Origin of the sequence: Paraburkholderia sp. RL18-101-BIB-B, assembly GCF_046026985.1 — a bacterium.
GTDB lineage: Bacteria > Pseudomonadota > Gammaproteobacteria > Burkholderiales > Burkholderiaceae > Paraburkholderia.
In genome coordinates this window covers 111,549-166,725 of the sequence record NZ_JARESV010000017.1, presented here as the reverse complement: position 1 = coordinate 166,725, position 55,177 = coordinate 111,549, and the positions used below count along the sequence as shown (strand labels likewise).

The 55,177-nt window shown below is 60.3% G+C and carries 61 protein-coding genes and 4 tRNA genes (1 of these 65 running past the window's edge); 59 read left to right on the top strand and 6 right to left on the bottom strand.

The features are described 5' to 3' along the window. The first annotated feature begins 101 nt into the window (after nucleotides 1-101). The 11 genes from P0D73_RS24095 (at nucleotide 102) to rplL (ending at nucleotide 5,303) form a co-directional block, all read left to right on the top strand. A tRNA-Tyr gene (locus P0D73_RS24095) sits at nucleotides 102-187 on the top strand. 41 nt (nucleotides 188-228) lie between these two features. Next, a tRNA-Gly gene (locus P0D73_RS24090) sits at nucleotides 229-302 on the top strand. A gap of 16 nt (nucleotides 303-318) precedes the next feature. Continuing rightward, nucleotides 319-393: transfer RNA gene (locus P0D73_RS24085), tRNA-Thr, on the top strand. 63 nt (nucleotides 394-456) lie between these two features. Beyond that, nucleotides 457-1,647, top strand: a complete 1,191-nt coding sequence (tuf, locus tag P0D73_RS24080) for an elongation factor Tu (RefSeq protein WP_012434572.1) — start codon at nucleotides 457-459, stop codon at nucleotides 1,645-1,647. Nucleotides 1,648-1,711: 64 nt separating this feature from the next. Next, nucleotides 1,712-1,787: transfer RNA gene (locus P0D73_RS24075), tRNA-Trp, on the top strand. A 36-nt stretch (nucleotides 1,788-1,823) separates the two neighbouring features. After that, a complete protein-coding gene (gene secE / locus P0D73_RS24070; RefSeq protein ID WP_132376690.1) occupies nucleotides 1,824-2,204 on the top strand; it encodes a preprotein translocase subunit SecE in 381 nt (126 codons plus the stop codon). A 1-nt stretch (nucleotide 2,205) separates the two neighbouring features. Beyond that, on the top strand, nucleotides 2,206-2,763 hold the full coding sequence (nusG, locus tag P0D73_RS24065) for a transcription termination/antitermination protein NusG (RefSeq protein ID WP_007180147.1): 558 nt from the start codon (nucleotides 2,206-2,208) through the stop codon (nucleotides 2,761-2,763). Between the two features lie 165 nt (nucleotides 2,764-2,928). After that, nucleotides 2,929-3,360 (top strand): 50S ribosomal protein L11, encoded by a 432-nt coding sequence (gene rplK / locus P0D73_RS24060; RefSeq protein ID WP_007180146.1) that lies wholly within the window; start codon nucleotides 2,929-2,931, stop codon nucleotides 3,358-3,360. After that, complete coding sequence (gene rplA, locus P0D73_RS24055; protein WP_132376691.1) at nucleotides 3,361-4,059, top strand: 50S ribosomal protein L1; 699 nt, start codon at nucleotides 3,361-3,363, stop codon at nucleotides 4,057-4,059. It abuts the gene before it with no gap. Nucleotides 4,060-4,361: 302 nt separating this feature from the next. Next, nucleotides 4,362-4,865, top strand: a complete 504-nt coding sequence (gene rplJ / locus P0D73_RS24050; RefSeq protein ID WP_007180144.1) for a 50S ribosomal protein L10 — start codon at nucleotides 4,362-4,364, stop codon at nucleotides 4,863-4,865. Between the two features lie 63 nt (nucleotides 4,866-4,928). Then, a complete protein-coding gene (rplL, locus tag P0D73_RS24045; RefSeq protein ID WP_011490060.1) occupies nucleotides 4,929-5,303 on the top strand; it encodes a 50S ribosomal protein L7/L12 in 375 nt (124 codons plus the stop codon). A 3-nt stretch (nucleotides 5,304-5,306) separates the two neighbouring features. On the opposite strand, the gene P0D73_RS24040 is transcribed toward rplL, so the two are convergent. After that, entirely contained in the window at nucleotides 5,307-5,549 is a 243-nt protein-coding gene (locus tag P0D73_RS24040; RefSeq protein ID WP_132376692.1) for a hypothetical protein, read from the bottom strand. A gap of 124 nt (nucleotides 5,550-5,673) precedes the next feature. On the opposite strand from P0D73_RS24040, the gene rpoB reads away from it, so the two are divergent. The 38 genes from rpoB (at nucleotide 5,674) to dsbD (ending at nucleotide 38,015) form a co-directional block, all read left to right on the top strand. Beyond that, nucleotides 5,674-9,780 carry a DNA-directed RNA polymerase subunit beta gene (rpoB, locus tag P0D73_RS24035; RefSeq protein ID WP_132376693.1) on the top strand — a complete coding sequence of 1,369 codons (4,107 nt, stop codon included), beginning with the start codon at nucleotides 5,674-5,676 and terminating at the stop codon, nucleotides 9,778-9,780. Between the two features lie 21 nt (nucleotides 9,781-9,801). After that, complete coding sequence (gene rpoC / locus P0D73_RS24030) at nucleotides 9,802-14,040, top strand: DNA-directed RNA polymerase subunit beta' (RefSeq protein ID WP_132376694.1); 4,239 nt, start codon at nucleotides 9,802-9,804, stop codon at nucleotides 14,038-14,040. Nucleotides 14,041-14,247: 207 nt separating this feature from the next. Further along, entirely contained in the window at nucleotides 14,248-16,095 is a 1,848-nt protein-coding gene (gene recQ, locus P0D73_RS24025; protein ID WP_408179034.1) for a DNA helicase RecQ, read from the top strand. A 221-nt stretch (nucleotides 16,096-16,316) separates the two neighbouring features. After that, nucleotides 16,317-16,697, top strand: a complete 381-nt coding sequence (gene rpsL, locus P0D73_RS24020) for a 30S ribosomal protein S12 (RefSeq protein WP_006998493.1) — start codon at nucleotides 16,317-16,319, stop codon at nucleotides 16,695-16,697. 179 nt (nucleotides 16,698-16,876) lie between these two features. Further along, nucleotides 16,877-17,347 (top strand): 30S ribosomal protein S7, encoded by a 471-nt coding sequence (rpsG, locus tag P0D73_RS24015; RefSeq protein WP_006053291.1) that lies wholly within the window; start codon nucleotides 16,877-16,879, stop codon nucleotides 17,345-17,347. 134 nt (nucleotides 17,348-17,481) lie between these two features. Beyond that, nucleotides 17,482-19,584 (top strand): elongation factor G, encoded by a 2,103-nt coding sequence (fusA, locus tag P0D73_RS24010; protein ID WP_408179035.1) that lies wholly within the window; start codon nucleotides 17,482-17,484, stop codon nucleotides 19,582-19,584. A 47-nt stretch (nucleotides 19,585-19,631) separates the two neighbouring features. Further along, nucleotides 19,632-20,822, top strand: coding sequence for an elongation factor Tu (gene tuf / locus P0D73_RS24005; RefSeq protein WP_012434572.1), 1,191 nt, complete (start codon nucleotides 19,632-19,634; stop codon nucleotides 20,820-20,822). A 130-nt stretch (nucleotides 20,823-20,952) separates the two neighbouring features. Continuing rightward, nucleotides 20,953-21,264 carry a 30S ribosomal protein S10 gene (rpsJ, locus tag P0D73_RS24000; RefSeq protein ID WP_006998489.1) on the top strand — a complete coding sequence of 104 codons (312 nt, stop codon included), beginning with the start codon at nucleotides 20,953-20,955 and terminating at the stop codon, nucleotides 21,262-21,264. 201 nt (nucleotides 21,265-21,465) lie between these two features. Further along, complete coding sequence (gene rplC, locus P0D73_RS23995; protein WP_007180137.1) at nucleotides 21,466-22,125, top strand: 50S ribosomal protein L3; 660 nt, start codon at nucleotides 21,466-21,468, stop codon at nucleotides 22,123-22,125. Next, nucleotides 22,125-22,745 (top strand): 50S ribosomal protein L4, encoded by a 621-nt coding sequence (gene rplD, locus P0D73_RS23990; protein WP_007180136.1) that lies wholly within the window; start codon nucleotides 22,125-22,127, stop codon nucleotides 22,743-22,745. Before rplC ends, rplD begins: the two co-directional genes overlap by 1 nt. After that, nucleotides 22,742-23,056 carry a 50S ribosomal protein L23 gene (gene rplW, locus P0D73_RS23985; RefSeq protein ID WP_007180135.1) on the top strand — a complete coding sequence of 105 codons (315 nt, stop codon included), beginning with the start codon at nucleotides 22,742-22,744 and terminating at the stop codon, nucleotides 23,054-23,056. Before rplD ends, rplW begins: the two co-directional genes overlap by 4 nt. A 2-nt stretch (nucleotides 23,057-23,058) precedes the next feature. Beyond that, on the top strand, nucleotides 23,059-23,886 hold the full coding sequence (gene rplB / locus P0D73_RS23980) for a 50S ribosomal protein L2 (protein ID WP_132376697.1): 828 nt from the start codon (nucleotides 23,059-23,061) through the stop codon (nucleotides 23,884-23,886). A gap of 10 nt (nucleotides 23,887-23,896) precedes the next feature. Then, complete coding sequence (gene rpsS / locus P0D73_RS23975) at nucleotides 23,897-24,172, top strand: 30S ribosomal protein S19 (RefSeq protein ID WP_004199273.1); 276 nt, start codon at nucleotides 23,897-23,899, stop codon at nucleotides 24,170-24,172. Nucleotides 24,173-24,179: 7 nt separating this feature from the next. Then, a complete protein-coding gene (rplV, locus tag P0D73_RS23970) occupies nucleotides 24,180-24,512 on the top strand; it encodes a 50S ribosomal protein L22 (protein ID WP_007180133.1) in 333 nt (110 codons plus the stop codon). Between the two features lie 11 nt (nucleotides 24,513-24,523). Then, on the top strand, nucleotides 24,524-25,330 hold the full coding sequence (gene rpsC, locus P0D73_RS23965) for a 30S ribosomal protein S3 (protein ID WP_011490053.1): 807 nt from the start codon (nucleotides 24,524-24,526) through the stop codon (nucleotides 25,328-25,330). A 2-nt stretch (nucleotides 25,331-25,332) separates the two neighbouring features. Then, entirely contained in the window at nucleotides 25,333-25,749 is a 417-nt protein-coding gene (gene rplP / locus P0D73_RS23960) for a 50S ribosomal protein L16 (RefSeq protein ID WP_007180131.1), read from the top strand. Between the two features lie 10 nt (nucleotides 25,750-25,759). Then, entirely contained in the window at nucleotides 25,760-25,954 is a 195-nt protein-coding gene (gene rpmC, locus P0D73_RS23955) for a 50S ribosomal protein L29 (RefSeq protein ID WP_007180130.1), read from the top strand. Continuing rightward, on the top strand, nucleotides 25,951-26,223 hold the full coding sequence (rpsQ, locus tag P0D73_RS23950) for a 30S ribosomal protein S17 (RefSeq protein ID WP_007180129.1): 273 nt from the start codon (nucleotides 25,951-25,953) through the stop codon (nucleotides 26,221-26,223). The genes rpmC and rpsQ overlap by 4 nt, the downstream gene beginning before the upstream one ends. A gap of 290 nt (nucleotides 26,224-26,513) precedes the next feature. After that, entirely contained in the window at nucleotides 26,514-26,882 is a 369-nt protein-coding gene (rplN, locus tag P0D73_RS23945; RefSeq protein ID WP_006052212.1) for a 50S ribosomal protein L14, read from the top strand. A gap of 9 nt (nucleotides 26,883-26,891) precedes the next feature. Further along, nucleotides 26,892-27,200, top strand: coding sequence for a 50S ribosomal protein L24 (rplX, locus tag P0D73_RS23940; protein ID WP_408433042.1), 309 nt, complete (start codon nucleotides 26,892-26,894; stop codon nucleotides 27,198-27,200). Between the two features lie 17 nt (nucleotides 27,201-27,217). Continuing rightward, nucleotides 27,218-27,757, top strand: a complete 540-nt coding sequence (rplE, locus tag P0D73_RS23935; protein WP_006052214.1) for a 50S ribosomal protein L5 — start codon at nucleotides 27,218-27,220, stop codon at nucleotides 27,755-27,757. A 7-nt stretch (nucleotides 27,758-27,764) separates the two neighbouring features. Further along, complete coding sequence (gene rpsN / locus P0D73_RS23930; RefSeq protein ID WP_006052215.1) at nucleotides 27,765-28,070, top strand: 30S ribosomal protein S14; 306 nt, start codon at nucleotides 27,765-27,767, stop codon at nucleotides 28,068-28,070. A gap of 14 nt (nucleotides 28,071-28,084) precedes the next feature. Then, nucleotides 28,085-28,480: a 30S ribosomal protein S8 gene (gene rpsH, locus P0D73_RS23925; RefSeq protein ID WP_006052216.1), complete on the top strand. Its 396-nt coding sequence runs from the start codon at nucleotides 28,085-28,087 to the stop codon at nucleotides 28,478-28,480. An 18-nt stretch (nucleotides 28,481-28,498) separates the two neighbouring features. Further along, nucleotides 28,499-29,029, top strand: coding sequence for a 50S ribosomal protein L6 (gene rplF, locus P0D73_RS23920; protein ID WP_132376698.1), 531 nt, complete (start codon nucleotides 28,499-28,501; stop codon nucleotides 29,027-29,029). Between the two features lie 12 nt (nucleotides 29,030-29,041). Next, complete coding sequence (gene rplR, locus P0D73_RS23915; RefSeq protein ID WP_006052218.1) at nucleotides 29,042-29,407, top strand: 50S ribosomal protein L18; 366 nt, start codon at nucleotides 29,042-29,044, stop codon at nucleotides 29,405-29,407. 14 nt (nucleotides 29,408-29,421) lie between these two features. Continuing rightward, nucleotides 29,422-29,940: a 30S ribosomal protein S5 gene (rpsE, locus tag P0D73_RS23910; RefSeq protein WP_006052219.1), complete on the top strand. Its 519-nt coding sequence runs from the start codon at nucleotides 29,422-29,424 to the stop codon at nucleotides 29,938-29,940. A 10-nt stretch (nucleotides 29,941-29,950) separates the two neighbouring features. Continuing rightward, the gene (gene rpmD, locus P0D73_RS23905; protein WP_007180126.1) at nucleotides 29,951-30,133 is read left to right on the top strand and encodes a 50S ribosomal protein L30; all 183 of its coding nucleotides are present in this window, start codon (nucleotides 29,951-29,953) and stop codon (nucleotides 30,131-30,133) included. A gap of 29 nt (nucleotides 30,134-30,162) precedes the next feature. Further along, nucleotides 30,163-30,597 carry a 50S ribosomal protein L15 gene (gene rplO / locus P0D73_RS23900; RefSeq protein WP_011490050.1) on the top strand — a complete coding sequence of 145 codons (435 nt, stop codon included), beginning with the start codon at nucleotides 30,163-30,165 and terminating at the stop codon, nucleotides 30,595-30,597. 46 nt (nucleotides 30,598-30,643) lie between these two features. After that, nucleotides 30,644-31,990, top strand: a complete 1,347-nt coding sequence (gene secY, locus P0D73_RS23895; protein ID WP_011490049.1) for a preprotein translocase subunit SecY — start codon at nucleotides 30,644-30,646, stop codon at nucleotides 31,988-31,990. An 8-nt stretch (nucleotides 31,991-31,998) separates the two neighbouring features. Then, the gene (gene infA, locus P0D73_RS23890) at nucleotides 31,999-32,217 is read left to right on the top strand and encodes a translation initiation factor IF-1 (protein ID WP_004521905.1); all 219 of its coding nucleotides are present in this window, start codon (nucleotides 31,999-32,001) and stop codon (nucleotides 32,215-32,217) included. A 20-nt stretch (nucleotides 32,218-32,237) separates the two neighbouring features. Further along, on the top strand, nucleotides 32,238-32,354 hold the full coding sequence (gene rpmJ, locus P0D73_RS23885) for a 50S ribosomal protein L36 (RefSeq protein ID WP_004199844.1): 117 nt from the start codon (nucleotides 32,238-32,240) through the stop codon (nucleotides 32,352-32,354). A 41-nt stretch (nucleotides 32,355-32,395) separates the two neighbouring features. Beyond that, nucleotides 32,396-32,761: a 30S ribosomal protein S13 gene (gene rpsM / locus P0D73_RS23880; protein WP_012434566.1), complete on the top strand. Its 366-nt coding sequence runs from the start codon at nucleotides 32,396-32,398 to the stop codon at nucleotides 32,759-32,761. A gap of 28 nt (nucleotides 32,762-32,789) precedes the next feature. Beyond that, nucleotides 32,790-33,194 (top strand): 30S ribosomal protein S11, encoded by a 405-nt coding sequence (gene rpsK / locus P0D73_RS23875; RefSeq protein WP_006052224.1) that lies wholly within the window; start codon nucleotides 32,790-32,792, stop codon nucleotides 33,192-33,194. A 147-nt stretch (nucleotides 33,195-33,341) separates the two neighbouring features. Then, complete coding sequence (gene rpsD, locus P0D73_RS23870) at nucleotides 33,342-33,965, top strand: 30S ribosomal protein S4 (RefSeq protein ID WP_106284146.1); 624 nt, start codon at nucleotides 33,342-33,344, stop codon at nucleotides 33,963-33,965. A 124-nt stretch (nucleotides 33,966-34,089) separates the two neighbouring features. After that, on the top strand, nucleotides 34,090-35,067 hold the full coding sequence (locus P0D73_RS23865) for a DNA-directed RNA polymerase subunit alpha (RefSeq protein WP_028199575.1): 978 nt from the start codon (nucleotides 34,090-34,092) through the stop codon (nucleotides 35,065-35,067). Nucleotides 35,068-35,248: 181 nt separating this feature from the next. Further along, the gene (gene rplQ / locus P0D73_RS23860) at nucleotides 35,249-35,641 is read left to right on the top strand and encodes a 50S ribosomal protein L17 (protein WP_006052227.1); all 393 of its coding nucleotides are present in this window, start codon (nucleotides 35,249-35,251) and stop codon (nucleotides 35,639-35,641) included. 171 nt (nucleotides 35,642-35,812) lie between these two features. Then, nucleotides 35,813-36,145 (top strand): divalent-cation tolerance protein CutA, encoded by a 333-nt coding sequence (cutA, locus tag P0D73_RS23855; protein ID WP_408433040.1) that lies wholly within the window; start codon nucleotides 35,813-35,815, stop codon nucleotides 36,143-36,145. Further along, a complete protein-coding gene (gene dsbD, locus P0D73_RS23850) occupies nucleotides 36,138-38,015 on the top strand; it encodes a protein-disulfide reductase DsbD (protein WP_408433038.1) in 1,878 nt (625 codons plus the stop codon). The genes cutA and dsbD overlap by 8 nt, the downstream gene beginning before the upstream one ends. Nucleotides 38,016-38,057: 42 nt before the next feature. Here the strand turns inward: dsbD and hemB are convergent, their stop codons facing one another. Both hemB and yihA read right to left on the bottom strand, forming a co-directional pair. Next, nucleotides 38,058-39,056 (bottom strand): porphobilinogen synthase, encoded by a 999-nt coding sequence (hemB, locus tag P0D73_RS23845; protein ID WP_132376702.1) that lies wholly within the window; start codon nucleotides 39,054-39,056, stop codon nucleotides 38,058-38,060. Between the two features lie 249 nt (nucleotides 39,057-39,305). Continuing rightward, complete coding sequence (gene yihA / locus P0D73_RS23840; RefSeq protein ID WP_408179039.1) at nucleotides 39,306-39,959, bottom strand: ribosome biogenesis GTP-binding protein YihA/YsxC; 654 nt, start codon at nucleotides 39,957-39,959, stop codon at nucleotides 39,306-39,308. A gap of 265 nt (nucleotides 39,960-40,224) precedes the next feature. Here yihA and P0D73_RS23835 point away from each other — a divergent pair, with 265 nt between their 5' ends. The 5 genes from P0D73_RS23835 to msrQ all read left to right on the top strand — a co-directional run bounded on the left by P0D73_RS23835 (nucleotide 40,225) and on the right by msrQ (nucleotide 46,333). Beyond that, nucleotides 40,225-40,878: a c-type cytochrome gene (locus P0D73_RS23835; RefSeq protein WP_408179040.1), complete on the top strand. Its 654-nt coding sequence runs from the start codon at nucleotides 40,225-40,227 to the stop codon at nucleotides 40,876-40,878. A gap of 116 nt (nucleotides 40,879-40,994) precedes the next feature. Then, the gene (locus P0D73_RS23830; RefSeq protein ID WP_408286911.1) at nucleotides 40,995-43,217 is read left to right on the top strand and encodes a cytochrome c biogenesis protein ResB; all 2,223 of its coding nucleotides are present in this window, start codon (nucleotides 40,995-40,997) and stop codon (nucleotides 43,215-43,217) included. Nucleotides 43,218-43,221: 4 nt separating this feature from the next. Beyond that, nucleotides 43,222-44,427, top strand: a complete 1,206-nt coding sequence (ccsB, locus tag P0D73_RS23825; RefSeq protein ID WP_408433036.1) for a c-type cytochrome biogenesis protein CcsB — start codon at nucleotides 43,222-43,224, stop codon at nucleotides 44,425-44,427. Nucleotides 44,428-44,627: 200 nt separating this feature from the next. After that, entirely contained in the window at nucleotides 44,628-45,623 is a 996-nt protein-coding gene (gene msrP / locus P0D73_RS23820; protein WP_408433034.1) for a protein-methionine-sulfoxide reductase catalytic subunit MsrP, read from the top strand. Between the two features lie 11 nt (nucleotides 45,624-45,634). Beyond that, nucleotides 45,635-46,333 (top strand): protein-methionine-sulfoxide reductase heme-binding subunit MsrQ, encoded by a 699-nt coding sequence (gene msrQ, locus P0D73_RS23815; protein WP_408179044.1) that lies wholly within the window; start codon nucleotides 45,635-45,637, stop codon nucleotides 46,331-46,333. 102 nt (nucleotides 46,334-46,435) lie between these two features. On the opposite strand, the gene lysA is transcribed toward msrQ, so the two are convergent. Continuing rightward, nucleotides 46,436-47,698 (bottom strand): diaminopimelate decarboxylase, encoded by a 1,263-nt coding sequence (gene lysA, locus P0D73_RS23810; protein ID WP_408433032.1) that lies wholly within the window; start codon nucleotides 47,696-47,698, stop codon nucleotides 46,436-46,438. Between the two features lie 9 nt (nucleotides 47,699-47,707). Further along, nucleotides 47,708-48,049 carry an LPS translocon maturation chaperone LptM gene (gene lptM, locus P0D73_RS23805; RefSeq protein ID WP_408179046.1) on the bottom strand — a complete coding sequence of 114 codons (342 nt, stop codon included), beginning with the start codon at nucleotides 48,047-48,049 and terminating at the stop codon, nucleotides 47,708-47,710. Nucleotides 48,050-48,084: 35 nt separating this feature from the next. Between lptM and cyaY the strand changes: the two genes are divergently transcribed. Then, nucleotides 48,085-48,402, top strand: a complete 318-nt coding sequence (cyaY, locus tag P0D73_RS23800; RefSeq protein WP_011490036.1) for an iron donor protein CyaY — start codon at nucleotides 48,085-48,087, stop codon at nucleotides 48,400-48,402. Between the two features lie 117 nt (nucleotides 48,403-48,519). Here the strand turns inward: cyaY and P0D73_RS23795 are convergent, their stop codons facing one another. Continuing rightward, entirely contained in the window at nucleotides 48,520-50,919 is a 2,400-nt protein-coding gene (locus P0D73_RS23795; RefSeq protein WP_408286915.1) for a penicillin-binding protein 1A, read from the bottom strand. 253 nt (nucleotides 50,920-51,172) lie between these two features. On the opposite strand from P0D73_RS23795, the gene pilM reads away from it, so the two are divergent. The 4 genes in view from pilM to P0D73_RS23775 are tightly spaced (each overlapping or abutting the next) and all read left to right on the top strand, a layout consistent with a single transcriptional unit that may run on beyond the window. Then, nucleotides 51,173-52,165 (top strand): type IV pilus biogenesis protein PilM, encoded by a 993-nt coding sequence (gene pilM / locus P0D73_RS23790; protein WP_408433030.1) that lies wholly within the window; start codon nucleotides 51,173-51,175, stop codon nucleotides 52,163-52,165. Continuing rightward, complete coding sequence (locus tag P0D73_RS23785) at nucleotides 52,162-52,884, top strand: fimbrial assembly protein (RefSeq protein ID WP_408433028.1); 723 nt, start codon at nucleotides 52,162-52,164, stop codon at nucleotides 52,882-52,884. Before pilM ends, P0D73_RS23785 begins: the two co-directional genes overlap by 4 nt. After that, nucleotides 52,881-53,813 carry a hypothetical protein gene (locus P0D73_RS23780; RefSeq protein WP_408433026.1) on the top strand — a complete coding sequence of 311 codons (933 nt, stop codon included), beginning with the start codon at nucleotides 52,881-52,883 and terminating at the stop codon, nucleotides 53,811-53,813. The genes P0D73_RS23785 and P0D73_RS23780 overlap by 4 nt, the downstream gene beginning before the upstream one ends. Then, nucleotides 53,813-55,177 carry the 5' portion of a type IV pilus secretin PilQ gene (locus P0D73_RS23775; protein ID WP_408433024.1) on the top strand. 366 nt of this gene lie beyond the right edge of the window, so the window shows 1,365 of its 1,731 coding nt (coding positions 1-1,365); it begins with the start codon at nucleotides 53,813-53,815; its stop codon lies beyond the right edge, outside the window. The genes P0D73_RS23780 and P0D73_RS23775 overlap by 1 nt, the downstream gene beginning before the upstream one ends.

Here is a 55,177-nt window from a genome sequence, read left to right as displayed (position 1 = left end):
GGGAGGCAGCAGTCACTATATAAGTGAGAGCTTTGGGTTTGGTGCAGTCAAGCAAGTCTTGACAACAAGCGGTTGTTCCCCCATAATCATCAGTTCTCTGCGGAGGGGTGCCCGAGTGGCTAAAGGGGGCAGACTGTAAATCTGTTGGCTTACGCCTACGTTGGTTCGAATCCAACCTCCTCCACCAGAATGCAAGTTGTAGCAGTTGTTGGGAATCCATGAATCCTTGCGGGTGTAGCTCAATGGTAGAGCAGAAGCCTTCCAAGCTTACGGCGAGGGTTCGATTCCCTTCACCCGCTCCAGCAACACAGAAGTAGCGCCCATGTGGCTCAGTGGTAGAGCACTCCCTTGGTAAGGGAGAGGTCGGCAGTTCGATCCTGCCCATGGGCACCAGAAGTACTCGGTGATTGTTTGCGCCCGGCGCAACGTACGGAAAAATCCTCTTAGGAGTCGAAAATGGCCAAGGGTAAGTTTGAGCGGACCAAGCCGCACGTGAACGTCGGCACGATCGGTCACGTTGACCACGGCAAGACCACGCTGACGGCAGCGATCACGACGGTTCTGACGCAGAAGTTTGGCGGCGAGGCGAAGGCATACGACCAGATCGATGCGGCGCCGGAAGAAAAGGCACGTGGTATCACGATCAACACGGCACACGTCGAGTACGAAACGGCTAACCGCCACTACGCACACGTCGACTGCCCGGGCCACGCTGACTATGTGAAGAACATGATCACGGGCGCAGCGCAGATGGACGGCGCGATCCTGGTGTGCTCGGCCGCAGACGGCCCGATGCCGCAAACGCGTGAGCACATCCTGCTGGCGCGTCAGGTTGGCGTGCCGTACATCATCGTGTTCCTGAACAAGTGCGACATGGTGGACGACGCTGAGCTGCTGGAACTGGTCGAGATGGAAGTTCGCGAACTTCTGTCGAAGTACGACTTCCCGGGCGACGACACGCCGATCATCAAGGGTTCGGCCAAGCTGGCGCTGGAAGGCGACAAGGGCGAGCTGGGCGAAGTGGCGATCATGAATCTGGCCGACGCGCTGGACACGTACATCCCGACGCCGGAGCGCGCAGTTGACGGCGCGTTCCTGATGCCGGTGGAAGACGTGTTCTCGATCTCGGGTCGCGGCACGGTGGTGACGGGTCGCGTTGAGCGCGGCGTCGTGAAGGTCGGCGAGGAAATCGAAATTGTCGGTATCAAGCCGACGGTGAAGACGACCTGCACGGGCGTGGAAATGTTCCGCAAGCTGCTGGACCAGGGTCAGGCAGGCGACAACGTGGGTATCCTGCTGCGCGGCACGAAGCGTGAAGACGTGGAGCGTGGCCAGGTATTGGCGAAGCCGGGTTCGATCAACCCGCATACGCACTTCACGGCTGAAGTGTATGTGCTGAGCAAGGACGAAGGTGGTCGTCACACGCCGTTCTTCAACAACTATCGTCCGCAGTTCTACTTCCGTACGACGGACGTGACGGGCTCGATCGAGTTGCCGAAGGACAAGGAAATGGTCATGCCGGGCGACAACGTGTCGATCACGGTGAAGCTGATCAACCCGATCGCGATGGAAGAAGGTCTGCGCTTCGCAATCCGCGAAGGCGGCCGTACGGTCGGTGCAGGTGTGGTTGCCAAGATCCTCGAGTAACGCCAGATAGTTCTCGTTGATCGGTAGTTTCGGGGTTGGCGGTGTCGTCAACCCCAAATGGTTTAGGGGTATAGCTCAACTGGCAGAGCGTCGGTCTCCAAAACCGAAGGTTGGGGGTTCGATTCCCTCTGCCCCTGCCAACTCTCGCGCCGTATGTGGCGCTTCGTTAAGGTGTTATGGCGAATCCTTCCGTCGAAACTGTAAATACATCCGGCGACAAGCTGATGCTCGTCGGGGGCGTATTGTTGGTCTTGGCCGGGTTCGTGGGGTTCTTCTGGCTTAGCGGCCAGGAATGGTACGTCCGCGGAGCTGCCTTGGCTGTTGGTGCGATCGCGGGTGTTGCAGTCGGTCTTCTCTCCGCGCCTGGCAAGGGTTTCATCGCTTTCGCCAAAGATTCGTATAAGGAAGTCCGCAAGGTTGTTTGGCCGACTCGCAAAGAGGCTACCCAGACAACGCTCGTAGTGTTCGGCTTCGTGTTCGTCATGGCGATCTTTCTTTGGATTAGTGATAAATCCATCGAATGGGCGATTTTCTCGGTGATTCTGGGTTGGAAATGATATGAGCGATACTCCGGCATCCCCGAGCGGCAAGCGTTGGTACGTCGTGCACGCCTACTCCGGCATGGAGAAGAGCGTGCAACGTGCGCTTCAGGAGCGCATCGAACGTGCTGGCATGCAAGACCAGTTTGGTCAAATCCTTGTTCCGACTGAAGAAGTGGTCGAGGTGAAGGGCGGTCACAAATCGGTGACCGAGCGTCGTTTCTTCCCGGGCTATGTGCTCGTGGAGATGGAAATGACTGACGAGACGTGGCACCTCGTGAAAAATACGGCAAAGGTGACGGGTTTCGTTGGTGGTGCGCGTAATCGTCCGAGTCCGATTTCCCCACGGGAGGTCGAGAAGATCATGTCGCAAATGCAGGAAGGCGTGGAAAAGCCGCGTCCGAAGACCCTGTTCGAAGTCGGCGAGATGGTGCGGGTGAAGGACGGTCCGTTCACGGATTTCAACGGCAGCGTCGAAGAAGTGAACTACGAAAAGTCGCGCGTCCGTGTTTCCGTTACGATTTTCGGCCGCGCAACGCCGGTCGAGCTGGAATTCGGCCAGGTCGAAAAGCTGTAATCCAAAATTCTACGGAGCGCACCAGTCGGTGCGTTTCGTATTTCGCGCTTACGGTCCGCGTAATGGCCGTTGAGGAGCGTAAGTACCCAGTTTTTCGGCGAACGCGCGCTACTACTCACTGAACTCCCGCATGTACCCATGCGGTGTTCCAAAGAGGTTTTCAACATGGCAAAGAAAATCATCGGCTTTATCAAGCTGCAGATTCCTGCAGGTAAAGCCAATCCGTCGCCGCCGGTTGGTCCGGCACTGGGTCAACGCGGCCTGAACATCATGGAGTTCTGCAAGGCGTTCAACGCGCAGACTCAAGCGCTGGAACCGGGTCTGCCGATTCCGGTCGTGATCACCGCGTTTGCGGACAAGAGCTTCACGTTCGTTCTGAAGACGCCGCCGGCTACGGTTCTGATCAAGAAGGCAGCGAAGATCGACAAGGGTTCGAGCAAGCCGCATACCGACAAGGTCGGCAAGATCACCCGCGCTCAAGCTGAAGACATCGCCAAGACCAAGATGCCCGATCTGACGGCAGCTGATCTGGACGCAGCGGTTCGTACGATCGCTGGTAGCGCCCGCTCGATGGGCATCACCGTGGAGGGCGTGTAAATGGCTAAGCTTTCAAAGCGTCTGCAAGCATTTGCAGCCAAGGTCGATCGTCAAAAGCTGTACGCAATCGATGAAGCGCTGTCGCTCGTGAAGGAATGCGCAAGCGCGAAGTTCGACGAGTCGATCGACGTTGCAGTGCAACTCGGCATCGACGCGAAGAAGTCGGACCAAGTGGTTCGTGGCTCGGTCGTTCTGCCGGCAGGTACCGGTAAGTCGGTCCGCGTCGCCGTGTTCGCACAAGGCGAAAAGGCTGAACAGGCCCGTGCAGCCGGCGCGGAAGTCGTCGGTATGGAAGACCTGGCTGAACAAGTCAAGGCTGGCAAGCTGGACTTCGACATCGTGATCGCTTCGCCGGATACGATGCGCGTCGTCGGTACGCTCGGTCAGATCCTCGGCCCGCGCGGCTTGATGCCGAACCCGAAGGTCGGTACGGTTACGCCGGACGTCGCGACCGCGGTCAAGAACGCCAAGGCTGGTCAGGTGCAATTCCGTGTCGACAAGGCCGGTATCATCCACGCCACTATCGGCCGTGCTTCGTTCGAGCCGACGGCTCTGCGTAGCAACCTGAACGCTCTCGTCGACGCGCTGCAAAAAGCGAAACCGGCAACGAGCAAGGGTATCTACCTGCGCAAGGTTGCGCTGTCGAGCACGATGGGTGTCGGCGTTCGCGTCGACCAGGCATCGCTGGCAGCACAGTAAGAAAATTCATCGCCTCGGCGAAAGTCGGGGCGGTTTTATGGGCTTTGGGCGGTTGTGAAATGGCAGTTTGCATGGCACAGCCGGTTGTCAAAGACCGTTGGCGGGCACGCAGCAGGTGGGCGAGTCCTTAATGCAAAGCCAACGCAGATGGCGAACCCGAAAAGGTTTTGTAGTGATGAAGCCGGTCGATCTCCGCAGCAATGCGGGTGTCGGGCGGTCGAAATACTCCTGACTGGTCGGACGCCGTTATTGAACGCGATACACAAGGCGCACGCCGCGTGTATCGAATCTGGAGGTTAACCGTGCCACTCAACAAAGAAAGCAAGCAGGCCGTCGTCGCTGAGGTTGCCGCGCAAGTCGCGAAAGCCCAGACCGTGGTTCTGGCTGAGTATCGTGGAATCGCGGTTGGCGATCTGACCAAGCTGCGCGCGAAAGCGCGTGAGCAACAGGTTTACCTTCGCGTGTTGAAAAACACGTTGGCGCGTCGCGCTGTCGAAGGTACCCCGTTTGCTCCGCTGGCAGAGCAGATGACTGGTCCCCTGATCTACGGCATCTCGGAAGATGCAATTGCTGCTGCTAAGGTCGTCAACGACTTCGGCAAAACCAATGACAAGTTGATCATCAAGGCTGGTTCCTACGAAGGCAAGGTGATGGACAAGGCTGGCGTGCAAGCGCTGGCAAACATCCCGAGCCGCGAAGAACTGCTCTCCAAGCTGTTGTACGTTATGCAGGCACCTGTTTCCGGCTTTGCGCGCGCTCTGGCCGCGCTGGCAGAAAAGAAACAAGGCGAAGAAACCGCTGCGTAATGCACTTCAGTCGAGCGTGATTGATCGCTGGCTGTATCCGAATTCAATTTAGGAGTATTTCAAATGGCAATCGCAAAAGAAGACATCCTCGAGGCAGTAAGCTCGATGTCGGTTCTGGAACTGAACGAACTGGTCAAGGCGTTCGAAGAAAAGTTTGGCGTGTCGGCAGCTGCTGTTGCAGTGGCAGGCCCGGCAGGCGGCGGCGCTGCTGCTGCTGCTGAAGAGCAAACCGAATTCACGGTCAACCTGACGGAAGTCGGCGCGAACAAGGTTTCGGTCATTAAGGCTGTTCGTGAACTGACGGGTCTTGGCCTGAAGGAAGCGAAAGACCTGGTCGACGGCGCACCGAAGCCTGTTAAGGAATCGGTACCGAAGGCTGCTGCTGAAGAAGCCAAGAAGAAGCTGGAAGAAGCCGGCGCGAAGGCTGAAATCAAGTAAGTTTCAGCGCGCTGTGCGAAGGCTGGCGGTTTTCCACCGCCGGCCTTTTTGTGCTTTGTGGGGACTACGTTTTTGCCAGCTAATTTCGGCAAGAACAGACGCCCCAGAAGCCAAAGAAAACCGCCTTTCGGCAACATTGACCGGCGTTTCTCTTTGTCTTCTGAAGCGACTGCAGAAGGCAAGTTTGGTCGGGTAGCGGGCAACATAGGCATCCGCTGCCGTCAGCCAGCGGTTGGTAGCGGCCAACCACCAAGCTTCTAGGCTCGTTCAAGCCATCGGACGGCCATCGGGTCTCAGTCGGTGAACACTCGGGTTGTCTCATCAAGGTATCCTGCCTCGACAACAATGCCCGCCGTGATTCGGAGATCGTATGCAATATTCCTTCACCGAGAAGAAGCGTATTCGCAAGAGTTTTGCGAAGCGCCCCATCGTTCACCAAGTACCTTTCCTGCTGGCTACCCAGCTTGAATCATTCAGCACGTTTCTGCAAGCAGACACGTCGTCCACGCAACGCAAGCCGGAAGGCCTGCAAGCTGCGTTTACCTCCGTTTTTCCGATTGTTTCGCATAACGGGTTCGCTCGTCTAGAGTTCGTCAGCTACATGCTGTCGCCGCCGGCATTCAACATCAAGGAATGTCAGCAGCGCGGTTTGACGTACTGCTCGGCCCTGCGCGCGAAAGTGCGTCTGGTGCTGCTCGACAAGGAATCGCCGAGCAAGCCGGTCGTCAAGGAAGTGAAGGAACAGGAAGTGTACATGGGCGAAATTCCGCTCATGACGCCGACAGGTTCGTTCGTCATCAACGGCACGGAACGTGTGATCGTTTCGCAGTTGCACCGTTCGCCGGGCGTGTTCTTCGAACACGACAAGGGCAAGACGCACAGCTCGGGCAAGCTCCTGTTCTCGGCACGTATCATTCCTTACCGCGGTTCGTGGCTCGATTTCGAGTTCGACCCGAAGGACGTGCTGTACTTCCGCGTCGACCGTCGCCGCAAGATGCCGGTCACGATCCTGCTGAAGGCAATCGGCCTCACGCCGGAACAGATCCTCGCAAACTTCTTCGTGTTCGACAATTTCACGCTGATGCCGGAAGGCGCGCAGATGGAATTCGTGCCGGAGCGTCTGCGTGGCGAAGTCGCGCGTTTCGACATCACGGACCGTGATGGCAACGTGATCGTCCAGAAGGACAAGCGGATCAACGCGAAGCACATTCGCGACCTCGACAACGCCAAGACCAAGTTCATCTCGGTCCCGGAAGACTATCTGCTCGGCCGCGTGCTGGCGAAGAACGTCGTCGACGGCGACACCGGTGAAGTCATCGCCAACGCGAACGACGAAATCACGGAAACCGTCCTCGAGAAGCTGCGCGAGTCGAAGATCAAAGACATCCAGACGCTCTACACGAACGATCTGGATCAAGGTCCGTACATTTCGTCGACGCTGCGTATCGACGAAACCGCGGACAAGATGGCCGCGCGCATCGCGATCTACCGCATGATGCGTCCGGGCGAACCGCCGACCGAAGAAGCGGTCGAGGCGCTGTTCAACCGTCTGTTCTACAGCGAAGACGCATACGACCTGTCCAAGGTGGGTCGTATGAAGTTCAATCGTCGTGTTGGCCGCGACGAAATCGTCGGCCCGATGACGCTGCAAGACGACGACATCCTCGCCACGATCAAGATCCTGGTCGAGCTGCGTAACGGCAAGGGCGAAGTGGACGACATCGACCACTTGGGCAATCGTCGTGTGCGTTGCGTCGGCGAACTGGCGGAAAACCAGTTCCGCGCAGGTCTCGTGCGTGTCGAACGTGCTGTGAAGGAACGCCTCGGCCAGGCCGAAAGCGAAAACCTGATGCCGCACGACCTGATCAACTCGAAGCCGATTTCGTCGGCGATTCGCGAGTTCTTCGGTTCGTCGCAGCTGTCGCAGTTCATGGACCAAACGAACCCGCTGTCGGAAATCACCCACAAGCGCCGTGTTTCGGCTCTTGGCCCGGGCGGTTTGACGCGTGAGCGCGCTGGGTTTGAAGTCCGCGACGTGCACCCGACTCACTACGGTCGCGTTTGCCCGATTGAAACGCCGGAAGGTCCGAACATCGGCCTGATCAACTCGCTCGCTCTGTATGCGCACCTGAACGAATACGGCTTCCTCGAAACGCCGTATCGCAAGGTTGTGGACAGCAAGGTGACCGATCAGATCGACTACCTGTCGGCGATCGAAGAAGGCCGTTACGTGATCGCTCAGGCGAACGCGGCGGTTGCTGCTGACGGCTCGCTGACCGACGAACTGGTGTCGTCGCGTGAAGCAGGCGAAACGCTGATGGTCACGCCGGACCGCATCCAGTACATGGACGTGGCGCCGTCGCAGATCGTGTCGGTGGCAGCATCGCTGATTCCGTTCCTCGAGCACGATGACGCGAACCGCGCATTGATGGGTTCGAACATGCAGCGTCAGGCTGTGCCGTGTCTGCGTCCTGAAAAGGCCGTGGTCGGTACGGGTATCGAGCGCACGGTGGCAGTCGACTCGGGTACGACGGTTCAGGCATTCCGCGGCGGTGTGGTCGATTACGTCGACGCAGGCCGTATGGTGATCCGCGTGAACGACGATGAAGCCGTTGCTGGCGACGTTGGCGTGGACATCTACAACCTGATCAAGTACACGCGTTCGAACCAGAACACGAACATCAACCAGCGCCCGATCGTGAAGGTCGGCGACATCGTGTCGCGTGGCGACGTGCTGGCTGACGGTGCATCGACCGACCTCGGCGAACTGGCTCTCGGCCAGAACATGCTGGTCGCGTTCATGCCGTGGAACGGCTACAACTTCGAAGACTCGATTTTGATCTCGGAGAAGGTGGTTGCTGACGACCGTTACACGTCGATCCACATCGAAGAACTGAACGTCGTTGCTCGCGATACGAAGCTCGGACCGGAAGAAATCACGCGCGACATCTCGAACCTGGCTGAAGTGCAACTCGGCCGCCTCGACGAGTCGGGCATCGTCTACATCGGCGCTGAAGTAGAAGCAGGCGACGTGCTGGTCGGCAAGGTCACGCCTAAGGGCGAAACCCAGCTGACGCCGGAAGAAAAGCTGCTGCGCGCGATCTTCGGCGAGAAGGCTTCGGACGTGAAGGACACGTCGCTGCGCGTGCCGTCGGGCATGAGCGGCACGGTGATCGACGTCCAAGTGTTCACGCGTGAAGGCATTCAGCGCGACAAGCGTGCGCAACAGATCATCGACGATGAACTGAAGCGCTATCGCCTCGACCTGAACGACCAGCTGCGTATCGTGGAAGGCGACGCCTTCCAGCGTCTCGCACGTATGCTGACCGGCAAGGTCGCGAACGGCGGTCCGAAGAAGCTCGCGAAGGGCACGAAGATCGAACAGGCTTACCTGGAAGATCTGGATCACTACCACTGGTTCGACATCCGCCTCGCGGACGAAGAAGCAGCGGCCCAGCTCGAAGCTATCAAGGACTCGATCGAACAGAAGCGTCACCAGTTCGATCTGGCGTTCGAAGAAAAACGCAAGAAGCTCACGCAAGGCGACGAACTGCCGCCGGGCGTGTTGAAGATGGTCAAGGTTTACCTGGCAGTCAAGCGCCGCCTGCAGCCTGGCGACAAGATGGCCGGCCGTCACGGTAACAAGGGTGTGGTGTCCAAGATCGTTCCGATCGAAGACATGCCGTACATGGCCGACGGCCGTCCGGCTGACGTCGTTCTGAACCCGCTCGGCGTGCCGTCGCGGATGAACGTGGGTCAGGTTCTCGAAGTGCATCTGGGTTGGGCCGCGAAGGGTCTCGGCTGGCGTATCGGCGAAATGCTGCAGCGTCAGGCGAAGATCGAAGAACTGCGCGAATTCCTGACGAAGATCTACAACGAGTCGGGCCGCGCCGAAGAGCTGGACAGCTTCACGGACGACGAGATCGTCGAACTGGCGAAGAACCTGCGCGAAGGCGTGCCGTTTGCCACGCCGGTGTTCGACGGTGCGACGGAAGAAGAAATGTCGCGCGCGCTGGATCTGGCATTCCCGGACGACATCGCGAAGAACCTCGGCATGACGCCGTCGAAGAATCAGGTGCGTCTGTACGACGGCCGCACGGGCGAGATGTTCGAACGTACGGTGACGGTCGGCTACATGCACTACCTGAAGCTGCACCACTTGGTCGACGACAAGATGCACGCGCGTTCCACGGGCCCGTACTCGCTCGTGACGCAGCAGCCGTTGGGCGGTAAGGCGCAGTTCGGTGGCCAGCGTTTCGGTGAAATGGAAGTGTGGGCGCTCGAAGCGTACGGCGCATCGTACGTGCTGCAGGAAATGCTGACGGTGAAGTCGGACGACGTGACAGGCCGGACCAAGGTTTATGAAAACCTGGTCAAGGGCGATCACGTGATCGACGCCGGCATGCCGGAATCCTTCAACGTGTTGGTGAAGGAAATCCGCTCGCTCGGTATCGACATCGACCTCGACCGCAACTAATCGGACTACGGAGAGAAAGCAATGAAAGCTCTGCTCGATCTATTCAAGCAAGTCCAACAGCCTGAAGTTTTTGACGCGATCAAGATCGGTCTGGCTTCGCCGGACAAGATCCGTTCGTGGTCGTTCGGTGAAGTCAAGAAGCCGGAAACCATCAACTACCGGACGTTCAAGCCGGAACGCGATGGTTTGTTCTGCGCGAAGATCTTCGGGCCGATCAAAGACTACGAATGCCTGTGCGGCAAGTACAAGCGCCTGAAGCACCGTGGCGTGATCTGCGAGAAGTGCGGCGTCGAAGTGACGCTGGCGAAGGTGCGTCGCGAACGGATGGGCCACATTGAACTGGCCTCGCCGGTTGCGCACATCTGGTTCCTGAAGTCGCTGCCGTCGCGTCTGGGCATGGTGCTCGACATGACGCTGCGCGACATCGAACGCGTGCTGTACTTCGAAGCATATGTGGTGATCGATCCGGGCATGACGCCGCTGAAAGCGCGGCAGATCATGACGGAAGAGGATTACTACAACAAGGTCGAAGAGTACGGTGACGAATTCCGCGCTGAAATGGGCGCGGAAGGCGTGCGCGAACTGCTGCGCGCGATCAACATCGACGAACAGGTCGAGATGCTGCGCACCGAACTTAAGAACACGGGTTCGGAAGCGAAGATCAAGAAGTACGCGAAGCGCCTGAAGGTGCTCGAGGCTTTCCAGCGTTCGGGCATCAAGCCTGACTGGATGGTGCTCGAAGTGCTGCCGGTGCTGCCGCCGGAACTGCGTCCGCTGGTGCCGTTGGACGGCGGCCGTTTCGCGACGTCGGACCTGAACGACCTGTATCGCCGCGTGATCAACCGTAACAACCGGTTGAAGCGTCTGCTCGAACTGAAGGCGCCTGAAATCATCGTCCGCAACGAAAAGCGGATGCTGCAGGAAGCCGTCGATTCGCTGCTCGACAACGGTCGTCGCGGTAAGGCCATGACCGGCGCGAACAAGCGTCCGCTGAAGTCGCTCGCTGACATGATCAAGGGTAAGGGCGGTCGTTTCCGTCAGAACTTGCTCGGTAAGCGCGTTGACTACTCGGGCCGTTCAGTGATCGTGGTCGGCCCGACGCTCAAGCTGCATCAGTGCGGTCTGCCGAAGCTGATGGCGCTCGAACTGTTCAAGCCGTTCATCTTCAACAAGCTGGAAGTGATGGGTGTCGCTACCACCATCAAGGCTGCGAAGAAGGAAGTCGAGAACCAGACGCCGGTGGTGTGGGACATTCTCGAAGAAGTCATTCGCGAACATCCGGTCATGCTGAACCGTGCGCCGACGCTGCACCGTCTTGGCATTCAGGCTTTCGAGCCGGTGCTGATCGAAGGTAAGGCAATCCAGCTGCACCCGCTCGTTTGCGCGGCGTTCAACGCCGACTTCGACGGTGACCAGATGGCTGTTCACGTGCCGCTGTCGCTGGAAGCGCAGATGGAAGCGCGCACGCTGATGCTGGCGTCGAACAACGTCCTGTTCCCGGCTAACGGCGATCCGTCGATCGTGCCGTCGCAGGATATCGTGCTCGGTTTGTACTACGCGACTCGTGAAGCAGTGAACGGCAAGGGCGAAGGCCTGACGTTCACGGGCGTCTCGGAAGCGCTGCGTGCGTACGAAAACAAGGAAGTCGAGCTCGCCTCGCGCGTCAACGTGCGGATCACCGAAATGGTCCATAACGAAGACAAGTCGGAAGGTGCGCCGGCGTTCGTGCCGAAGATCACGCTGTACCCGACCACCGTCGGCCGCGCAATCCTGTCGGAAATTCTTCCGCCGGGCCTGCCGTTCTCGGTGCTCAACAAGCCGCTGAAGAAGAAGGAAATCTCGCGCCTCATCAACACCGCATTCCGCAAGTGCGGTCTGCGCGAAACGGTGATTTTCGCCGACCAGTTGATGCAGTCGGGTTTCCGTCTGGCAACGCGCGCTGGTATCTCGATCTGCGTCGACGACATGCTCGTGCCGCCGCAGAAGGAAACCATCGTCGGCGACGCCGCGAAGAAGGTGAAGGAATACGACCGTCAGTACATGTCGGGCCTCGTCACGTCGCAAGAGCGCTACAACAACGTGGTCGACATCTGGTCGGCAACGTCGGAAGCAGTCGGCAAGGCGATGATGGAGCAGCTGTCGACGGAACCGGTCACGGATCGCGACGGCAACGAAACGCGTCAGGAATCGTTCAACTCGATTTACATGATGGCGGACTCCGGTGCTCGTGGTTCCGCGGTTCAGATTCGTCAGCTGGCCGGTATGCGTGGCCTGATGGCGAAGCCGGACGGCTCGATCATCGAGACGCCGATTACGGCGAACTTCCGTGAAGGCCTGAACGTGTTGCAGTACTTCATCTCGACCCACGGCGCACGTAAGGGTCTGGCTGATACGGCACTGAAGACGGCAAACTCGGGTTACCTGACGCGTCGTCTCGTCGACGTGACGCAAGACTTGGTGGTGGTCGAGGACGATTGCGGTACGTCCAACGGTGTCGCCATGAAGGCGTTGGTCGAAGGCGGTGAAGTCGTCGAAGCGCTGCGTGACCGTATTTTGGGTCGCGTGACGGTGGCTGACGTCGTCAATCCGGAATCGCAGGAAACGCTGTACGAAACGGGCACGTTGCTCGACGAAGACGCGGTCGAAGAAATCGAACGCCTCGGCATCGACGAAGTGCGCGTGCGTACGCCGCTGACTTGCGAAACGCGTTACGGTCTGTGCGCAGCCTGCTACGGCCGCGACCTGGGCCGCGGCTCGTCGGTCAACGTTGGTGAAGCAGTCGGCGTGATCGCTGCGCAGTCGATCGGTGAACCGGGCACGCAGCTCACGATGCGTACGTTCCACATCGGTGGCGCGGCATCGCGTGCGGCAGTGGCTTCGTCGGTTGAAGCGAAGTCGAACGGCACGGTGCGTTTCACGGCAACGATGCGTTACGTCACCAACGCGAAGGGCGAGCAGATCGTCATCTCGCGTTCGGGCGAAGCGATGATCACCGACGACCACGGTCGCGAGCGCGAACGTCACAAGGTGCCGTACGGCGCGACGCTGTTGCAACTGGACGGCGCGCAGATCAAGGCCGGCACGCAACTGGCGACGTGGGATCCGATGACGCGTCCGATCATCACCGAGTACGGTGGTACGGTGAAGTTCGAAAACGTCGAAGAAGGCGTGACGGTTGCCAAGCAGATCGACGACGTGACGGGTCTGTCCACGCTGGTCGTGATCGACGTGAAGCGTCGTGGTTCGCAAGCGTCGAAGACGGTGCGTCCGCAGGTTAAGCTGCTCGATGCGAACGGCGAAGAAGTCAAGATCCCGAACACCGAGCACTCGGTGCAGATCGGCTTCCAGGTCGGCGCTCTGATCACCGTGAAGGACGGTCAGCAAGTGCAGGTCGGTGAAGTGCTCGCACGTATCCCGACTGAATCGCAGAAGACGCGTGACATTACCGGCGGTCTGCCACGTGTGGCGGAACTGTTCGAAGCACGTTCGCCGAAGGACGCAGGTATCCTGGCGGAAGTCACGGGTACGACGTCGTTCGGTAAGGACACGAAGGGCAAGCAGCGTCTCGTTATCACGGACCTCGAGGGCAACCAGCACGAGTTCCTGATCGCGAAGGAAAAGCAGGTTCTGGTGCACGATGGTCAAGTCGTCAACAAGGGCGAAATGATCGTCGACGGGCCGGCGGATCCGCACGACATTCTGCGTTTGCAGGGCGTCGAAGCGCTGTCGCGTTACATCGTGGACGAAGTGCAGGACGTGTACCGTCTGCAAGGCGTGAAGATCAACGACAAGCACATTGAAGTGATTGTTCGTCAGATGCTGCGCCGCGTGCAGATTACGGACAACGGCGATACGCGTTTCATCCCGGGCGAACAGGTCGAGCGGTCGGATATGCTCGACGAGAACGACCGTATGATCGCGGAAGACAAGCGTCCGGCAACTTACGAAAACGTCTTGCTCGGTATCACGAAGGCCTCGTTGTCGACCGATTCGTTCATCTCGGCGGCGTCGTTCCAGGAAACGACCCGCGTGCTGACCGAAGCGGCGATCATGGGCAAGCGCGACGACCTGCGTGGTCTGAAGGAAAACGTGATCGTCGGCCGTCTGATTCCGGCCGGTACGGGTCTCGCGTTCCACAAGGCACGCAAGAGCAAGGAACTGTCCGACCGCGAGCGTTTCGATCAGATCGCAGCGGAAGAGTCGTTCGAATTCGGTACGCCGGAAACCCCGGCCGCCGAACAGCAGCACTCAGGCGAGTAAGTCCTGGCGGCGCAAGCCGCTTGGGGCTGACCAGCCAGCGAAGCCGCTCAGTTTCGACTGAGCGGCTTTTTTTTATGCGCTTTTCTTTTTTTGCGTTTCTTTGCGGATTCGTAGGCCAAACGGCTAACGCTGCATCAAAGCGCGGGCGCAGCACGAATGCGTTGGTAAAATTCGTGTCACCGGCATCACGCTGCTTCTCTCAAATTCATGTCCCGTCCCCTCGAAATCCTCAACGAAGTCTTCGGTTACCCCGCGTTCAGAGGACAGCAGGGTGAAATTGTCGAGCACGTCGCCGGCGGCGGCGATTGTCTCGTGCTGATGCCGACGGGCGGCGGCAAGTCCCTCTGCTATCAGATTCCGTCGCTGGTGCGCCGCGAAGGCGGTTTCGGCACGGGCATCGTCGTCTCTCCGCTGATCGCGTTGATGCAGGATCAGGTGGCCGCGCTCACCGAAGTGGGCGTACGCGCGGCGTATCTGAATTCGACGCTGTCGAGCGCCGAGGCGATGGCAACGGAGCGCGCGTTGCGCGACGGTGATATTGATCTGCTCTACGTGGCGCCGGAGAGGTTGATGACGCCCCGTTTTCAGGAACTGCTGGAGCGCACGCGCATTGGCTTGTTCGCCATCGACGAGGCCCATTGCGTGTCGCAATGGGGGCACGATTTCCGGCCGGAATACATTCAGCTATCTGTGCTGCACGAGCGCTTTCCGAACGTGCCGCGAATCGCGCTCACGGCCACCGCGGATGCCATCACGCGCGATGAGATCATCCACCGCCTCGCGTTGGATGACGCGCGCATTTTCGTGTCGAGCTTCGACCGGCCGAACATCCGCTATCGCATCGTCGAAAAAGACAACGCGCGTACGCAATTGCTGGACTTCATCCGCGCCGAGCATTCGAAGCCGGACGGCACGACCGACGCCGGCGTGGTCTATTGCTTGTCGCGTCGCAAGGTCGAAGAGACGGCGGAGTGGCTGAAGGAAAAAGGCATGCGCGCGCTGCCGTACCACGCCGGGATGGAGTTCGAAATCCGCCAGAAGCATCAGGAGATGTTTCAGCGCGAGGAAGGGATCGTGATGTGCGCGACGATCGCGTTCGGCATGGGCATCGACAAACCGGACGTACGCTTCGTCGCTCACCTCGACTTGCCGAAGAGCGTCGAGGGCTATTACCAGGAAACGGGCCGCGCGGGCCGCGACGGCATGCCGGCCAACGCGTGGATGGCGTACGGTCTCGGCGACGTCGTGCAGCAGCGCAAGATGATCGACGAATCCGATGCCGACGACGCGCACAAACGCGTACAAACGGGCAAGCTGGATGCGCTGCTGGGACTGTGCGAAGCGGCGACCTGCCGGCGTGTGCGACTGCTCGCGTATTTCGGCGAATCGAGCAAACCTTGCGGCAACTGTGACAACTGCATTGAACCGCCGGACACATGGGATGCGACGCGCGAGGCGCAGATGGCGCTATCGTGCGTGTTCCGCGCCCAGCGGGCGAGCGGCTTTCATTTCGGCGCCGGCCATCTGATCGACATTCTGCGTGGCAACAGCAGCGAGAAAATCGTGCAGCGCGGTCACGAGAAACTGACTACGTTCGGCATTGGCTCGGCGCTAGGCGAGCCGGAGTGGCGCGCGGTATTTCGCCAACTGGTCGCATTCGGCTATCTAACGGTCGACCACGAAGGCTTCGGCTCACTGGTCCTGACCGAGGCAAGCAAGCCGGTCCTCAAGGGCGGGCAGAACGTCACGATGCGCCGTTATGTGAAGCCGACGCGCACGCGTCAATCGTCCGGCCGCACCAGCGAGCGCGCCGACCCGACGATCGGCATGGGCCCGCGTGAACGCGCGCGCTGGGAGCGTCTGCGCGCGTGGCGCACGGAAACGGCCAAGAGCGACGGCGTGCCGGCATATGTGATTTTCCACGACGCCACCTTGGCGGAAATTGCTCGCAACGGCCCTGACTCGATCGAGGATTTGCGCGGCATTCCGGGTATGGGCGCGCGCAAACTTGACCGTTTCGGCGACGAATTGCTGGAAGTCGTCGCCGCCGACTGAGCGCTCAGCGAGTGCCTGAGCGGGTCGGCAGGGATGCGAAACATCGCAACCTGTTGACTCCCTTAGTATTTTCGGAATATTATGCTAGGTTCCGGTTCTTGGAATGCCTGCGCGCGAAGTCGATTCGTACGCCGACTACCGGTCCGGAAGTTCGATGCGCAATCGTTTCTGCTTTGCCCGGAAACAGATGCGTCGATTTTGTTCAATTTCAGGAATAAACAATGCCAACCATCAATCAACTGGTTCGCAAAGGCCGCGCGTCGGAAACGACGAAGAGCAAGAGCCCGGCTTTGCAGGACTGCCCCCAGCGTCGCGGCGTATGCACCCGTGTGTACACCACGACGCCGAAGAAGCCGAACTCGGCACTCCGTAAGGTTGCGAAGGTGCGCCTGACGAACGGCTTCGAAGTGATTTCGTACATCGGTGGTGAAGGCCACAACCTGCAGGAACACTCGGTCGTGCTGATTCGCGGCGGCCGTGTCAAGGACTTGCCGGGTGTGCGTTACCACATGGTTCGCGGCTCGCTGGATACCCAGGGCGTCAAGGATCGTAAGCAGGCTCGCTCGAAGTACGGTGCGAAGCGTGCCAAGGCTGGCAAGTAACTAGCCGGTCAGTAGTTTCAGGTCGCCTGCAAGGGCGGTAATAGCGGTGGTGCCGGAATCGCCGGCGCTGTCGAGTAAGTGGTCACCCGACCAGGCTGGTAAGTCGTTAGAGATGAATCGGGTTAGTTGGTGGCCGCGGGGCTAAAAATAGCTCCAACTGAAAAGTTAAAGGAAGAAACATGCCGCGTCGTCGCGAAGTCCCCAAGCGGGAAGTGTTGCCGGATCCGAAGTTCGGTAACGTTGATGTAGCTAAGTTCATGAACGTGCTGATGCTCTCTGGCAAGAAGTCGGTTGCCGAGCGTATCGTGTACGGCGCTTTCGAACAGATCCAGACCAAGGGTGGCAAGGACCCGCTGGAAGTGTTCACGGTAGCGCTCAACAACGTCAAGCCGGTGGTCGAAGTGAAGAGCCGCCGCGTTGGTGGTGCGAACTATCAGGTTCCGGTCGAAGTGCGCCCGTCGCGTCGTATGGCATTGGCGATGCGTTGGCTGCGTGAAGCCGCGAAGAAGCGCAGCGAGAAGTCGATGGCCCTGCGTCTGGCAGGTGAACTCTCCGAAGCGGCCGAAGGCCGTGGCGGCGCAATGAAGAAGCGCGACGAAGTTCACCGGATGGCAGAAGCCAACAAGGCGTTCTCGCACTTCCGTTTCTAAGCTTCCCGAACCCGGGTTTAGCAGAAAAAACGGAAAGAAATTCCGGGCGGGTGCGCTTACAAAGCGCCTCGCCCGTTTGTGTTACAGCGCGATGGGCATTTTCTCGCATCGCGTCATCCCAATAGAGGATCAAAGTGGCTCGCAAGACACCTATCGAGCGCTACCGTAACATCGGTATTAGCGCTCACATCGACGCCGGCAAAACGACGACGACCGAGCGCATCTTGTTCTACACCGGCGTGAACCACAAGATTGGTGAAGTTCACGACGGCGCTGCCACCATGGACTGGATGGAGCAGGAGCAGGAACGCGGCATCACGATCACGTCCGCTGCTACCACGGCGTTCTGGAAAGGCATGGCCGGCGACCGCGCTGAGCACCGCATCAACATCATCGACACCCCGGGCCACGTCGACTTCACGATTGAAGTTGAGCGCTCGATGCGCGTGCTCGACGGCGCGTGCATGGTCTACTGCGCTGTGGGCGGCGTTCAGCCCCAGTCGGAAACCGTGTGGCGTCAGGCTAACAAGTACAAGGTTCCCCGTCTCGCGTTCATCAACAAGATGGACCGTACCGGCGCGAACTTCTTCAAGGTTTACGACCAGCTCAAGCTGCGTCTGAAGGCGAACCCGGTTCCGGTCGTGGTGCCTATCGGCGCGGAAGAAAACTTCACGGGCGTCGTCGATCTGCTGAAGATGAAAGCGATCATTTGGGACGACGCGTCGCAAGGCACGAAGTTCTCGTACGAAGAGATCCCGGCGGAATTGCTCGATTCGTGCAACGAGTGGCGCGAAAAGATGGTCGAAGCGGCTGCTGAGTCGAGCGAAGACCTGATGAACAAGTACCTCGAAGAGGGCGAGCTGACGGAAGCGGAAATCGTTAAGGGTCTGCGCGACCGTACGATCGCTTGCGAAATCCAGCCGATGCTGTGCGGTACCGCGTTCAAGAACAAGGGCGTGCAACGTATGCTGGACGCCGTGCTCGACTTCCTGCCGTCGCCGGTCGACATCCCGCCGGTTACCGGCGAGCTGGAAAACGGTGAAAAGGGCGAGCGCCGCGCTGCCGACGACGAAAAGTTCTCGGCACTGGCATTCAAGATCATGACCGACCCGTTCGTCGGCCAGCTGATCTTCTTCCGCGTGTACTCGGGCGTTGTGAATTCCGGTGACACCGTGCTGAACGCGACCAAGGACAAGAAGGAACGTCTGGGTCGTATTCTGCAGATGCACGCGAACCAGCGCGAAGAAATCAAGGAAGTCCGCGCAGGCGACATCGCTGCCGCGGTCGGCCTGAAAGACGCAACGACCGGCGACACGCTGTGCGATCCGCAAAGCCCGATCGTGCTCGAACGCATGATTTTCCCGGAGCCGGTGATTTCGCAGGCTGTTGAGCCGAAGACGAAGCCTGACCAGGAAAAGATGGGTCTGGCGCTGAACCGTCTGGCACAGGAAGATCCGTCGTTCCGCGTTCAAACGGACGAAGAATCGGGCCAAACCATTATTTCGGGCATGGGCGAGCTTCACCTGGAAATTCTGGTTGACCGCATGAAGCGCGAATTCGGCGTGGAAGCGACCGTCGGCAAGCCGCAGGTTGCTTACCGCGAAACGATTCGCGGCAAGGCGGAAGACGTTGACGGCAAGTTCGTCAAGCAGTCGGGTGGTCGCGGCCAGTACGGTCACGCGGTCATCACGCTCGAGCCGAATGAGCAAGGCAAGGGCTACGAGTTCCTCGACGAGATCAAGGGCGGCGTGATTCCGCGCGAATACATCCCGGCGGTGGACAAGGGTATCCAGGAAACGCTGAAGGCAGGCGTGCTGGCAGGCTTCCCGGTCGTCGACGTCAAGGTTCACCTGACGTTCGGTTCGTACCATGACGTTGACTCGAACGAAAATGCGTTCCGCATGGCCGGTTCGATGGCGTTCAAGGAAGCAATGCGCAAGGCTCAACCGGTCATCCTCGAGCCGATGATGGCTGTGGAAGTCGAAACGCCTGAAGATTACATGGGCAACGTGATGGGCGACCTGTCGGGTCGTCGCGGTATCGTTCAGGGCATGGACGACATGGTTGGCGGCGGCAAGATCGTTCGCGCCGAAGTCCCGCTGTCGGAAATGTTCGGCTACTCGACGTCGCTGCGTTCGCTGACCCAAGGTCGTGCAACGTACACGATGGAGTTCAAGCACTACTCCGAAGCACCGCGTAACGTGTCCGAAGCGATCATCAACGCGAAGTCGAAGTAATCGCGCGGCAAGTCATTCAACGATTAACTTTTTGAAAGAAGAGAAACATGGCTAAAGGTAAATTCGAACGGACCAAGCCGCACGTGAACGTCGGCACGATCGGTCACGTTGACCACGGCAAGACCACGCTGACGGCAGCGATCACGACGGTTCTGACGCAGAAGTTTGGCGGCGAAGCGAAGGCGTACGACCAGATCGATGCGGCGCCGGAAGAAAAGGCGCGTGGCATCACGATCAACACGGCACACGTCGAGTACGAAACGGCTAACCGCCACTACGCACACGTCGACTGCCCGGGCCACGCTGACTATGTGAAGAACATGATCACGGGCGCAGCGCAGATGGACGGCGCGATCCTGGTGTGCTCGGCCGCAGACGGCCCGATGCCGCAAACGCGTGAGCACATCCTGCTGGCGCGTCAGGTTGGCGTTCCGTACATCATCGTGTTCCTGAACAAGTGCGACATGGTGGACGACGCTGAGCTGCTGGAACTGGTCGAGATGGAAGTTCGCGAACTTCTGTCGAAGTACGACTTCCCGGGCGACGACACGCCGATCATCAAGGGTTCGGCCAAGCTGGCGCTGGAAGGCGACAAGGGCGAGCTGGGCGAAGTGGCGATCATGAATCTGGCCGACGCGCTGGACACGTACATCCCGACGCCGGAGCGCGCAGTTGACGGCGCGTTCCTGATGCCGGTGGAAGACGTGTTCTCGATCTCGGGTCGCGGCACGGTGGTGACGGGTCGCGTTGAGCGCGGCGTCGTGAAGGTCGGCGAGGAAATCGAAATTGTCGGTATCAAGCCGACGGTGAAGACGACCTGCACGGGCGTGGAAATGTTCCGCAAGCTGCTGGACCAGGGTCAGGCGGGCGACAACGTGGGTATCCTGCTGCGCGGCACGAAGCGTGAAGACGTGGAGCGTGGCCAGGTGCTGGCGAAGCCGGGTTCGATCAACCCGCATACGCACTTCACGGCTGAAGTGTATGTGCTGAGCAAGGACGAAGGTGGCCGTCACACGCCGTTCTTCAACAACTATCGTCCGCAGTTCTACTTCCGTACGACGGACGTGACGGGCTCGATCGAGTTGCCGAAGGACAAGGAAATGGTCATGCCGGGCGACAACGTGTCGATCACGGTGAAGCTGATCAACCCGATCGCGATGGAAGAAGGTCTGCGTTTCGCAATCCGCGAAGGCGGCCGTACGGTCGGCGCAGGTGTGGTTGCCAAGATTCTCGAGTAAAATCGCGGATTGACGTATTTGCTGTAAGTGGTGCCCGGAGCCGGGCGCCGGCCCTCAGCGGGCGCCCGGCTCTACGTTCTTTTATTGTCTGGCGGTGCAATACCGCCTCGCTCTTTTCCAAGGAATTGTCATGCAGAACCAGAAAATCCGCATTCGCCTGAAGGCTTTCGACTATCGTCTGATCGATCAATCGGCAGCTGAAATCGTCGACACGGCAAAGCGGACTGGCGCAATCGTTCGTGGTCCGGTGCCCCTGCCGACCCGCATTCAACGCTTCGACATCCTGCGTTCGCCGCACGTCAACAAGACCTCGCGCGATCAGCTCGAAATCCGTACGCACCAACGTCTGATGGACATCGTCGATCCGACGGACAAGACCGTTGACGCACTGATGAAGCTCGATCTGCCGGCTGGCGTGGACGTGGAAATCAAGCTGCAATAAGGCTTCCAGCGGTTATCCGGTCCGCCGGACATCGCTAAGTCATTGATTGCTTGCGGAAAACGAAAAGCCTCGCTATAATGCAAGGCTTTTCGCGCATTGGCGCAAAAAAGTCGGTGTGCTGCAGCATGAATTCATGCCCGAAACGGCACCGGCATTTTGTAAATTAGCCCCGACCAATCGCAGTCGGGAATGGAGAAAACGATGAGCCTTGGACTCGTAGGTCGCAAGGTTGGCATGACCCGTATCTTCACGGCAGAAGGGGATTCGATTCCCGTTACCGTGCTGGACGTGTCCGACAACCGCGTGACGCAGATCAAGACTGTTGAAACCGACGGCTACACGGCCGTGCAGGTTGCATTCGGTACGCGCCGTGCATCGCGTGTGACGAAGCCGTTGGCCGGTCATCTCGCCAAAGCCGGTGTTCAAGCCGGTGAAATCCTCAAAGAATTCCAGATCGATGCTGCCAAGGCTGCCGAGTTGTCGAACGGCACCGTGGTCGGCCCCGACCTGTTCGAAGTAGGCCAGAAGGTCGACGTGCAAGGCGTGTCGATTGGTAAGGGCTACGCCGGTACCATCAAGCGTTACAACTTCGCATCTGGCCGTGCATCGCACGGTAACTCGCGCTCGCACAACGTGCCGGGCTCGATCGGTATGGCGCAGGATCCGGGTCGTGTTTTCCCGGGTAAGCGCATGACCGGTCACATGGGTGACGATACGGTAACCGTGCAAAACCTCGAAATCGCTCGTATCGACGCTGACCGCAAGCTGTTGCTGGTCAAGGGCGCCGTTCCGGGTGCGAAGGGTGGCAAGGTATTCGTTACGCCGGCCGTGAAGACGCGTGCCGTGAAAGGAGCGAAATAATGGAACTTAAGCTCCTGAATGCCAATGGTCAGGAAGGTGCAGGCGTTAGCGCGTCGGACGTCGTGTTCGGCCGCGATTACAACGAAGCCCTGATTCACCAGGTAGTGGTTGCGTACCAGGCGAATGCCCGTAGCGGCAACCGCGCGCAGAAGGATCGTGAGCAAGTCAAGCACACGACCAAGAAGCCGTGGCGCCAGAAGGGTACGGGCCGTGCCCGTGCCGGTATGTCGTCGAGCCCGTTGTGGCGCGGCGGTGGCCGGATCTTCCCGAATTCGCCGGAAGAAAACTTTTCGCACAAGGTCAACAAGAAGATGCATCGCGCAGGTCTCTGCTCGATCTTCTCGCAGCTGGCCCGCGAAGGCCGCATCTCGGTGGTCGACGAGCTGACGCTCGAAGCGCCGAAGACGAAGCTGCTGGCCGAAAAATTCAAGGCGATGGGTCTCGACTCCGTGCTGGTGATTACCGACACGGTTGACGAAAACCTGTACCTCGCGTCGCGCAACCTCGCCCATGTGGCAGTTGTCGAGCCGCGTTACGCCGACCCGCTGTCGCTGATCTACTTCAAGAAGATCCTGATCACGAAGGCTGCGGTCGCCCAGATCGAGGAGTTGCTGTCATGAGCGAGATTCGCAAGAACGATCATCGTTTGATGCAGGTCCTGCTCGCGCCGGTGATCTCCGAAAAGGCGACGCTGGTGGCCGACAAGAACGAGCAAGTCGTGTTCGAAGTCGCGCCCGATGCCACGAAGCAGGAAGTGAAAGCTGCGGTCGAGCTGCTGTTCAAGGTGGAAGTCAATTCCGTCAACGTGCTGGTCTCGAAGGGCAAAGCCAAGCGCTTTGGCCGTTTCATGGGCAAGCGCAAGGACGTGAAGAAGGCGTACGTCTGTCTGAAGCCCGGCCAGGAAATCAACTTTGAAGCGGAGGCCAAGTAATCATGGCAATCGTTAAAGTTAAGCCGACTTCGCCGGGCCGCCGTGCGATGGTCAAGGTGGTCAACAAGGATCTGCATAAGGGCAAGCCGTACGCACCGCTGCTCGACTCGCAATCCACGACCGCCGGCCGTAACAACAACGGTCACATCACCACCCGTCATAAGGGCGGTGGTCATAAGCATCACTATCGTGTCGTCGACTTCCGTCGCAACAAGGACGGCATTCCGGCAAAGGTCGAACGTCTTGAGTACGATCCGAACCGTAGCGCGAACATCGCGCTGGTTCTGTACGCAGACGGCGAGCGCAAGTACATCATCGCTCCGAAGGGTGTGACGGTTGGCCAGCAGCTGATGTCGGGTTCGGAAGCTCCGATCCGCGCAGGCAACACGCTGCCGATCCGCAACATTCCGGTCGGTACGACGATTCACTGCATCGAAATGCTGCCGGGCAAGGGCGCGCAAATGGCGCGTTCGGCTGGCACGTCGGCGATGCTGCTGGCTCGTGAAGGCATCTACGCACAGGTCCGCCTGCGCTCGGGTGAAATCCGCCGCGTTCACGTTGAATGCCGCGCGACGATTGGTGAAGTTGGCAACGAGGAGCACAGCCTCCGTCAAATCGGTAAGGCTGGCGCGAACCGCTGGCGCGGTATCCGCCCGACGGTGCGTGGCGTTGCAATGAACCCGGTCGATCACCCGCACGGTGGTGGTGAAGGCAAGACGGCTGCAGGTCGCGATCCGGTGAGCCCGTGGGGCACGCCTGCTAAGGGTTATCGCACCCGCAGCAACAAGCGCACGACGAGCATGATCGTCCAGCGCCGTCACAAGCGTTAAGGAGTAGGCAATGGCACGTTCTGTAAAAAAAGGTCCGTTCTGCGACGCCCATTTGCTGAAGAAAGTTGAGGCGGCAGCAGCTTCGCGGGATAAGAAGCCGATCAAAACCTGGTCGCGTCGCTCGACGATCCTCCCGGATTTCATCGGTCTGACGATCGCCGTTCACAACGGCCGTCAACACGTTCCGGTGTACATCTCGGAAAACATGGTCGGCCACAAGCTTGGCGAGTTCGCACTGACCCGTACGTTCAAGGGTCATGCAGCCGACAAGAAGGCTAAGAAATAAGGGGCTCATGATGGAAGTGAAAGCAATTCATCGCGGTGCCCGCATCTCGGCGCAGAAAACGCGCCTTGTGGCTGACCAGATCCGCGGTTTGCCGGTCGACAAGGCGCTGAACGTTCTGACGTTTTCGCCGAAGAAGGCTGCGGGAATCGTGAAAAAGGTCGTGCTGTCGGCGATCGCGAATGCGGAGCATAACGAAGGCGCCGATATCGATGAGCTCAAGATCACGAGCATCTACATCGACAAGGCTGCGTCGCTCAAGCGTTTTACCGCGCGCGCTAAAGGCCGCGGTAACCGCATCGAGAAGCAATCCTGTCACATCACTGTGACGGTCGGGAATTAAGGGGTCATACGATGGGACAGAAAATTCATCCGACTGGCTTCCGTTTGGCCGTCAGCCGCAATTGGGCGTCGCGTTGGTACGCGAACAACAACAATTTCGCGGCGATGTTGCAGGAAGACATCGGTGTTCGTGAATACCTGAAGAAGAAGCTGAAGAACGCTTCGGTTGGTCGCGTCGTCATCGAGCGTCCGGCAAAAAACGCGCGCATCACGATTTATAGCTCGCGTCCGGGTGTGGTCATCGGTAAGAAGGGCGAGGATATCGAGCTGCTGAAGTCGGAACTGCAACGCCGCATGGGCGTTCCGGTCCACGTCAACATCGAAGAAATCCGCAAGCCGGAAACCGATGCGCAACTGATCGCGGATTCGATCACGCAACAGCTCGAGCGCCGGATTATGTTCCGCCGCGCGATGAAGCGTGCGATGCAAAACGCAATGCGTCTGGGTGCTCAAGGCATCAAGATCATGAGCGCTGGCCGCCTGAACGGTATCGAAATCGCTCGTACGGAATGGTATCGCGAAGGTCGCGTGCCGCTTCATACGCTGCGTGCTGATATCGACTACGCAACTTCGGAAGCGAAGACGACGTACGGCATCATCGGCGTGAAGGTGTGGGTCTACAAGGGCGATACGCTCGGCCGCAACGACGCACCGGTGGTTGAAGAAGTCGCCGAAGAAAAGCGTCCGCGCCGCAACGCACGTCCGGGTGGCGATCGCCGTCCGCGTCGCGATGGTGAAGGTGGTGGCCCGGCAGGTGCACGCCGTGGCGCTCCTCGTCGTGCTGGCGGTGCCGGCGACGGCGGGAAGACTGGAGAATAACGATGCTGCAACCGAAACGCAGAAAGTATCGCAAAGAGCAGAAGGGTCGTAACACCGGTATCGCTACCCGCGGCAACGCGGTGTCGTTCGGTGAGTTCGGCCTGAAGGCTATCGGTCGTGGTCGCTTGACCGCGCGCCAGATTGAAGCGGCACGTCGTGCAATGACGCGTCACATCAAGCGTGGTGGCCGCATCTGGATCCGCATCTTCCCGGACAAGCCGATCTCGCACAAGCCGGCTGAAGTACGTATGGGTAACGGTAAAGGTAACCCTGAGTACTACGTCGCAGAGATTCAACCGGGCAAGATGCTGTACGAAATGGACGGCGTAACCGAAGAGCTGGCACGCGAAGCGTTCCGTCTGGCTGCAGCTAAGCTGCCGCTCAAGACGACGTTTATCGTGCGTCAGCTCGGCGCCTAAGGAGCAAATGATGAAGGCTTCCGAACTTCACCAGAAAGATCAGGCCGCGCTCAACAAGGAGCTGTCGGACCTGTTGAAGGCGCAATTCGGCCTGCGCATGCAACTCGCGACCCAGCAGCTTACGAACACGAGCCAGTTGAAGAAGGTTCGTCGCGACATCGCACGTGTGCGGACCGTCCTGACTGAGAAGGCGAACCAGAAATGAACGATAGCGTAAAAACCTCGCTCAAGCGGACGCTGGTCGGCAAGGTCGTCAGCAACAAGATGGACAAGACGGTCACCGTGCTGGTTGAGCACCGCGTGAAGCACCCGATCTACGGCAAGTACGTTGTGCGTTCGAAGAAGTACCATGCGCACGACGATGCGAATACGTACAACGAGGGTGACCTCGTTGAAATCCAGGAAACACGTCCGATTTCGAAGACGAAAGCTTGGGTTGTGGCTCGCCTGGTCGAGGCTGCTCGCGTCATCTGACGCCGCAAAGTTGTAGAAGTAATTGAAATCGCAGTAAGTTTCGCTTGCAAGACCGGGATTATTTGTTATAATCTCGGTCTTCCCTCTTTTATGGGAGCCCCGTCGCGGGCGAAGTTGGTGGGGGAAGCGGTTCAGGCGCCAGTCTGTTCCGAAGGATTCACCGGATTGCGATGGCGGGTTTCGTTTGCCGTCGCTGCTGTTCATACCCAAGCAGCCGATTGGCTGACGGGACCAAGACTGACCGGGTACGCCATGGTGGTGTGGCCGGATTAAGTTGGGAAAGATAAACCATGATCCAGACCGAAACTCGGCTTGAAGTGGCCGACAACACGGGTGCGCGTGAAGTCATGTGCATCAAGGTGCTCGGCGGCTCGAAGCGTCGTTATGCCAGCATTGGCGACATCATCAAGGTGACCGTCAAAGAAGCAACGCCGCGCGGGCGCGTGAAGAAAGGCGAAATTTACAACGCCGTGGTGGTTCGCACCGCCAAGGGCGTGCGCCGTCAGGACGGCTCGCTGATCAAGTTCGATGGCAACGCCGCTGTGTTGTTGAATGCCAAGCTCGAACCTATTGGCACCCGTATTTTCGGGCCTGTCACGCGCGAGTTGCGCAGCGAACGATTCATGAAGATCGTTTCGTTGGCACCCGAAGTGCTGTAAGGAGTCGCGATGAACAAGATTCGCAAGGGTGACGAAATTATCGTCATCACCGGCAAAGATAAAGGCAAGCGCGGCGTCGTGCTGTCCGTTGGCGAAGGCAAAGTGATTGTCGAGGGTATCAACCTCGTCAAGAAACACGTCAAGCCGAACCCGATGAAGGGTACGACGGGCGGTGTGGAAGCCAAGACGATGCCGCTGCAAATTTCGAACGTCGCATTGGTCGACGCGAATGGCAAGGCGTCGCGTGTAGGCATCAAGGTCGAAGGAGACAAGAAAGTCCGTTTCCTTAAGACGACCGGTGCCGAGCTGAGCGCCTGACGCTGCGGAGTAAAAAAATGGCTCGTTTGCAAGAGTTTTACAAAGAGAAGGTTGTACCCGGCCTCATCGAGAAGTTCGGTTACAAGTCCGTGATGGAAGTGCCGCGCATCACCAAGATCACCCTGAACATGGGCCTTGGCGAAGCGGTTGCTGACAAGAAGATCATCGAAAACGCCGTCGGCGACCTGACGAAGATCGCAGGCCAGAAGCCGGTGATCACGAAGGCACGCAAGGCAATCGCTGGCTTCAAGATCCGTCAGGGCTATCCGATCGGTGCAATGGTCACGTTGCGTGGTCAGGCAATGTACGAATTTCTGGACCGTTTCGTGACGGTCGCGCTCCCCCGTGTGCGTGACTTCCGTGGCGTGTCGGGTCGTGCGTTCGATGGTCGCGGCAACTACAACATCGGTGTGAAAGAGCAGATCATTTTCCCCGAAATCGACTACGACAAGATCGACGCACTGCGTGGGCTGAACATCAGCATCACGACGACTGCGAAGACCGACGACGAAGCAAAGGCTCTGCTCGCCAGCTTCAAGTTCCCGTTCAGAAACTGAGGTTACCGTGGCTAAACTGGCACTGATCGAACGTGAAAAGAAGCGTGCTCGCCTGGCCGCTAAGTACGCTCCCAAGCGTGCTGAGCTGAAAGCGATTATCGGCGATATGAGCAAGTCGGACGAAGAGCATTACGCAGCACGTCTGGAACTGCAACAACTGCCGCGCAACTCTAACCCGACCCGTAAGCGCAACCGCTGCGCAATTACCGGTCGCCCGCGTGGCACGTTCCGTAAATTCGGGCTGGCGCGTAACAAGATTCGCGAAATCGCGTTCCGCGGCGAGATCCCTGGCCTGACCAAGGCGAGCTGGTAATAGGAGAAACGTAAATGAGCATGAGTGATCCTATCGCCGATATGCTGACTCGCATCCGCAATGCGCAGATGGTTGAGAAAGTCTCGGTGACTATGCCCTCGTCGAAAGTCAAGGTTGCGATTGCGCAGGTCCTGAAGGACGAAGGCTATATCGATGATTTCGCAGTGAAGTCCGAAGGTGCGAAGTCTGAATTGAACATCGTGTTGAAGTACTACGCTGGCCGCCCGGTCATCGAGCGCATTGAACGCGTTTCGAAGCCTGGTCTGCGTGTGTACCGCGGCCGTAACGACATCCCTGTGGTCATGAATGGCCTCGGCGTGGCAATCGTGTCGACGCCGAAGGGCGTGATGACGGACCGCAAGGCGCGCGCAACGGGCGTTGGCGGCGAAGTCATCTGCTACGTCGCTTAAGGCCGAAAGGAGAGAAACATGTCTCGAGTAGGTAAAAGCCCGGTCGCGCTGCAAGGCGCCGAAGTGGCCCTGAGCGACGATCGCATTACCGTCAAGGGCCCGCTGGGTACGATTTCGCAGGCTGCTAACAGCCTCGTGAAGGTGGTGAACGACAACGGCACGCTGAAGTTCGAGCCGGTTGACGAAAGCCGCGAAGCGAATGCGATGTCGGGCACGATGCGCGCACTGGTTGCGAACATGGTGAACGGCGTGACGAAGGGTTTCGAGCGCAAGCTGACGCTGGTTGGCGTTGGTTACCGCGCACAAGCGCAAGGCGACAAGCTGAATCTGTCGCTGGGTTTCTCGCACCCCGTGGTGCACCAGATGCCGGAAGGCGTCAAGGCTGAAACCCCGACGCAAACCGAAATCGTGATCAAGGGGATCAATAAGCAACAAGTTGGCCAGGTCGCTGCAGAAGTGCGCGGCTATCGCCCTCCGGAGCCCTACAAGGGCAAGGGTGTGCGTTACGCCAACGAGGTTGTGATCCTCAAAGAAACGAAGAAGAAGTAAGGGTGCGCAATCATGGATAAGACTCAATCTCGCCTGCGCCGCGCTCGTCAGACGCGTATCAAGATCGCTGAGCTGCAGGTCGCGCGTCTCGCCGTGCATCGCACGAACACGCACATCTATGCGCAAGTGTTCTCGCCGTGCGGCACCAAGGTGCTCGCCAGCGCGTCGACGCTCGAGGCCGAAGTGCGTGCGCAACTGGCTGATCAAACGGGCAAGGGCGGCAACGTCGCCGCTGCTACGCTGATCGGTAAGCGCATCGCAGAAAAGGCTAAGGCTGCCGGCATCGAATCCGTCGCCTTCGACCGTTCGGGTTTCCGTTACCACGGCCGCGTGAAAGCGCTGGCTGATGCGGCGCGCGAAGCCGGACTCAAGTTCTAAGGGAAGAATTCGTCATGGCAAAGATGCAAGCGAAAGTTCAGGCTGACGAACGCGACGACGGCCTTCGTGAAAAAATGATTTCGGTCAACCGCGTGACCAAGGTCGTGAAGGGTGGCCGGATTCTCGGTTTCGCCGCACTGACCGTGGTTGGCGACGGTGATGGCCGCGTCGGTATGGGCAAGGGCAAGGCGAAGGAAGTGCCGGTCGCTGTTCAGAAGGCGATGGAACAGGCTCGCCGCAACATGTTCAAGGTGCCGCTCAAGAACGGTACCCTGCAACACGAAGTGCACGGTAAGCACGGCGCATCGATGGTCCTCCTGGCCCCGGCCAAGGACGGTACCGGTGTGATCGCTGGCGGCCCGATGCGCGCAGTGTTCGACGTGATGGGCGTGCAGAACGTTGTGGCCAAGAGCCACGGTTCGACGAACCCGTACAACCTCGTTCGTGCAACGCTCGACGGTCTGCGCAAGCAGTCCACGCCGGGCGACATCGCGGCGAAGCGCGGCAAGTCCGTCGAAGATATTCTGGGCTAAGGTGGACACCATGTCTGATAAAACTGTCAAGGTCCAGCTCGTCAAGAGCCTGATCGGCACCCGTGAAACGCACCGTGCAACGGTGCGTGGCTTGGGCCTGCGCCGACTCAACTCGGTTAGCGAGTTGCAGGACACGCCGGCTGTGCGCGGCATGATCAACAAGGTTTCGTACCTCGTTAAGGTCATCAGCTAAGCGGCTGACCAGGACTCAAGGAGTTGATAATGGAATTGAATAACCTGAAGCCGGCTGAAGGCGCGAAGCACGCAAAGCGTCGCGTTGGTCGCGGCATCGGCTCCGGCCTCGGCAAAACCGCTGGCCGTGGTCACAAGGGTCAGAAGTCGCGTTCGGGCGGCTTTCACAAGGTTGGCTTCGAAGGCGGTCAAATGCCGCTGCAACGTCGCCTGCCGAAGCGTGGCTTCACCTCGCTGACGAAGGAATTCGTCGGTGAAGTGCGTCTCTCGGATCTGGAAAAGCTGCCGGTCGACGAAATCGATCTGCTGGCTCTGAAGCAAGCCGGCCTGGTCGGCGAGCTGATCAAGAGCGCCAAGATCATCGCGACGGGCGAGCTCAAGCGCAAGGTCGTTGTGAAGGGTCTGGGTGCGACGAAGGGTGCGCGCGCTGCTATTGAAGCAGCCGGCGGCTCTTTTGCCGAGTAACGCGCAAGTTATTTGCCGTCACTAGCATTTGCATCGGAGAAGGTACTTGGCTAACAGCCCGAGTCTCGCAAAACCCGGTCGCAGCGCGGCGAAGTTCGGCGATCTGCGTCGGCGAGCAGTGTTCCTGCTGCTGGCGCTGATCGTCTACCGTATCGGCGCGCATATTCCGGTGCCGGGTATTGACCCGGACCAGCTGGCAAAGTTGTTCCAAAGCCAGTCGGGCGGCATCCTTGGCATGTTCAACATGTTCTCGGGTGGCGCACTTTCGCGGTTCACGATTTTTGCGCTGGGGATCATGCCGTATATTTCGGCGTCGATCATCATGCAGTTGCTGGCGATTGTCTCGCCGCAGCTCGAAGCGCTGAAAAAAGAAGGGCAGGCAGGTCAACGGAAGATTACGCAGTACACGCGTATCTTTACGGTCCTGCTGGCAACGTTCCAGGCCTTCGGCATTGCCGTGGCGCTGGAAAATCAGCCTGGTCTCGTGATCGACCCGGGGATGGTTTTTCGGTTGACGACGGTCGTGACGCTGGTGACCGGCACGATGTTCCTGATGTGGCTAGGTGAGCAGATCACGGAACGCGGGCTTGGCAACGGTATCTCGATCATTATTTTCGGCGGGATTGCAGCGGGTTTCCCGAATGCGATCGGTGGTCTTGTTTCGCTGGTGCAAACCGGTTCGATGAGCCCGATATCCGCGATTATCGTCGTCGCGCTGATTGCTGCTGTGACGTATCTGGTGGTGTTCATCGAACGCGGCCAGCGCAAGATTCTTGTGAACTACGCAAAGCGGCAAGTCGGTAACAAGATTTACGGCGGACAGTCTTCGCATCTGCCGTTGAAGCTGAACATGTCGGGCGTGATTCCGCCGATCTTTGCATCGTCGATCATTCTCTTCCCGGCAACTATCCTGAACTGGTTTAGTTCGGGGTCGCGTACCGGCTGGTTCGCAGACACGTTGCACAACGTGGCCGAAGCCCTCAAGCCCGGCCAACCCGTGTACGTGTTGCTGTACGCGTTGGCGATCGTTTTCTTCTGTTTCTTCTACACCGCACTGGTGTTCAACAGCAGAGAGACGGCCGACAACCTGAAAAAGAGTGGCGCTTTCGTCCCAGGCATCCGCCCGGGCGATCAAACGGCGCGATATATCGACCGCATCCTCACGCGTCTGACGCTGGCCGGTGCGATCTACATCGTGTTTGTTTGTCTGCTGCCCGAGTTTTTGGTGCTGCGCTGGAACGTGCCGTTTTATTTTGGTGGAACGTCGCTGCTGATCATTGTCGTCGTCACAATGGATTTCATGGCGCAGGTGCAGTCGTACGTTATGTCGCAACAGTATGAATCGCTGCTGAAGAAAGCTAATTTCAAAGGCGGCGGCGTCCCGATGCGTTGAAAGGACTTATGGCCAAAGACGATGTTATCCAGATGCAGGGTGAAGTCATCGAAAACCTGCCTAACGCTACCTTCAGGGTGAAGCTGGAAAACGGCCATGTCGTATTGGGACACATATCCGGGAAGATGCGGATGCACTACATCCGAATCTTGCCGGGCGACAAGGTGACGGTTGAATTGACGCCTTACGATCTGTCGCGTGCGCGGATCGTGTTCCGGGCGAAGTGATTTGAAAAAAGGGTAATATCATGAAAGTGATGGCATCGGTTAAGCGCATTTGCCGCAATTGCAAGATCATCAAGCGCAAAGGCGTTGTGCGCGTGATTTGCAGCTCTGATCCGCGCCACAAACAGCGTCAAGGCTGAACGCCGCGCTTTTGCTTGCGCTTTTTGTTTGAGGAAAAACAATGGCTCGTATCGCAGGGGTTAACATCCCGAATCACCAGCACACCGAAATCGGCCTCACGGCTATTTACGGTGTCGGCCGCACGCGCTCGCGCGACATTTGCGTCGCTGCTGGTGTGGCATTTTCGAAGAAGGTCAAAGACCTGAACGACGCAGACCTCGAAAAGCTGCGTGAAGAAGTCGGCAAGTTCATCGTTGAAGGCGATCTGCGCCGTGAAACGACGATGAACATCAAGCGCCTGATGGATCTCGGCTGCTACCGTGGCGTTCGGCATCGTAAGGGCTTGCCCCTGCGCGGCCAACGTACGCGTACGAATGCCCGTACGCGCAAGGGTCCGCGTCGTGCAGCGCAATCGCTGAAGAAGTAAGCGGAACTGACAGTTACAGGAAAACGTAATGGCTAAGGCTTCGAACAACTCCGCGGCGCAACGCGTTCGCAAGAAGGTCAAGAAGAACGTCGCCGAGGGCGTGGTTCACGTTCACGCGTCGTTCAACAACACCATCATCACGATCACCGATCGTCAAGGCAATGCACTTGCTTGGGCAACGTCGGGTGGTCAGGGCTTCAAGGGTTCGCGTAAATCGACCCCGTTTGCAGCCCAGGTGGCAGCCGAATCGGCTGGCCGCGTGGCGATGGAATACGGCGTGAAGAACCTCGAAGTGCGGATCAAGGGCCCCGGTCCTGGCCGTGAGTCGGCGGTGCGCGCGTTGCATGGTCTTGGCATCAAGATCACTGCGATCTCCGACGTGACCCCGGTCCCGCACAACGGCTGCCGTCCGCCGAAGCGTCGTCGTATCTAAGACGCTAGTATTGCTTGCGCCTGTTGCCGCCCTGCGCGGCGGCAGGCTGCTTGCGCTATTGAATTGACTAAGCCCACCGTTCGGCCCAAAGGGCTCGGACTAGCGCGAGTGCACGCATTCGCGTGATTAATCACTGAAGGAATCAACGTGGCACGTTATATCGGCCCTAAGGCCAAGCTGTCCCGCCGTGAAGGCACTGACCTTTTCCTGAAGAGCGCCCGTCGTTCGCTCGCTGACAAGTGCAAGCTTGACAGCAAGCCCGGCCAACACGGCCGCACCTCGGGCGCACGTACGTCCGACTACGGCACGCAGCTGCGCGAAAAGCAAAAAGTGAAGCGCATCTACGGTGTCCTCGAGCGTCAATTCCGTCGTTACTTCGCTGAAGCCGACCGCCTGAAGGGCAACACGGGTGAAAACCTGCTGCAGTTGCTCGAATCGCGTCTGGACAACGTCGTGTATCGCATGGGCTTCGGCTCGACGCGTGCTGAAGCACGTCAGCTCGTGAGCCACAAGGCGATCGTCGTGAACGGCGTGGTGTCGAACATCCCGTCGATGCAAGTGAAGGCAGGCGACGTCGTCGCGGTGCGCGAAACGAAGAAGAAGCAGGCGCGGATTCTCGAAGCGCTGTCGCTGGCTGAGCAAGGCGGTCTGCCGAGCTGGGTCGCTGTCGATTCGAAGAAGTTCGAAGGCACGTTCAAGCAGAAGCCGGAACGCAGCGACATCGCTGGCGATATCAACGAAAGCCTGATCGTCGAATTGTATTCGCGGTAATCGGATTAACGGCCGGGGCACCCTGATTGCGCTGAGCAAGGGGGCGCCTCGGCTGTTTATTTTCAGGTTGTTACCGGTCAGCCTTATCGGTGTAACGAGCCGAGGGTATTGAAAAGGAAAACCTATGCAAACCAGTTTGTTGAAGCCCAAGATCATCGCTGTTGAATCGCTTGGTGAGAGCCATGCGAAAGTGGTCATGGAACCGTTTGAACGCGGTTACGGCCACACCTTGGGTAACGCGCTCCGGCGTGTGCTGCTGTCGTCGATGGTGGGCTACGCGCCGACCGAAGTGACGATCGCAGGCGTCGTACATGAGTATTCGACGCTCGACGGTGTGCAAGAGGATGTGGTCAACCTGTTGTTGAACCTGAAGGGCGTGGTCTTCAAGCTGCATAACCGTGACGAAGTAACGGTTACGCTGCGCAAGGAAGGTGAAGGCGTTGTCACCGCTGGCGACATCGAACTCGCGCACGATTGCGAAGTGATCAACCCGGATCACGTGATTGCGCATCTGTCGAAGGGCGGCAAGCTCGACGTGCAGATCAAGGTCGAGAAGGGCCGCGGCTACGTGCCGGGCAACGTGCGTCGTTACGGCGAAGAGTCGGCCAAGATCATCGGCCGTATCGTGCTGGACGCGTCGTTCTCGCCGGTTCGCCGCGTGAGCTACGCCGTTGAAAGCGCTCGCGTCGAACAGCGTACCGACCTCGACAAGCTCGTGATGAACATCGAAACCAACGGTGTGATTTCGCCGGAAGAAGCGATCCGTCAATCGGCGCGCATTCTGGTCGATCAACTGTCGGTCTTCGCTGCACTGGAAGGCACCGAAGCAACGGCTGAAGCGCCGTCGCGTGCGCCGCAGATCGATCCGATCCTGCTGCGTCCGGTCGATGATCTCGAACTGACGGTTCGTTCCGCGAACTGCCTGAAGGCCGAGAACATTTACTACATCGGCGACCTGATCCAGCGCACGGAAAACGAGCTGCTGAAGACGCCGAATCTGGGTCGCAAGTCGCTGAACGAAATCAAGGAAGTACTGGCGTCGCGTGGTTTGACGCTCGGCATGAAACTCGAAAACTGGCCGCCGGCAGGGTTGGACAAGTAAGTCGACAAGTAATCCCGGGACAGAACCCGCCGCTGCACTGGCAAAGACGCGGATTTTGCTTTAAAATCCGCGTCTTGTCTTTTTTCACTACCGGCCCGTGCACTCGCTACCATTGGGAAACCGCAGGTAGTTCGAGCGCGATAGAAGAGCTGGACCAAAACTCTGAATCGAAGGAATTAACATGCGTCACCGTCATGGTTTGCGGAAACTGAACCGCACGAGCAGCCACCGTCTGGCAATGCTCCGTAATATGTCCAATTCGCTGATCGAGCACGAAGTCATCAAGACCACGCTGCCGAAGGCGAAAGAACTCCGTAAAGTTGTCGAACCGCTGATCACGCTCGGCAAGAAGCCGTCGCTGGCAAATCGTCGTCTGGCGTTCAACCGCCTGCGCGATCGTGACTCGGTCACGAAGCTGTTCGAAGTTCTGGGCCCGCGTTACGCTACCCGTCCGGGCGGCTATCTGCGCGTTCTGAAGTTCGGCTTCCGCGTCGGCGACAACGCTCCGATGGCACTGGTCGAACTGCTCGACCGTCCGGAAGTTGAAGAAGTTGAAGTGCAAGAAGCTGAGTAAGCTTCCTCGCATCTAAAAAAGCCAGGCGCCAAGCCTGGCTTTTTTGTTTATAGCGCCAGAACGCAATGGTTGCGGCCATTTGCCGAGTGGCCGCTGCAGAGCCCTCAGCGGTCGGACAAGGCTAGGTGATACGATATCGGCACCTGAATCGTGCCTTTGCCGGAGCCATCTGTGAGCGTGAATGTGACCTTGATTCTGACAACGGTACCGGATGCGGCCGTGGCTCAGAAGCTTGCCGCAGATGCCTTGGCCGCGCGGCTATGCGCCTGTGCCACGCAGTTAGGCACCGTGCAGTCCAGCTATCACTGGCAGGGCGCGATCGAAACAGCGCGGGAAATCCAGTTGCTGTTCAAGACCAGCGCGGCACGCGCGCTCGAACTCGAGCAGTACATTCAGGCTCACCATCCCTACGACACGCCGGAAATCCTCTCATGGCAAGCGACGGCATCGGCCGCGTACGGCCAGTGGATCACTGCTGAAACCCAACGTCCTCTTCATGTTTAACGGCCTCGATCGGCGCGCGCGCAATGCACTGCGCACCGTATTCTTCCTGCTTGGTTGCCTGATCTTCGCGCAGTTCGGCACGCTCGCCCGCGCGGCGGACGATTTTCTCGATCCTGCGGTCGCGTTCAAATTCAGCGCGTCGGAGAAACCCGGCGAAGTCGACGTAACCTACAAAATCGCGGATGGCTACTACATGTATCGTGAGCGCTTCGCCTTCGCGACGCGCAACGGCACGACCACGATCGGCGAGCCGCAATTGCCGGCTGGCCACGTCAAGTTCGATCAGACCTTTAACAAGAACGTCGAGACGTATCGGAACGAACTGACGATCCGGATTCCCGTTAAACAGGCGGTCGGACCGTTCGACCTGGCGGTGACGTCGCAGGGCTGTGCTGATGCCGGCATCTGCTATCCGCCGATGGAGCGCGTGTATCACGTGAGCGGCGCGGCTCTGCAGTCGGCCGGCAGCGCGGCTGACGCCGGCGCCGAAGTTGCGCAGAAATCCGCTGCCGCGGCCACCTCGTGGTACGACCGCGCCACCAGCGCAGACTACGCGCAGTCGCTGCTGCAAGGCGGTGGTTTCTTCGCGATCGTCGGACTCTATTTCGTCGCCGGCGCCGTGCTCAGTCTGCTCCCGTGTTCGTATCCAATGATTCCGATTCTCTCGGCGATCATCATCGGCGAAGGCGCGCGCGTGACGCGTGCACGTGGATTCGCACTGTCGCTGGCCTATGTGATCGGCATGGCGCTCGTGTACACGGCGCTCGGCATCGCTGCCGCGCTGGTCGGGCAGAGTCTCGGCGCGTGGCTGCAAAACCCTTGGGTGCTTGGCGCTTTTGGCGTCCTGTTGGCCATTTTCGCGCTGACCCTGATTGCAGGTTTCGACGTCGCACTGCCGCAGCGTTGGCAGGACGGCGTCTCGCGTGCATCGACCGGGCGCTCCGGGGGCAAGTTTGCGGCCGTTGCCGTGATGGGCGCGCTGTCTGCGCTGGTGGTCGGCGCCTGCATGACCGCACCGCTCTTTGCGGTGCTGGCGTTCATTGCGCATACAGGCGACGCGGTGCTCGGCGGCGCGGCGCTGTTTTCGATGGGATTGGGATTGGGCGTGCCGCTGCTGATCCTCGGTCTAGGCGCGGGCACACTGCTGCCGCGCGCCGGCGCATGGATGGACAGCGTCAAGGTGTTCTTCGGCGTCGTGCTGCTTGCGGCCGCCCTGTGGATCGTCTGGCCGGTGCTCGGCGCGACTGCGACGATGCTACTGAGCGCGCTCTGGCTGCTGATCGCCGCGGCCTCCCTCGGCTTGTTCTCGGCACCCACAGCGGAGGCTTCCGTGTGGCGCCAGCTCGGTCGAGGCATCGGTGCGGCGTTTGCCATCTGGGCGGCGGTCCTGCTGGTCGGGCTGGCGGCGGGCTCATCCGATCCGCTGCGCCCGCTTGCGGTGTTGGCGGCGCGTGGCGGAGAAGTGGGCGTCGCGAACACTTCGAATAAGCCGGACAGCGAGCCGCAGAGCGATTTGACGTTCGCCCCGGTGCGTTCATCGAATGAACTTGACCAGGCCGTCAAAACGGCTGCGCAGCCCGCCATGCTCGATTTTTACGCGGACTGGTGCGTCAGCTGCAAAGAGATGGAGAAATTCACCTTCAGCGATCCGCGTGTTCAAGCGAAATTGAAGCAGATGAACCTGTTGCGCGCCGACGTGACCGCCAACAATGTCGACGATCAGATGCTGCTCAAGCGCTTCAGTTTGTTCGGGCCACCGGGGATCATCTTTTTCGATCAGAGTGGCAAGGAGGTGCTGCGCGTCGTCGGCTACGAGTCCGCGGATAAATTTTTGCGCAGTCTGGATCGGGTGAACGCGCCGGGTGCGTAACGCAAACCGGCGGTTCGTCACGGCGCCGGGCGGCGCGTCGCCTTACTTCTGCGAGCGCAAAATCCGCGCGGCATCCAACGCGAAATAGGTCAGCACGCCGTCCGCGCCCGCCCGCTTGAACGCCAGCAGCGATTCCATCATCGCCTTGTCGTGATCGAGCCAGCCGTTCTGCGCGGCCGCCTTCAGCATCGCGTACTCGCCACTCACCTGATACACATAGGTCGGGAACTGGAACTCGTCCTTCACGCGACGCACGATATCGAGATACGGCATGCCGGGCTTGACCATCACCATGTCCGCGCCTTCGTTGATGTCCGCTTGCACTTCGCGCAGCGCCTCATTCGAATTGGCCGGATCCATCTGGTAAGTCATCTTGTTGCTCTTGCCGAGGTTCGTCGCGGAACCGACGGCGTCGCGGAACGGGCCGTAAAACGCCGACGCGAACTTGGCCGCATAAGCCATGATCCGCGTATGGATATGGTCTTCGCTCTCGAGCATTTCGCGGATCGCGCCAATGCGGCCGTCCATCATGTCCGAAGGCGCAACGATGTCGACGCCGGCTTCAGCCTGCGCGCGCGCCTGTTCGACCAGAATCTCGACGGTCTCGTCGTTGATCACATAGCCGGTTTCGTCGAGCACGCCGTCCTGACCGTGGCTCGTGTAGGGATCGAGCGCCACGTCGGTGAGCACGCCCAGCCCGGGGAAGTTCTTTTTGAGTTCGCGAACCGCGCGCGGAATCAAACCGGCCGGGTTGGTCGCTTCGCGGCCATCGGGCGTTTTCAGCGACGGCTCGATCGCCGGGAACAGCGACAGCACGGGCACGCCCAGTTCGACGCATTGTTCAGCCACGCCCATCAGCAGGTCGACCGACACGCGCTCGACGCCCGGCATCGACGGCACGGCTTGCCGCACGTTGGTGCCTTCGACGATAAAGACGGGATAAATCAGATCGTTGGTGGTGAGGATGTTTTCCCGCATCAGACGGCGCGAGAAGTCGTCGCGGCGCATGCGGCGCGGACGGTAGTGCGGATAGAAGCTCATAGCGAATCGAAGAAACGTGGATGTGTGGAGTGGACAAGTAACGCCTGCCTCCGCTGCCGGAAACTTTTCGAGACAATGGTATATCATACCGATCGAGCAAGGCGCCTTGCGCTGACCTCCCCGCTTCTCCTCCCTGAGCGGGTGCCTGTCGTTTTTCGATTAGGCTGTTTGACCCGCCGTTAAAGCGGCGGGTTTTTTTATGGGCGGCCGGAATGGCGTTTTTGCCTTGTCCGGCGGTGTTCGCCTCGCTTACTGAGCGGCGTCCGTTTCACCCTTCGCCTCGGGGATCAGCCAGCTTTCGATCAGCTCGTGCGCTTCGTCGATGCCGACGCGTTTGAGCGCCGAGAACAGCTGGGCGGTTAGTTCGCCCTGGTAGCCGGCGGTGCGATACTCAGCCAGACCTTTCTGGGTCGCGCGCAGCGCGTTCACGCTTTCCTGACGCGTCAATTTGTCGCATTTGGTCAAGAGCGTGTGGATCGGCTTGCCGGTCGGCGCGAACCACTCGATCATGCGGCGGTCCAGATCGGTCAGCGGGCGGCGTGAATCCATCATCAGGATCATGCCGCGCAATTGCGAGCGCGATTGCAGGTAGGTGGACAGCAGCGCTTCCCAGTGTGCCTTGGCCGCGCCCGGCACTTCCGCATAGCCGTAACCCGGCAGATCGACCAGGTGCGCGGTCGGCTCGTCCGCCTTGCCCACCGAAAAGTAATTGATATGCTGCGTGCGTCCCGGCGTCTTACTGGCGAAGGCCAATCGCTTCTGATTGCACAGAATATTAATGGCCGTCGACTTGCCTGCGTTCGAGCGTCCCGCAAAGGCGATCTCGGGTTGCGAAGTGGCCGGCAGATCACGCAAGTGATTGACGGTCGTGAAAAAGCGGGATTGGTGGAGCAGGAAGGACATGATCAGGCCAGGATTCGAGACGCCGGGGAACCCGGAGTGGGGACGGGTCAAGCCCGACTGGCGTCTTAGCGATTAGCGAGTTATTGTACAATACGATGGTTTACTGAAAACCTGAGGGGGCCAGCCCACGTGCCTTGGCGGCTCCTGGCGGTCACTCGGTCGCCGTCGTATTTTGCAAAACCTTCAAGAAAAACGCCGGGCCTGGCGCGAAGCGGCAGGTTTGGGGGCGCTCTAAAAATCCCACAAGACGAGACAGGGTGTGCGAATGAATCGACTGAGCAAGACTCTGATGGTGCTTCATGTAGCGGCAGGTCTTTCAGGTTTGGCAATTCAGGCACGAGCAGCAGAACCGGCAAAGCCGGACGTCAATCGGGGGCAGGCAATCGCGGTGCAGGTGTGCGCGTCGTGTCACGGGGCAGACGGCAACAGTGCCGGCGGCGCGTATCCGAAGCTGGCGGGCCAGCACCCTGAGTATCTCGTCAAGCAACTCAAGGACTTCAAGACCCAGCCGGGCGCCAAGCAGCCAGCGCGCAACAATGCGATCATGGCGGGCATGGCGGCGGCACTGTCTGATCAGGATATGGTCAACGTCGCAGCTTATTTCGCGGCGCAGACCCCGAAGCCGGGCTACGCGCACAACAAGGACACCGTGCCGCTCGGCCAGAAGATTTATCGCGGCGGCATTGCCGACAAGGGCGTGCCGGCGTGCGCAAGCTGCCACGGGCCGACCGGGCAAGGGATTCCGTCGCAGTATCCACGGCTGTCGGGGCAGTGGGCGGAATACACGGTGGCGCAGTTGACCGCGTTCACGCAAGGTCCTGGCGCACGTAACAACAACGAGGCGATGCATGCTATTGCAACGCGTCTGTCGGACAGCGAGATCAAGGCTGTAGCCGATTACATCGCGGGCTTGCACTAGGAAGCCCGCAGGCAAGTGCAACCGGCCCGGCGAGGCCGGTAAAAAACAAGAAAAGGGTGAGGGCGTCGTGCCTACGACAGCCCTTCACCCTTTTTTGCTGTTCAGTCGGAGTATGAATGAGCGTCACCACGTCGGGTTTGCAGTCGAAGTCGGGCAATCGCGTCATGCGCAGCGTCGTCGAAGTCTTGAGTTCGATGCGTTTTGCCATTTCGTTGCTCGTGATTCTGTCGATCGCCAGCATCATCGGCACCGTCCTCACGCAGGACGATCCGTATCCCAACTACGTCAATCAGTTCGGCCCGTTCTGGGCGGACATCTTCCGCTCGTTGAGCCTGTACACGGTGTACAGCTCGTGGTGGTTCATGCTGATTCTCGGCTTCCTGATGGTGTCGGTGTCGCTGTGCGTGATCCGCAATGCGCCGAAAATGGTCGCCGACGCGAAGAGCTGGAAGGACAGGGTTCGCGAAGGCAGCCTGCGCGCGTTCCATCACAAGGGCGAATTCGCGGTGCATGCCTCCCGCGCGCAGACCGCGACGTTGCTCGCCAAGCTCTCGGCGAAGCTCGGCTACAAGTTCGTCACGCGAGAGTCCGAAGGCGCGACCTTGATCGCCGCCAAGCGCGGCGCCTTGACCAAGTTCGGCTACATCTCTGCTCACATTGCGATCGTGGTGATCTGTCTCGGCGGCCTGCTGGACAGCAATCTGCCGATCAAGCTGCAAATGTGGCTGTTCGACAAGTCGCCGATCCGCGCCAACACGGTGATCAACGACATCACGCCGGACCATCGCCTGTCACAGTCCAATCCGACGTTCCGCGGCTACGCGTGGGTGCCGGAAGGCCAGCACGTGTCCACGGCGATCCTCAACCAGCCGGACGGCTCGCTGATTCAGGACCTGCCGTTTTCGATCGAACTGAACAAGTTCATCGTCGATTACTACTCGACGGGCATGCCGAAGCTGTTCGCGAGCGACATCGTGGTGGTGGATCACAAGACCGGCGCGCGCGTTCCGGCGCGAGTCGAAGTGAACAAGCCGTTCACCTACGACGGCGTATCGATTTATCAGTCGAGCTTCCAGGACGGCGGCTCGCAGATGCAGATGACGGCCTACCCGATGAGCGGTGCAAGCGCGAAGACCGCACCGTTCGGCGGCACGATCGGCGGCAATGCGCCGTTGGGCACGGCCACGCCGCTCGCCGACGGCCAGACGGTCGAATTCACCGATTTCCGCGCGATCAACGTCGAAAACATCCAGAACGGCAGCGGCCAGACCGACGCCCGCGGCGTCGCGGCGCAGCGCACGTTGAAGGAAGCGTTCGACGAGCGCCTCGGCTCCGGCGCGAAGACCTCGAAGCCGCTCGATCTGCACAACGTCGGCCCATCGGTGCAATACAAGGTGCGCGACAAGGACGGCCAGGCGCGCGAGTACAACAACTACATGCTGCCGGTCGACGTATCCGGCGAAAAGATGTTCCTCGCCGGCATGCGCGTGAATCCGGACGATCCGTTCCGCTACCTGCGCATTCCCGCTGACAACGGCGGCACCGTCAAGGAATGGATGAACCTGCGCGCCACGCTCGAAGATCCGGCCATGCGCGCCTCGGCGGCTCACCGTTTCGCGCTGCGCTCGGTGCCCGGTTCGAACGCGGAATTGCAACAGCATCTCGAAGAAAGCGCGCTGCGGGTGCTGACCCTTTTTGCGGGTGCGGACAACGGCATCAAGATGCCGAACGGCCAGACGGTCGGCGGCTTCCAGGCTATTGCCGGTTTTATCGACCATTCGGTGCCGAAGGGCGAGCAGGAAAAGGCCGCCGGCCTGCTGTTGCGCATGCTGGAAGGCGCGACGTGGGACCTGTATCAACTGTCCCGCCAGCAACTCGGCGAGCCCGAGGCGCCGGCCAATCCGGACGCCAGCCGCTTCATCCAAAGCTCGATCAACGCGATATCCGACAGCTTTTTGTATGGATCGCCGGTCTATTTACAGCTTGACTCATTCAAGCAGGTGCAAGCTTCGGTATTTCAGTTGACGCGCGCGCCGGGCAAAAAAGTCGTGTATCTTGGCAGCCTGCTCCTCGTGTTGGGCATCTTTTCGATGTTCTACATCCGTGAACGGCGCCTCTGGTTCTGGCTTAAAGACACCGAGCACGGCACGAACGTCGTGATGGCGATGTCGAGCGCGCGCAAGACGCTCGACTTCGAGAAAGAGTTCGTCCAGACGCGCGACGCAGTAGGCGCCGCGTTGGGCGCCAAACTCGTTGAAGCACCCGACGCCGCCGGCGCCTCCGATAAATCCGGCAACGCCGGCGCGCCGTCCGCAAGCTCACAAGATTCGACCCGGTAAGATCATGGACTTGACTCAGGTTTCCCAATCTCCCTCTTCGCGGCCCCAAAAGGCGCTGGCAGGCGAGTCACTCAACATCGGCGAGTACGACGAACGGCCGTTCCTGAAGCGGCTCGGCATCGTCGACTGGCTGTTTGCCGTCGCGATGGTCGCGGGCGCCGGGTTCGCGCTGTCGCGCTATCACCCGTTCATGAATTACTACGACAAGCTGGTGCTCTGCTGCGCGGTGCCGGTTTTCGTGGTGCTCGGCTGGCGCTGGAAACCGGTGCGTCCGCTGATGGTGGGCATCGCTGCGCTGTCGCTGCTGGCCATCCAGATCTATCACGGCGATCTCAGCCGCGCGGATAACGCCTTCTTCCTCAAGTATTTCCTGTCGAGCCAGTCCGCGATTCTGTGGATGAGCGCGCTCTTCGTGTTCGCCACCGTGTTCTATTGGATCGGCCTGCTGTCGCGCTCGCCGACCGGCGCCGCGATTGGCTCGAAAATGACGTGGGCGGCAGTGGTGATGGGCTTTGTCGGCCTGATGGTGCGCTGGTACGAGTCGTATCTGATCGGCGCGGACGTCGGCCATATTCCTATCTCGAACCTGTACGAAGTGTTCGTGCTGTTCAGCCTGATCACCGCGCTTTTCTATCTGTACTACGAGCAGCACTACAACACCCGTGCGCTTGGCGCGTTCGTGCTGCTGGTGATCAGCGCCGCGGTCGGTTTCCTGATGTGGTACTCGGTGGCGCGCGACGCGCAGCAGATCCAGCCGCTGGTTCCGGCGCTGCAAAGCTGGTGGATGAAGATTCACGTGCCGGCGAACTTCATCGGCTATGGCAGCTTCGCGTTGTCGGCCATGGTGGCTGTCGCGTACCTGTCGAAGGAGCGCGGCGTGCTGGCCGATCGCCTGCCGGCGCTCGAAGTGCTCGACGACGTGATGTACAAGTCGATCGCCGTCGGTTTCGCTTTCTTCACGATCGCGACGATTCTCGGCGCGCTGTGGGCCGCTGAAGCCTGGGGCGGCTACTGGAGCTGGGACCCGAAGGAAACGTGGGCGCTGATCGTCTGGCTGAACTATGCGGCGTGGCTGCACATGCGTCTGATGAAGGGGCTGCGTGGCGCGGTCGCGGCATGGTGGGCGCTGACTGGCCTGCTGGTGACGACCTTCGCCTTCCTCGGCGTCAATATGTTCCTGTCGGGCCTGCATAGTTACGGCAAGCTGTAAGATCTGCCGTTCTGAACTGACTCAAAACCGCCGTGTGCTTCGCACCGGCGGTTTTTTTACGGCCAATGGAATATTGGCTGCCTCCAGAGTGTTCGCCCTGACAGTACCCATGGATGGCTGAAAGACGGACGCCCGGACGAGCGATCATCAATATGGCCCCTTAAGATGCATAGACCGATGGGCCGGCAAGGAGCAGCACGATGTGGATCAAGCGTAGCGACAGAATTCAACTCACTGGCGACGACATTGCGCGCAGCGAAATCACGCCGCAGCGCGTTTTCCAGAACCGGCGGCGCGTGTTGCAGGCGGCCGGCGCGGTGGCGCTCGGCAGTCTGATCGGGGTGAACGGCGAGGCGCTGGCGGCTTATACGTCGCCGGACCCGAAGGCGCAAAAGCTGGCGGCAAAGACCAACGCCAAATTCGTCGCGCTCGACAAGATCACGCCATACAAGGACATCACCACGTACAACAACTTCTACGAGTTCGGCACCGACAAGGCCGATCCCGCGCACAATGCCGGGACGCTGCGGCCGCACCCGTGGAAGGTGAGCGTCGAGGGTGAGATCAAGAATCCGAAGGTCTACGATATCGACGAATTGCTCAAGCTCGCGCCGCTCGAGGAGCGCGTGTACAGGTTGCGTTGCGTCGAAGGCTGGTCGATGGTGATTCCGTGGATCGGCGTGCCGCTCTCGGAGTTGATCAAGCGCGTGCAGCCGACGGGCAATGCCAAATACGTGCAGTTCATCACGCTGGCCGATCCGTCGCAAATGCCCGGACTGTCGACGCCCGTGCTCGATTGGCCGTACTCCGAAGGTTTGCGCATGGACGAAGCGATGAATCCGCTGACGTTGCTGACGATGGGCCTCTACGGCCAGGTGCTGCCCAATCAGAACGGCGCGCCGGTGCGGGTCGTGGTGCCGTGGAAGTATGGCTTCAAGAGCGCGAAGTCGCTGGTGAAGATCCGCTTCCTCGACAAGCAGCCGCCGACCAGCTGGAATACGTACGCATCGAACGAATATGGGTTTTATTCGAACGTGAATCCGAACGTCGATCATCCGCGCTGGAGTCAGGCGACCGAGCGACGCATCGGCGAAGACGGTTTCTTCACGCCCAAGCGCAAGACGTTGATGTTCAACGGCTACGGCGATCAGGTCGCGTCGCTTTATCAGGGCATGGACCTGAAGAAGAATTTTTGAGCGGCGCGAACATGGCTTCCGATACGCAATCCGCTACCCAGGCCGAACGAAAAACGCCGCGCGCACAAGCGTCCGCGTCGGTGGCGGCGAAGCGCCCCGCAGCCGGCGCGCGTTGGATCGTGCCGGCCAAGATCGCGGTGTTTATCGCGGCGTGGTATCCACTCGCGCGCATCGTGCTATTTGGCTTGACCGACCGGCTCGGCGCGAATCCGATCGAGTTCATCACGCGCTCAACGGGTCTCTGGACGCTCGTCTTTCTCTGCATCACGCTGGCCGTGACGCCGTTGCGGCGACTCACCGGCGTCGCCGCGTTCGTGCGTTTTCGGCGGATGCTCGGACTCTATGCGTTCTTCTACGCGACGCTGCATTTCACCACTTACCTGTGGTTCGACAAATGGTTCGATGTCGCGGACATCATCAAGGACATCGGCAAGCGACCGTTTATCACCGTGGGGTTCGCGGCGTTCGTGTTGCTGATCGCATTGGCCGTGACGTCGCCGCGCGCGATGGTGCGCAAGCTCGGGCGTCGCTGGCAGATGTTGCATCGGTCCATCTATGTAATCGGCGCGCTGGCGATCCTGCACTTCTGGTGGATGAAGGCCGGCAAACACGATCTGATCCTGCCGAAGATTTACGGCGCGATCATGTTGGCGTTGCTGGGCTGGCGCTTGATCGTTTGGGCGCGTGACAGGATGTCGAAGACGCGTTGATCTGCGCTGCGCTGACGTAGATCGCGCACAACGGCGACGTAAACACAAAAAGGCGATGCCGCAGTGGCATCGCCTTTTTGATGTTGGGGCAGTTGTTGAAGGTTACGCCGGCAAAACCGTTTCGCCCGCAAACAACTGCTTCACCTCTTCGCGTGCGCGAACCACATGCACCTGTGTACCATCAACCATCACCTCCGCCGCGCGCGGACGTGTGTTGTAGTTCGAGCTCATCACGAAGCCGTATGCGCCGGCCGAGCGGATCGCCAGCAGATCGCCCGGTTCAACCGCCAGCAGACGTTCACGTCCGAGCCAATCGCCGCTCTCGCAAACCGGACCGACCACATCGTATACGTGGGCCGGCACGTCGCGCTCCGCGACCGGGTCGATCCCGTGATACGCCTCGTACATGGCGGGGCGCGCGAGATCGGTCATGGCCGCGTCGACGATGGCGAAATTCTTTTCCGCGCCCGGCTTCAGAAACTCGACGCGCGTGAGCAGCACGCCCGCGTTGCCGACCAGCGAACGGCCCGGCTCGAAATACACTTCGCGATGGCCGTGACCGCGCGCTTCGATGCGATCGAGCACGGTGCGCACGAACTCGCCGATTTCCGGCGGCGTTTCATCGTCGTACGTGATGCCGAGACCGCCGCCCACGTCGATGTGACGAATCTTCACGCCGTCCTGCTCGATCTGCTCGACCAGCTCCAGAACCTTGTCGACCGCGTCGAGATACGGCGCGACTTCGGTGATCTGCGAGCCGATATGGCAGTCGATGCCGACCACTTCGAGATTCGCCATGGCCGCAGCCGCCTGATACGTGGCACGCGCGTCCTCGAATGCGACGCCGAATTTGTTCGACTTCAGGCCGGTGGAAATATACGGATGCGTCTTCGCGTCGACGTCAGGATTCACGCGCAGCGAAACGGGCGCTTTCTTGCCCATTTCCGCGGCAACCGCATTCAGGCGATCGAGCTCGGGAATCGATTCGACGTTGAAGCATTTCACGCCGGCCGCGAGCGCGTCGCGCATTTCGTCCGCGTTCTTGCCGACGCCGGAAAACACGGTGTTTTCCGCTTTGCCGCCGGCAGCCAACACACGCGCCAGCTCGCCGCCCGACACGATGTCGAAGCCGGCGCCCAGGCGCGCGAACACGTTCAGCACAGCGAGGTTGCTATTGGCCTTCACGGCGACATGCACACTCGCGCGACGCCCGGCGCAAGCACCCGCGTAGGCGTTCCACGCCTCGGTGAGCGCGGCGCGCGAATACACGTACAGCGGCGTGCCGAACTGCTCGGCGAGGGAGACGGCGGACACGCCTTCGGCGTGCAGCACGCCGTCGACGTAGTCAAATGCGGATCGAGTCATGCGAAAGTCTTATTGAACAGGTGTGGCGGCGGAAGCAGGCAGCGGAGCCGCCGTAGCTGATGCAGCGGAGGCGGGCGGCGTGGCGAGTTCGTTTTCCGGCGCCAACGAAAGCGGTGTGCCGGAGGTATCGGGGACGGTGCTCATGTCGGTGGATGTTGCCGAGGCGGGTTGCGCAACGTTCGGCGGCGTTTGCGTGCGATCGATCGGCTTGGCCGGTAGCGGCGGCACGGTGGGCAAATAGAGCGAACCGCGTTGTCCGCAGCCGGCAAGTGCACAACCTGCGAGAATGGCTAAAACCGCTACAATCGCGCGGCCGGGCGCCGCCGCGCGCATCCGAGATACGACTCGCATGACTGTCCCTGAATAAATAATCGATGGAGTTTAGCATGTCCGATAGTGAATACCTGACCCGCGCGGAAGCCGCGCTAGCCGCCATCGAACGCGCGCTCGACGACACGGATGCCGACATCGAACTGGAGCGCAGCGGCAACGTCCTGACCCTCGAATTCGAGAACCGCTCGAAGATCATCGTCAACCTGCAGCCACCTATGAGCGAGATCTGGATCGCCGCGAAAGCGGGTGGTTTCCATTTCCGTTTCGTCGACGGCGAATGGCGCGACACGCGCAGCGGCACGGAGTTTTTCGCCGCGCTGTCGGAGTACGCGACGCAGCAAGCGGGCGAGCCGGTTCACTTCGAAGCGTAAGACCCGCCGGTCGGGTGAGGGCCGCCAACGCGGCCGAGTTGATTACCCGAACCGCACAAAAAACGGCCGCGCATTTAGCGCGGCCGTTTTGCTTTCTGCGGGACTTCGGGCGGAGCGTCAGTGTCCGCGGAACAGATTCATGATGTCCTGCTTCTCCTGCTCGCCGACCTGCTCGGGCGCGGCGGCCGACGCGCCGCTCGCCTCGGCGTCCAGCGCCGCCTGACTGATGCCGACCGTAGCGATGAAACCATGCCCCGGCGTGAAGTCGTCGAAATAAAGCTCCGAGCCGACTTCAGTCACGTCATCGGGCATCGGCATCTTGTACTCCGGCACGCCCTTGAGCGCACGCCCCATGTATTCGACCCACACGGGTAGCGCGAGGCCGCCGCCGGTTTCCTTGTCGCCGAGACTGCGCGGGTTGTCGTAGCCGATCCACGCAATGGCCGTGAGCGTGTGCTGATAACCGGCGAACCACGCGTCGCGCGAATCATTGGTCGTGCCCGTCTTGCCGGCGAGGTCAGTGCGTTTCAGTACGTTGGTCTTCGCGCCCGTGCCGCGTTGCGCCACGCTTTGCAGCAGGCTGTTCATCACGTACGCATTGCGCGGCTCGATCGCGTGCGGCGCGCTTTGCGCGGCCACGAGCGGTTGTGCGTGCGCGACCACCATGCCGCGCTGATCGGTGACTTCGGCGATCAGATACGGATTGATCCGATAGCCGCCGTTGGCGAATACCGAGAACGCGCCCGCCATCTGCAACGGCGTGACGAGACCGGCGCCCAGCGCCATCGGCAGATAGGCCGGATGGCGATCCGCGTCGAAGCCGAAACGCGTGATGTACTGCTGCGCGTACTTCGTGCCGATCTGGTTCAGGATACGAATCGACACCAGGTTCTTCGAGCGTTGCAACGCGGTGCGCATGGTCATCGGGCCGTCGAAGCCGCCGCCGTAGTTCTTCGGCTCCCACGCCTGGCCGCCTGTTTCAGCCGCGCTGAAGAAGAGCGGCGCGTCGTTGATCACGGTTGCCGGCCCAAGCCCCTTTTCGAGCGACGCCGAATAGATAAACGGCTTGAAGCTCGATCCCGGCTGACGCCACGCCTGAGTCACGTGATTGAACTTGTTCTTGTTGAAGTCGAAACCGCCGACCAGTGCGCGAATCGCGCCATCTTGCGGGATGACCGAAACGAACGCGCCTTCCACTTGCGGTAATTGCGTGATCGACCAGTTGCCGTCGTCGTTCTTGACGAGCCGGATGATCGCGCCGGGCCGCACGCGTTGATTCGGCTGCGCGCGCGGACCGAGCGCAAACTGCGCGAAGCGCAGGCCGTCGCCCTGGATCGTCGCGACATTGCCGTCGATGAAAGCGGCCTGCACCTGCTTCGGACTCGCCGAGGTGACCACGGCGGCAATGATCTCGCCGTTGTCCGGGTGTTCGAGCAGCGCGTCGTCGATGGCCTGCTCGCGATCATCGGCGTCGGTCGGCAGATCGATGAACGCCTCCGGACCACGATAACCGTGGCGCCGTTCGTAGTCCATCAGACCTTTGCGCAGCGCCCGGTATGCGACGTCCTGATCCGCCGAATCGATCGTGGTCACCACGTTCAGACCGCGCGTATAGGCTTCTTCGCGGTACTGCGCGTACATCATCTGACGCACCATTTCCGCGACGTATTCCGCGTGCACGCTGAATTCCTTGCCCGCGCCCTTGACCACGAGCGGCTGTTTGCTCGCTTCGTCGTATTGTTCCTGGGTGATGTAGTGCAACTCGTACATGCGTTGCAGGATGTACTCCTGACGCACCTTCGCACGCTTCGGATTGACGACCGGGTTATACGCGGACGGCGCCTTCGGCAAGCCGGCCAGCATGGCCGATTCCGCCAGCGTCAGATCCTTCAGATCCTTGCCGAAGTACACCCGCGCCGCGCTCGCGAAACCGTAGGCGCGCTGGCCGAGATAGATCTGATTCATATACACCTCAAGAATCTGATCTTTGGACAGCTTCGACTCGATCTTGTACGCCAGCAGCATCTCGTAGATCTTGCGCGTGTAGGTCTTCTCGCTGGAAAGGAAGAAGTTGCGCGCCACCTGCATGGTGATCGTGCTTGCGCCCTGCGTGGCGTGGCCATTGGTCAGCGCGACGAAGCCCGCGCGCGCGATGCCCGTGAGGTCGACGCCGCCGTGATCGTAGAAGCGCGCGTCTTCGATGGCGAGAATCGCCTTCTTCAGATGATCGGGCACGTCCTGGATATGGACGATGTCGCGCCGTTCTTCGCCGAATTCGCCGATCAGCACATGGTCGGCCGTATAGATGCGCAGCGGCACCTTCGGCCGGTAGTCGGTCAACGCATCGAGCGACGGCAGATTGGGCGTGGCGACGACAAGCGCATAGCCGAGCACCAGCAGCACGCACAGAATGCCTGCGACGATCAGACCCACGAAGCCCAGGATGAGCTTCAGCCACAGCGGGCGTTTGCGCTTCTGCGGCGCGGGCGGCGGGGACGTAGGAGACGTGGATTGCATATAGGCACCAAAAAACAGTCCCGCGATTATAGCCGCCTCGCTTTTCAGCTTTCGGCATGCTTACTGACACTTATTGGCAAGTCTGCGCGCCGCGCGGGAATGACTTCACTGTAGCCGCTTTGATGGCATACAGGACGTGCGTTGCTCAACGTTAGCCATTTGGCTGAGTGTCGCGCGGCGGCGCGGCTACGCACAATTCTTCCTCATCACTCGCGTTCGAATGGTTCGTCGCGTGAGTCAGAGGGAGGGCGTCATGGCGTTGAAAAGATCTTGGCTTCAGGCAGTGCAACCCGGTGCGCAGCGTTTTGCTGCGGGGATCGATGTCGGCTCGCAGACCGTGCGTCTGATCGTGCTGAGTCAGCGCGTGCGTTCACCCGGCGCGTTGCATATCGAATATGTGAGCACCGTTCCGCTTGCCGCCGGTGCTATGGTTGGTAGTGAGATCGCCGACCGGCACGCGGTGGCGCGTGCGTTGCGCGAGGCGTTCGCCGGTCTGCCGCACGCGTGCGCGACACATGCCTTGCGATGCGCGATGGCGCTGCCCGCGTCGGCCACCATGACCACCACGGTGCCGCTCACGCGGCTTGCCGCGCAGAGCGGTTGCGGGGAAGACGGCGGGCATCAACTGGCCGAACTGGAGCCGGCGGTGATGAGCGAGGTCGAGCGCATTGCCGGCCTCGAGCGGCATGCTCTCGCCGTCGACTGGTATCTCGACGAAACGTATTCGCCGGTCCGCTCCGTGACCATTGCCGCTACCGCGCGGCAACATCTCGAAGCGCGAATCGAATGCGCGGCGATTGCGGGTATCTCGCTCACCGTCATCGACGGCGAGCCGCATGCGGCGCTGCGCGCCATGCGCTACGCGGCGAGTTACGAGCTCGATCCGCACGAGCCGTATGTCGCGTTGTGGATCGGTACGGACGGCGTGTATGGCTGGCGGATCGTCGACGACGTCATCTGCTGCGAAATGCGCTATCCCGCACCGGAACACGCCGATCTCGCGGATGCGTTGCGCGACCTGGCCCAAGGCCCGGAACTCGACTGCGCGTTATTGAGCGGCGAGGTCGATCTGCTCGACGGTGTGGGTTTCTCGAGCGCGGATATCGCCGACGTGTTGAGCTGCGCAGTGCTGCCGTTCGAATGCGCGGCGCTGGGCGGTCTCGTCCGGCCGTTGGACGATTCGCTGTTGCACGAACCGTCCGGTGCGGTCGCGTTCGGGCTTGCGTTACGCGGGGTGCTCGAATGACGGGCGGCCTGTTGCACGCAACGGCCTCTAACACCCGAGCGCCGGTACTCGGCACGCGCTTCGCGCGGTCGTGGCTCGGCGGTTTCAATCTGCTCCCGTACCGGCAAACCAACGCGCGGCTCGCGCGCCGACGGCGCGTGCTCGAATGGGTTGCCGCGGTCTGCGCCGGTTGCGCCGCCGTTTTCGCATTGGGCGGTTGGCAGGTAATCGAGAGAGCGCGGCTCGATGCGCAGCGCGTGTCGATCGAACACACGCTCACGCAACTGTCGGCACCGCTCGCGGAGCACGCGGCGTTGCTGCGCGCGCGAGACGAACAGCGTCGCGACGTCGCACGCGCAAAGAGCGCGTCTGAGCCGCTCACGCATCTGCGCGACCTGCTCGACGCGCTGAGTTTCGAACCGGGCGACGGCGTGGTGCTGCAGCAGTTGCGCCACCGCGAGGACGAGACCGAGTTGCTGGCGTCATCGCGTGGACATCTCGCCTCGGCCGAGTGGCTCAAGCGGCTGAGTGCGATCCGTGGCGTGAAGGGGGCGGAGGTGAGTGATCTGCATCGTTCGGTTTCACGCGGCGGTGCGGCTGCTGCGCAGGCGAGCGTTGCCGGTCCGATCGAATTCGGTGCGCATCTGCGGTGGAACGAGCCGGCGCAGAAAGCGGCTCGCCCGGCTGGGTCCACAACGCAGCGTCCTGTGAAGCCGGAACAATCAAGAGGTGCGAAATGAGTACGATCTTTGTGGAGTTCGGCGGCGCGGCAAACGCGCGCCTTTCCCTTTCCCATTGGATGAAGCGCGTGCACTTGCCGCTCGATGCATGGAGCCGGCGTCGTCGCTGGGTGGTCGCGTTGCTGATCGCGGCATTGGTGTTCGGTCTTGGCGCGCATGGCTGGGTCGTGGCCGATCTCGGTGGTGTCGAAGCGAGCCGCACTGCGTTGGAAGCCAGTAGCTTGCATCTCGCGAACGCGCGGCGCGCGCTTGCGCAATTGCCCGCGCTGCGCCGTGATGCCGCCGCCGCGCCGGTTGCTGCTTCGACCACGAGCACTTCCGCGTCGTGGAGTTCCGCCGACGACCTGCGCATCGTCTCCGAACTGGCCGCGCAAAATAACGTCGCGTTGCTGGCGGTGGAACCCGGCGTGGTCAGCGGCGCGGGCGTTGAAAGCATGCGCCCGCTGCAACTGACCGCGCGTACGGACTTCGTTCACCTGATGGCATTTTTGCGCGGACTGTCCGATCTGCCGGTGCTGATCGTGCCGGTCGATGTGACCGTCAAGCGTGATGCCGCGGCGTTGTCGGTGAGCGCTACGCTGCAAGTGTTCGACGCGCTGCGGCCGGCGCCATCGACAACCTCCGCGGATGCATTCGCCGACGACAGCCTCGACTCCGACGACGATGAAGACATCGTTTTCTTCGATCCGTTTTCACAGCCGCAGATGCAGGCTGCCGGCGATCTGCCCGATGTCTCGCAACTACGTCTGGTCGGATTGCTGAGCGATCGTACGCGCGGGCTGGCCTTGCTCGATACACCGGACGGCGTGGCAACCGTCGAGTCCGGAGAGCGGATCGGCGCCGAGCGAGTCACGAAGCTGGACGCGTCCGGCATCACGCTCGCGAAGGACGGTGCGACACGCACGCTGGCGATGACGGAGGCTTCCTGATGAGACTGGTGAAGCCCTTTCCCTTTACATTGTCGAGCGTCGATACACGTGCGTCGCCTCGCCTCAAGGTGTGTCTCGGCCTGTATTTAAGCGCGGCGCTCGGCGCCAGCGTCACGCAGGCGTCGACTCCACCACTGCCGCCGTTGCCTGCCTACATGCCGCTCGGCGACGCGGTATCGCCGCGCGACGCTTCGTACAGCGGCACACCGCCGCTGCCACGTGATGTTTCGGCCGAAGAGCCCAACCCGTTTCGTCAAGATTCAACAGACGATCCAGAGGCATCGCGCGGGAGCACTGCGGCGGCCAACGCCGGCACGGACGAGCGTGCCGACGCCGCTGCAACGCAATCCGCGGCTCCGGATCTCGGCGATGCCGACGCCGACGGCTCCGTCCCGCTGCGAAGGCAATCCGCCGCTCCGGCTCGCGCCGAAGCCGCCGGCACCGCCGCGCTCGAAGGTCCGCCGGTGCCGCTGCCACCGCTCGCCCGTCTGAGCAACGCGCCACGCAGCGCCGCCGACGCAGCCCTCGCGCCCGACGACAAACCGATCTCGCTGAATTTCCAGCGTGCCGAACTCGGCGCCGTCCTCAATGCGTTCGCCAAGTTCACCGGGCTGAACATCGTCGCGAGCGAAAGAGTGCGCGGCGCGGTCTCACTGAAGCTCGACAAAGTGCCGTGGCGCACTGCCTTCGACACCTTGCTCGACGTCAACGGCCTGGCGATGGAGCGCCACGGCAACGTGATCTGGGTCGCGCCGCTTGCGGATCTGGCGGCGCGCGAGCGGCAGCGCTTCGAAGCGCACGCCCGAGCCGCCGATCTCGAGCCGCTCGCGAGCCGCACGTTTGAACTGCATTACGCGCATGCCGAGGACGTCAGACGCCTGCTGACCGGTTCGGGCGCACAACGCGTCTTGTCCAAGCGCGGTGCCGCGACTGCCGATCCGCGCACCAATCTGCTGTTCGTGACCGATCTCGAAGGGCGCCTCGCGCAGATTGCGGCGCTGCTCGCTTCCGTCGACCGGCCAACGCGCCAGGTGTTGATCGAAGCGCGTATCGTCGAAGGCGAACATGGTTTTTCGCGCAATCTCGGCGTGAAGCTCTCCATGGCGGCCACGAACGCTGATGGCACCGCGAAAGGCTTGACCGGCGCCGGCTACGATCTGTCGGCCCGCCCGATTTCCGGCTTCGACGCCGCGACCGCCGGCCTGACCCTGTTCGCCGCCGGCGCGACGCGGCTGCTGAACATCGAGCTGAGCGCGCTCGAAGCGCAGGGCCGCGGCGAAATCGTCTCGAGTCCGCGCGTGGTCACGGCCGACCGGATGAAGGCGGTGGTCGAGCAGGGCACCGAGCTGCCGTATCAGGCGAAA

Coding starts and splice junctions, on each gene's coding strand:
- tuf (WP_012434572.1), top strand. CDS start 457: ATGGCCAAGGGTAAGTTTGAGCGGACCAAGCCGCACGTGAACGTCGGC.
- secE (WP_132376690.1), top strand. CDS start 1,824: ATGGCGAATCCTTCCGTCGAAACTGTAAATACATCCGGCGACAAGCTG.
- nusG (WP_007180147.1), top strand. CDS start 2,206: ATGAGCGATACTCCGGCATCCCCGAGCGGCAAGCGTTGGTACGTCGTG.
- rplK (WP_007180146.1), top strand. CDS start 2,929: ATGGCAAAGAAAATCATCGGCTTTATCAAGCTGCAGATTCCTGCAGGT.
- rplA (WP_132376691.1), top strand. CDS start 3,361: ATGGCTAAGCTTTCAAAGCGTCTGCAAGCATTTGCAGCCAAGGTCGAT.
- rplL (WP_011490060.1), top strand. CDS start 4,929: ATGGCAATCGCAAAAGAAGACATCCTCGAGGCAGTAAGCTCGATGTCG.
- rpoB (WP_132376693.1), top strand. CDS start 5,674: ATGCAATATTCCTTCACCGAGAAGAAGCGTATTCGCAAGAGTTTTGCG.
- rpoC (WP_132376694.1), top strand. CDS start 9,802: ATGAAAGCTCTGCTCGATCTATTCAAGCAAGTCCAACAGCCTGAAGTT.
- recQ (WP_408179034.1), top strand. CDS start 14,248: ATGTCCCGTCCCCTCGAAATCCTCAACGAAGTCTTCGGTTACCCCGCG.
- rpsL (WP_006998493.1), top strand. CDS start 16,317: ATGCCAACCATCAATCAACTGGTTCGCAAAGGCCGCGCGTCGGAAACG.
- rpsG (WP_006053291.1), top strand. CDS start 16,877: ATGCCGCGTCGTCGCGAAGTCCCCAAGCGGGAAGTGTTGCCGGATCCG.
- tuf (WP_012434572.1), top strand. CDS start 19,632: ATGGCTAAAGGTAAATTCGAACGGACCAAGCCGCACGTGAACGTCGGC.
- rpsJ (WP_006998489.1), top strand. CDS start 20,953: ATGCAGAACCAGAAAATCCGCATTCGCCTGAAGGCTTTCGACTATCGT.
- rplC (WP_007180137.1), top strand. CDS start 21,466: ATGAGCCTTGGACTCGTAGGTCGCAAGGTTGGCATGACCCGTATCTTC.
- rplD (WP_007180136.1), top strand. CDS start 22,125: ATGGAACTTAAGCTCCTGAATGCCAATGGTCAGGAAGGTGCAGGCGTT.
- rplW (WP_007180135.1), top strand. CDS start 22,742: ATGAGCGAGATTCGCAAGAACGATCATCGTTTGATGCAGGTCCTGCTC.
- rplB (WP_132376697.1), top strand. CDS start 23,059: ATGGCAATCGTTAAAGTTAAGCCGACTTCGCCGGGCCGCCGTGCGATG.
- rpsS (WP_004199273.1), top strand. CDS start 23,897: ATGGCACGTTCTGTAAAAAAAGGTCCGTTCTGCGACGCCCATTTGCTG.
- rplV (WP_007180133.1), top strand. CDS start 24,180: ATGATGGAAGTGAAAGCAATTCATCGCGGTGCCCGCATCTCGGCGCAG.
- rpsC (WP_011490053.1), top strand. CDS start 24,524: ATGGGACAGAAAATTCATCCGACTGGCTTCCGTTTGGCCGTCAGCCGC.
- rplP (WP_007180131.1), top strand. CDS start 25,333: ATGCTGCAACCGAAACGCAGAAAGTATCGCAAAGAGCAGAAGGGTCGT.
- rpmC (WP_007180130.1), top strand. CDS start 25,760: ATGAAGGCTTCCGAACTTCACCAGAAAGATCAGGCCGCGCTCAACAAG.
- rpsQ (WP_007180129.1), top strand. CDS start 25,951: ATGAACGATAGCGTAAAAACCTCGCTCAAGCGGACGCTGGTCGGCAAG.
- rplN (WP_006052212.1), top strand. CDS start 26,514: ATGATCCAGACCGAAACTCGGCTTGAAGTGGCCGACAACACGGGTGCG.
- rplX (WP_408433042.1), top strand. CDS start 26,892: ATGAACAAGATTCGCAAGGGTGACGAAATTATCGTCATCACCGGCAAA.
- rplE (WP_006052214.1), top strand. CDS start 27,218: ATGGCTCGTTTGCAAGAGTTTTACAAAGAGAAGGTTGTACCCGGCCTC.
- rpsH (WP_006052216.1), top strand. CDS start 28,085: ATGAGCATGAGTGATCCTATCGCCGATATGCTGACTCGCATCCGCAAT.
- rplF (WP_132376698.1), top strand. CDS start 28,499: ATGTCTCGAGTAGGTAAAAGCCCGGTCGCGCTGCAAGGCGCCGAAGTG.
- rplR (WP_006052218.1), top strand. CDS start 29,042: ATGGATAAGACTCAATCTCGCCTGCGCCGCGCTCGTCAGACGCGTATC.
- rpsE (WP_006052219.1), top strand. CDS start 29,422: ATGGCAAAGATGCAAGCGAAAGTTCAGGCTGACGAACGCGACGACGGC.
- rpmD (WP_007180126.1), top strand. CDS start 29,951: ATGTCTGATAAAACTGTCAAGGTCCAGCTCGTCAAGAGCCTGATCGGC.
- rplO (WP_011490050.1), top strand. CDS start 30,163: ATGGAATTGAATAACCTGAAGCCGGCTGAAGGCGCGAAGCACGCAAAG.
- infA (WP_004521905.1), top strand. CDS start 31,999: ATGGCCAAAGACGATGTTATCCAGATGCAGGGTGAAGTCATCGAAAAC.
- rpmJ (WP_004199844.1), top strand. CDS start 32,238: ATGAAAGTGATGGCATCGGTTAAGCGCATTTGCCGCAATTGCAAGATC.
- rpsM (WP_012434566.1), top strand. CDS start 32,396: ATGGCTCGTATCGCAGGGGTTAACATCCCGAATCACCAGCACACCGAA.
- rpsK (WP_006052224.1), top strand. CDS start 32,790: ATGGCTAAGGCTTCGAACAACTCCGCGGCGCAACGCGTTCGCAAGAAG.
- P0D73_RS23865 (WP_028199575.1), top strand. CDS start 34,090: ATGCAAACCAGTTTGTTGAAGCCCAAGATCATCGCTGTTGAATCGCTT.
- rplQ (WP_006052227.1), top strand. CDS start 35,249: ATGCGTCACCGTCATGGTTTGCGGAAACTGAACCGCACGAGCAGCCAC.
- dsbD (WP_408433038.1), top strand. CDS start 36,138: ATGTTTAACGGCCTCGATCGGCGCGCGCGCAATGCACTGCGCACCGTA.
- hemB (WP_132376702.1), bottom strand. CDS start 39,056: ATGAGCTTCTATCCGCACTACCGTCCGCGCCGCATGCGCCGCGACGAC.
- yihA (WP_408179039.1), bottom strand. CDS start 39,959: ATGTCCTTCCTGCTCCACCAATCCCGCTTTTTCACGACCGTCAATCAC.
- P0D73_RS23835 (WP_408179040.1), top strand. CDS start 40,225: ATGAATCGACTGAGCAAGACTCTGATGGTGCTTCATGTAGCGGCAGGT.
- P0D73_RS23830 (WP_408286911.1), top strand. CDS start 40,995: ATGAGCGTCACCACGTCGGGTTTGCAGTCGAAGTCGGGCAATCGCGTC.
- ccsB (WP_408433036.1), top strand. CDS start 43,222: ATGGACTTGACTCAGGTTTCCCAATCTCCCTCTTCGCGGCCCCAAAAG.
- msrP (WP_408433034.1), top strand. CDS start 44,628: ATGTGGATCAAGCGTAGCGACAGAATTCAACTCACTGGCGACGACATT.
- msrQ (WP_408179044.1), top strand. CDS start 45,635: ATGGCTTCCGATACGCAATCCGCTACCCAGGCCGAACGAAAAACGCCG.
- lysA (WP_408433032.1), bottom strand. CDS start 47,698: ATGACTCGATCCGCATTTGACTACGTCGACGGCGTGCTGCACGCCGAA.
- lptM (WP_408179046.1), bottom strand. CDS start 48,049: ATGCGAGTCGTATCTCGGATGCGCGCGGCGGCGCCCGGCCGCGCGATT.
- cyaY (WP_011490036.1), top strand. CDS start 48,085: ATGTCCGATAGTGAATACCTGACCCGCGCGGAAGCCGCGCTAGCCGCC.
- P0D73_RS23795 (WP_408286915.1), bottom strand. CDS start 50,919: ATGCAATCCACGTCTCCTACGTCCCCGCCGCCCGCGCCGCAGAAGCGC.
- pilM (WP_408433030.1), top strand. CDS start 51,173: ATGGCGTTGAAAAGATCTTGGCTTCAGGCAGTGCAACCCGGTGCGCAG.
- P0D73_RS23785 (WP_408433028.1), top strand. CDS start 52,162: ATGACGGGCGGCCTGTTGCACGCAACGGCCTCTAACACCCGAGCGCCG.
- P0D73_RS23780 (WP_408433026.1), top strand. CDS start 52,881: ATGAGTACGATCTTTGTGGAGTTCGGCGGCGCGGCAAACGCGCGCCTT.